Genomic DNA, 56,605 nt, shown 5'->3' with positions numbered 1-56,605 from the left:
GCCTTATGAAGCATATGCTTAAGACCGCATATTGGGGTTAATATACACGCCCCTCCATCGAAACACTCTACCACTTTAAAATCATCTTCCGTTTTGCGGACAATAGAGCCAATATTAATTTCGTTTGGCGGATGTGCTAATTTAATCCCGCCATTTCTTCCTCTAATCGTTTCAATTACTCCCATTTTCCCGAGATCATGGGTCACTTTCATCAAATGATTTTTGGAAATCCCATATACTTCTGCAATCTCTTTAATATTAGAAAGCTTGGAAGGCTCTTGGGAAGCTAAATATATTAAAACACGTAACGAATAGTCTGTGTAATTGGTTAATCTCATATACATCACCTGTTCATTGAAGGCTGTTTTCATATAAATTGTTGCTATCATGATGGTTTTAAATCCTAAAATACTCTTCGTTCTTAAAAGGATATCAAATTTTAAGCCGAATGAAGAGGTTCATAAGATTTTATTTTACAAAAGTGACAATAAAGAAAAGAGCCTTATTTAATGGTAATATTATAACTTTTTGTTCAATAACTGTCCAAAATTGTGACAACTTATTAAAAGATGTATTTGAAATATTGCTTTTAGGCTTGGAACGATGTAATTTAAAAACGTAGATTAAAAATGTATTTTAAATATATCTTTTTAATAAGGAGAGATAACCATGTTATCACAAAAAACAATCGATTTAGTAAAGTCTACGGTTCCAGCTTTAGAAGCAAACGGAACTACAGTAACTTCCACTTTCTATAAAATGATGTTTGCCGCACATCCTGAACTATTAAATATTTTTAATCATGTTAATCAGGCGCAAGGCCGTCAACAAACTGCATTGGCAAATACAGTACTAGCGGCCGCAAAGTATATCGATAAACTAGAAACAATCGTACCGGTTGTAAACCAAATTGCTCACAAACATCGTGGATTGGGAATTAAACCAGAGCATTATCCAATTGTAGGAGAGTTTTTACTTAAGGCAATTAAAGAGGTAATGGGTGATGCTGCAACAGATGAAATTATCAATGCATGGGCGGAAAGCTATGGTGCGATTGCACAAGTATTTATTGATATCGAACATAATATGTATGAAAGCGCAGAAAAACAAGAAAACGGCTGGTTGGATTTTAAAGAATTTGAAGTTGTGAAGAAAGTAAAAGAAAGCAATGTCATTACATCTTTCTATTTAAAAGCAAAGGATGGAAAGGGAGTACCGACATTCATTCCTGGACAGTATATTACGGTAAAGGTGAAGATACCTACTGAAACATATATATTAAACCGTCAATACAGCTTATCCTGTGCCCCTGGACATGACTATTTCCGTATATCTGTTAAGAGAGAAGCAGATCATGATCCAAATGGTAAAGTCTCTAATTATCTTCATGACTTTATTAATGAAGGGGATACACTTGAAATCAGTGCTCCAGCTGGAGAATTTACTTTAAATGAAAGAGAAGATGCACCAATAGCACTTATTAGTGGCGGTGTTGGTTTGACACCGATGATGAGTATGCTAGAAGCACTTGCAAATAGTGGATCCAAACGTGAAGTTTCTTATATTCATTCAGCGCGTAGTGAGGAATTCCATGCATTTAAAGATGCCGTATTAGAAAATATCAGTAAATTGGAAAACGGCCGTGTATTCTTTGGTTATGACAAACCTTTAAATAAAGAAGGAAATCATCATTTTGAAGGATATATCACAAAATCATTCTTACAAAATATTGTAGATGAAAACACGGTTTGCTATATTTGCGGTCCTGTTCCGTTCTTAAAAAATATTGTAACAATTCTTCAAGAAATCGGATTAAAAGATGAAAATATCCGCTATGAATTCTTCGGACCTGCTATGAATTTAACTGCAGAAACTGCTGCAGCGAAGTAATGTAAAAAAGCTTGAACACCCTTATTGATGGGATGTTCAAGCTTTTCTCATTCTAAGCCTTCTTTTATTGGCGGATTGCTAGTCACATATGTAATAACTTTAAAAATAACTTAAGCATGTCTAAAACAAAAAACACCCATTCAAAATGGGGAAAAGTATCATGGTTTACTCTTCTTCCACACGATTTTTAAACGCTTCTTGGGTCACGATAAATTCCTCATCTTCAATTCTTTCCTTCTGATGCTTTTCAGCGATAGAATTTTGCGGGAAATTACCGGGATAACTTTTTTTCTTATGATGAAAAGCATTACCGCGAGCCATATTCCTCCTCCTTCACTCATCTTTCAACATTAGGTTCTCCTCCAAAGGTTGATTTATCCGAGTAACGAAATGTAAATGTTGGAATATTGTCAATTTTTATCTTGTTTAAGATGATTCAATGTATTCCTTTCCGATATAATAAAGATATACCATGTCGGAAAGGAGAAAAAACGTATGGATTTTTTTAGAATAACCGAGCATCGAATTAAAGAAGCCTATAAGAACGGTGAATTAGATAATCTCCCTGGAATGGGGAAGCCTCTGCCCGAGGATGAATTTGCACATCTTCCTGAGGATTTAAGAATGGCTTATCGGATAATGAAAAATGCCGGCTTCACACAGGAAGAAACTGCGTTAAAAAAAGAAATGACATCGATCCAAGATTTAATCCGACAATGTGGAAATGATAAAGAGCAAGAAGAATTAAAAAATGAGCTTAATGAAAAATTGCTTAAATATAACGGGATGTTATCAAAACGAGGAGTGAAAACGAATTCCTCCTTATTTAAAAATTATGAACGGAAAATTGAAAATAAACTTTTGAAATAAGCACAAATGCGCGGTGCGCTTCAGATTTCGTAGTCACTTGGGAGACCAATTGAAACAATTTAAAACTGTGCATCCGCTAGCCGTTGGATGTTTGTCTAGATACAGACAGTTCACAGGGTTGAATTTTATAATTTCCATATTAATAATGCAGAGAGACAGGACTCCACCAAAAGTCCTGTTTTTTTATGTTTTTAAAGAAATCCTGGATATAACGAAGGATTTGTCGAACTTTCACAGAAAATCTCTTAAAAAAATACTTAGTCAGCCGATATAAAGGGAGAAGTGAATAAATTATAGGGTGAATAATATGGACAAAACATCGGTTATTGGAGTTATATTAGGTTTTATTGCTGTCGGAGTAGGAATGGTGTTAAAAGGAGTAAATCCTTCTGTCATCATCAATCCTGCAGCACTATTAATTATTATTGCAGGTACTATTGCATCTGTAATCATTGCGTTTCCGTTAAGTGAAATTAAGAAGGTTCCTAAACTATTTAAAATCATTTTTAAAGAACAAAAATTGCTCGATGCTAAATCGATTATTACGTTATTTTCTGATTTAGCACAGCTGGCACGTAAAGAGGGATTACTGGCATTAGAAGGGAAGCTGTTGGAAGTAGAAGATCCATTTTTGAAAAATGGATTAAGTCTTGCTGTCGATGGTCAGAGCGCTGAATATATTCGTGATGTATTAAGCGAAGAGATTGATGCTATGGAAGAAAGGCATCAGGCTGGAGCAGCGATATTTTCACAAGCTGGCACATATGCTCCTACATTAGGGGTTTTAGGGGCCGTATTAGGATTAATTGCTGCCTTAGGTAATATGGATAATACCGATGAATTAGGGCATGCAATTTCTGCTGCTTTTGTGGCAACTATGTTAGGGATATTTACTGGATATGTCTTATGGAATCCATTTGCAAATAAGTTAAAGCAAAAATCGAAACAAGAAGTGAAAGTGAAAGAAATGATGTTGGAAGGAATCCTGTCCATTTTAGAGGGTGAAGCACCACGAGTCATCGAACAAAAGCTTGCATCCTATTTACCTGCAGAAGAACGTAAAAAGATTATGGCAGAAGGCAGTGAGTTCGCTAATGAGTAGGAGAAAAAAGAAGAATCACGACGATTCTCATATCGATGAGGCATGGCTGCTCCCTTACGCAGATATTTTAACCTTGCTGTTAGCATTATTTATTGTTCTTTTTGCCATAAGTTCGGTAGATGCACAAAAGATGCAAAAGCTTTCAAAAGTGTTTAACGGCATTTTTGTAAGCGGCGTTGGCGTGCTGGATTACACAAAGCCTGCTCCGCAGGATAGTATCAAATCAAATGACGGGATGAAAAACCAGGTTACTGCTCCTAAAACTAAACAAAATATTGATCAATTAAAAAAATTGCAGGATCAGGACAAAGAGGAACTGAAGGAACTACAAGCAAAAGTTAATGCATATATTAAGGAAAAGAAAATGGAGGGAAAATTCGCCACTTCCTTAACAGATGAGGGTTTATTATTAACGATTAGGGATAATGTTCTCTTTAAATCAGGACGAGCCGATATACGACCTAAGGATGTTCATACAGCGAAAGAGCTATCGAATCTACTTGTGATGAACCCACCGCGCAATATTATGATCAGCGGGCATACGGATAACGTTCCTATACATAATGCTAATTTTCAGTCTAATTGGGAATTAAGTGTTATGAGAGCCTTGAATTTTATGAAAATTATTTTAGAAAATAAACAACTGGACCCTAAAAATTTCAGCATAAAAGGCTATGGAGAATTTAAACCGATTGCTAGTAACAGTACTGATGAAGGCAGAGCGAAGAACCGGCGTGTTGAAGTTCTAATTATGCCACGGGTAAAAATGACTAAACAATAAAGGCTTTTTGTACAAGTAGGTACAGAAAGCTTTTTTCTTTGGATGTGAAAGATTAAAGCTTAATGGAGAGTGATAATAACAGAAGCGGCAGCACATAAGTGAAGTAATTCCACTAATCGACAAGATGTTATTATTTGCGGAATTATCAAATAATTTAACTTGATTTCTCGGGAAATAAATAGATTTTTGTCATTTGAAGTGAATTGTTTTGTCACGGAGTTATTTTAGCGATATGATGGTTGTGGTAAGTTCACATTAAATTGGGAATGACATACATATAGATAGGTAGGGCTGGTTCGGAATAATTGTCGTTACTCGTTTTGGTTAAAAAATCTTAGGCAGGGTTGGTTTCTGGATAATTTTTTACCATAATTAGAATTACGTATAAAAAGCAATAAAGTTAAGAAAAGAGCCATAGGTAAAGAAGTGAAAGGAAGATTAACATGATAACATTAAAATCACAGCGGGAAATAGATATGATGAAAAAAGCAGGAGAATTATTAGCAAGGACGCATAAAGAAATAGCAAAAATGATTAAACCAGGAGTAACTACTTGGGAAATTGATGAATTTGTAGATCATTTTCTAGCCGAAAATGGAGCGACTCCAGAACAAAAAGGATACAAAGGATATGAGTATGCGACATGCGCCAGTATTAATGACGAAATATGCCATGGTTTTCCAAGGAAACAGCCTCTCCAAGAGGGAGATATCGTAACGATTGACATGGTTGTCAATTTGAATGGTGCTTTAGCTGATTCAGCATGGAGCTACGCAGTTGGGAATGTAAATCCGCTTACCCAAAAACTCTTAGATGTGACGAAGGAATCCTTATATAAGGGTATTGAACAGGTGAAGGTTGGTAATAGGATTGGAGATATCGGTCATGCTATTCAAACGTATGTAGAAGCGCAAGGATTCTCTGTTGTCCGAAACTTTATCGGTCATGGAATTGGACCAACGATCCATGAAAAGCCAGAAGTTCCTCACTATGGTCTACCTGGAAAAGGACCACGTATTAAAGAAGGAATGGTATTTACTATCGAACCAATGGTCAATATTGGCGGCTTCGATACGAAAATGGATAACAATGGCTGGACAGCCCGTACAAGAGACGGTTCCCTTTCTGCACAATATGAGCACACCATTGCGGTAACGAATAATGGAATTATGATTCTTACAGATCAAGAAGATTAAATAAATAATATAAAAAACGGCATCTGAATTTAAAGATGCCGTTTTCATATTGCTTACTTGCGTATATTACCTAATTCCTCTACAATTGCTTGCATTTCATTCGGACTGAATGTGTTTTTCTTCATAACCATTTCATAAATATCGCGTAAATCATCGTACATTTCTTCTGTGTAATTAGCAGCTTTGATTGCTTCTGCATTAACCATTTTCAATTTTGTCGTTATTTGTGTAATCATGTATTCAATGTTTTCAGTCGTTTTATCAGTAAGATTCATGGCAAGCATCCTTTCGTGTCGTTTAGGAAATTTTCCTCCGTTTAGCTACAAGCGCTACGTCTCCTCCCTGTCGGTCAGGGCATCAGTTGAAAATGGAAGTACAATTTTCACTTGGTCAAAATTACATTTTAAATTATACTCGTTGAAAATTGAACTGCCTCGCCGTGTTTCCTTTATCTTAGTCGAAGATTCCGAAATTTAAGCAAGGCGCTTTCTCACTTGTTTTTAAAGGCTAATACTATATTTTCACGAAAAGAAACAGGTGTCAATTGGAATTTATCAGGATTATTTAATGGAATCATGTTTTTTCTATCTTGAACAAGGGAAAATAATGAACAAGCATGGTTACATAGTTGAGGTGAAAAAATGGGGAAAGGTTTTAATATTATTAAAAATGGATTATGGTTTGTTAAAGGCCTTGTGAAAAGAATTGATGGGAACGATATTAATGGTGTGGCGGCACAGTTAGCATATTTTTTTCTTTTATCCCTGTTCCCGCTTTTATTATTTATGGTTTCTTTACTTTCATTCCTTCCGATAACAACGGAAGATTTACTAAATGTAATCCGTGACTTCGCCCCTAAACAAACCACCGCCATGATTGAAGCAAATCTTCAAGAAATATTAAGTAACCGAAACGGGGGATGGTTGTCATTTGGAATCATTGCAGCACTATGGTCTGCTTCCCTAGGAATGAATGCCATTATTAGTGCAATGAATCGAGCATATGATGTAAAGGAAACGAGGCCCTTTTATATCACGAGAGGTTTATCTATTCTGCTAACGATTGCGATGATTCTTGTTTTATTAATTGCCTTAATTATCCCTGTATTTGGAGAAATCTTTGGGATCTATATTTTTTCTTATTTCGGTATATCTGAACAATTTATAAGTATATGGAATGGATTAAGATGGTTAATCAGTATTGTTATTTTATTTGTTGTATTTATGTGTCTATACTTCATTACACCAAATAAAAAGATAAAATGTTTAACTGTGATCCCAGGTGCTTTTATCGCCACAATAGGATGGGCGTTTGTTTCCTTTGCTTTCTCTTATTATGTTGGGCATTTCGGTCATTACTCCACAACATATGGAAGTTTAGGGGGAATAATTGTATTAATCCTTTGGTTTTATCTGACTGGCTTTATTTTAATGATTGGCGGAGAAGTGAATGCGATGCTTTCGGATAAACAAAAGCCTTGTTAAAAAGTCTCTTTCTAAAATCTAACAAGAAAAGATGCCCCGAAACCAAGCTTAATAAAAAAGAATAACTTAACAAAAGATACCACGAAAGCTTTTTATGTTAAGGAAGAAACTAATGATGCAAGTTCATTTCCGATGAAAAGAGGGATACGAATGGGCAAAACGAAGCAAAACAAAAAACAAAAGCCTAAGGGAAAAACATCCGGTTCAGCAAATGGGCAAAACGGGTACCACTAAAAATTAGGACAGAAAAAAGGGTGGCGAATCGGCCACCCTTTTATTAAAAGAGGAGAGAAGCGGGCATCGACTCGTCTCTTACTAAAAACTGAAATAGGAACTCCACGTCTCGCTTATCCTTACACCGACGGGCAAGGCATTTTGGCTTTCTTACTTCTGTTTAACGGTGACAAGTGATTTATGCCCAAAGGTGAGAATAGTAAGAAAGACTACAAAAAGTATAGTACTAATAATATGGAAATAACTGATATTCCGGAAAAATTGAATAAATAAACCGCCGATAAATGGTCCGCCTAGGCTTCCCAGACTATAAAATATCCCACACATTAAATTTCCGGTGGGCAGTAAATTCTTTGGCATTAAGTCTGCCATATAAGAAATTCCAAGTGAAAAAGTGGAACCTACCAACATTCCGGCAATAAACAGGCAGAGAAAAAGGGCTGTTATCGAACCTTCTACAAAGCTTGCCGTTGTAAAGCAAATACTTCCAAAAAGCAGAATGAAGATTAAGATGTTCCGCCTTCCATACTTATCACTCATCATGCCAAGCGGAAGCTGGAAAACAATAGATCCAATTGCAAAGGCTGCCAAAAGGATGGATACATTTTTTACATCAATACTATTTCGGAGTGCATAGACCGGAAAACTGCCGTTTAAGGATGACTCTAAAAATCCATATCCTAAAGGCGGCAAAAAGGCAACCCAACCATATTTAAGGGCAGATGAAAACCGTTTGATAGTTTTTAAAAATGAATTTACTTCGATATCTTGATCCGGAAATTCATTTTTTAAGGTAAAAACAAATAACCAGCCGATTAAGCATAGTAACGATGAAATGATAAACGGCAATGCTTGATTGACTTTTACTAAAGGTGTCATCAAAGGACCTACCGCAAATCCAATTCCAAAGAACAACCCATATAATGAAATATTTCTTCCTAATTTTTTGGGGGAAGAAAAGGATGTAATCCATGTCTGAGTGGCAAAATGCAATGCATGATCGCCAATCCCAATAAGCAGACGTAAGAAAAACCAAAACCAAAATGTTTTCCATAAAGGAAAAGAGATTAAGGAGACAACGACTGCTAAACCACCAAATATAATAATGGGTTTATAACCGAACCTTCTCAGCGGCTGTTCCATGAAAGGAGAGGCAACTAGTGTTCCAATATATAAGGCAGTTGCATTAATCCCATTCAAGGAGGAAGGCAAACCGCTATTTTCAAATATGACAGAGATTAAAGGAAGCAGCATTCCTTGTGAAAATCCAGAAATCGAAACAATACTAACTAATATCCAAAATCTAAAATTATTTTTCCCCATATGTATTCCCTCGGTGATTATTTTTTTCTAACTATCATAATACCTAATTGTGGCAACTATTGAAATGCAATTTAACAAAATTCTTATTATTACAATTTATTGGCATAATTTTTTGTGGTGTTTTACATATCATTAAAGAAAGAATGTTTTCGTACAACTAGTTGTTTAGCTCTCTTTGAGATTTTCGGGGCATCTTTCGTAAAACATAACTGCTTTTCCAAGCCCAATTGAGAAATGATTAAAGAACGATAAAAAGAGCAGAATATCTTTCCTGCGTTTTCGTTTTTAGAAGGGGTTAACATAATAGAAGGCGGTGTTCGTACAGATTATAGCTTTTCGCTCTTTGTGCAAAATAATAAAAACAGTATAGTTTCGCGGGATCTTTTCTAAAAAAGCTTCGATTTTAAAATAAGCAGAGAAATGATTGCAAAAAGCAACAAAAGTTAAGAAAAGAGCCTTAGAAAGCAGCAAATTTTTTAGGAGGCTATTATGAATAAAGTCTTTGCAATAATGGTTTTCATTGGGGTACCAATATCAGTTATTGGAGCAATTTTTCATTGGCCAAGTGTCATCATGTTTATTATATATTGTTTAACGATCATTGCTTTAGCAAGCTTTATGGGAAGAGCTACTGAAAGTTTAGCTATTGTAGCGGGGCCGAGAATTGGTGGTTTATTGAATGCAACGTTTGGCAATGCAGTGGAGTTAATTATATCCATCTTTGCTATCCGAGCGGGGTTAAACGAAGTAGTTCTCGCTTCCTTAACAGGTTCTGTATTAGGAAATCTGCTTTTAGTAGCAGGTATGTCTTTTCTTGTAGGCGGACTTAAATTTAAACGTCAAAAGTTTAATGTTTATGATGCTCGGCACAATTCCGGATTATTGATTTTTGCAGTACTCGTCGCTTTCGTTATTCCGGAAGTTTTCTCCATGAACCTAAATTTATCGAACACCATCCATCTGAGTGTTGGGGTAGCGATTATCTTAATTTTGCTTTACCTTGCCGCATTATTCTTTAAACTAGTAACGCATCGAGGAATATATCAAGATCCTTCAGTTAGTGAGGATGATGAGCAGGAGGAACCGGAATGGAAAAAAGGAAAAGCCATTACAATTCTTTTTTTGGCAACCATTGCAGTAGCTTATATCTCGGAAAATCTTGTTCATACTTTTGAGTCTGTAGCAAGAAGCTTCGGGTGGAGCGAACTATTTATCGGTATTATCATTGTTGCAATCGTTGGAAATGCAGCAGAACACGCATCTGCGATCTTAATGGCTTATAAAAATAAAATGGATGTTGCGGTGGAGATCGCTTTTGGCTCAACTTTGCAAATATCCATGTTTGTAGCACCATTACTTGTCATTTTATCGCTATTTTTCAATCATCCAATGCCGCTTGTGTTTACAATGCCGGAATTAGTTGCAATGGCAACCGCGGTTATGTTATCCATCATTTTAGCAAATGACGGGGAGACGAATTGGTTCGAGGGCGCTACCTTATTGGCAGCATATATTATTATGGGAATCGGGTTTTACTTACTTTAATGCTCAAGCTTCCGTTCTATTTTATATGAAAATGCGACCACTTAGTCCACATTACTAAGTGGTTTTTTCATCCGCGTAATATGAAATTTTGTGGATAAGAAATAATCCGACTGGAAAAATTAAAAACAAATGATTACTTATTTTTTGAAGGGAGTCTCTCACTATGAAATGGCAAAGGCTTTTACTTGTGTTTTTATTAATTTTTCTATCTGCAACGCCTAGCGCATTCGCAAATAAAGTAAGCCCACCACCTGCAGGGATGAAGAAAATGACGATTCCTTCTTCTGTGTTAGATATTACGAAGGAAAATACGTATCCAAACCCAACGCAGGATCTTCCATATTTGCAACCAAGTGAGTTTACCAAAAAGGTTTTAAAAACATCTAAAGTAAAGATTGATAATCCAAATTTAATAAGAATGTTAAATGAATCGTCTATTAATAATTCACCTTTATCCATTGGCCTAAGAGCCACTATTTATTTGGGAGAATGGCCGCTGAATTATGAATCAATGGAAACATCCCCAAATTGGCAATATCAAAAGATCAATACCAATTATTTTGACAATCGCGGTGGGAATTCCAATTACCAAATCCATTATGTGCAAGAAACTCAAAAAGTGGTGAGAGGCGGATTGACTGCAAAAGTAGACAAAGCAGAGGATGTTAAGAAAATGATGCTTTTAAAAGCAATGAACACCACAAATCTACCTCTTTCCTTTGAAACCATCATTGGCGGAGGTACAAAGAAAGACCGTGTTTATAATATTCCTCCGAAAAGACTTGGTTACCTTTATGCATATGCGCCTGCCATCAACGAAAAAGGCAAGGTTACTTATGGAGAAGTATATTTAGTATTAAAAGGAAAACAGAAAAAAATCATGGTTAAAAACGTAACATCCCAAGGAATAGGCGCTTGGATTCCGGTACAAGATCATATTTCTTTTGGGTTTTTGGCGAGCGATCATCCACGGTAAAAATGTAGTAAACTGCACCCCGCGAAGGTGCAGTTTTTCGCTTGAATAAGGTGGTAGTCTAGGCGGCTAAAACTTTAACCGGACAGAGGTTCCGTTATCTGTGACAAAAAGGGGGTTTTTTGGGAATTAGCGGACACACGATCCGTTATGGAGGCAAAAGGTAGCCATTTTCCAATGATTTTCATCCAATAACGGAATGAGAGTCCTCTAACATGATAAAAAAGCTGTTTTTGAAAGGAATAACGGAACGTGTGTCCGGAAAAATGCAGATAGCGGTAAAGGATAAGATAGCTAAACCACCGTCCGGACAGAGTTTCCGTTATCTGTGACAAAATTTGTACGTTTCACTGAATGTAAAATGCCTTATTCCAAAAATTCCACGAAAAATCTTGCATTTCTCCAAATAGATAATATAAATCCTTATTAAAAAGTCAAAAATAGAAATAAGTTGTCCTTTAACAATTGCACATCTAACAATTTTTGTTATTATATAAGTGGGTCTACAGAAACGTACTAGTTAAAAATCTATTAAGGGATGGTTTCGAGGCATTTTTTCTTAAAGGAATATCTATTTCTAAAGCCAACCTAAGGAATAAAGATTTTCGATTAAAAACATCAATGCATAAAAAACAGCCTTAGAAAGGAGAGACATCATGGGAAATGCCGTTCATGATAAAGAATCACAAGTAGAATATTTGAAACACCGTTTAAATATGTTCTTAGAGGTTATTGACTCCATGGATCCGGAAAAAACGGATCTTGAAGATATCGATCGTTTAATCCAGATGATAGATGACTTAGAACTTAAATGCGAACAATTTAATAAGTAATGAAAAAGGTCAGCCTGAAAATGGTTTGGCCTTTTTTTCATGATAAAAGTTTAGCTACAGCGCCTATCGGCAAGCTTTCGTCTCTTCCCAGCGGATAAAAAATCAACGCGTGAACTACTTCACTGTGTTTTCGTTGATCCCGCCTGCAACTACGAAATCCGTACGATAGAACTGCGGCGCTTTGGAAAAATCTCTTCTTTAATAAATCCATTGATAGGAGTATAATTGGAGGCGGAAATATACATATAAAAGAACTAAGCTGCAAGGGAGAGAAGAAAATGAACGTAGAAAAGTTCCAAGAGAGCATGTACCAATTAATTGTGGAAACGTCTACAAACTTGCCTAAGGACGTCCGCAGAGCTGTAAAAAAAGCAAAGGAAAGTGAAAGTGCCGGCACTCGTGCAGCATTAAGCTTAGGAACCATTACAAATAACATTCAAATGGCAGACGAAAATATCTCACCAATTTGTCAAGATACTGGTCTTCCGACATTTAAAATCAAAACTCCAGTTGGGGTAAATCAAATAAAAATAAAAGAAGCAATCTACAATGCCATTGAACAAGCAACAAATGATGCCAAGCTCCGTCCAAATTCTGTTGATTCTTTAACAGGAAAAAACAGCGGGAATAATCTCGGCGGCGGAACACCGGTTATCAAATTTGATCAATGGGAAAAGGATTATATCGATGTGCGTCTTATTTTAAAAGGCGGCGGCTGCGAGAATAAAAATATTCAATACAGCTTGCCTTGTGAATTAGAAGGTTTAGGACGTGCTGGACGCGACTTAGATGGAATTCGTAAATGTATCCTTCATTCTGTGTACCAAGCTCAAGGTCAAGGCTGCAGTGCCGGCTTTATTGGGGTTGGAATCGGCGGGGACAGATCTTCCGGATACGATCTTGCAAAAGAACAATTATTCCGTTCCGTGGAAGATGTCAATCCAAACGAAGATCTTCGCAAACTCGAAGACTACATCATGGAAAACGCTAATAAGCTTGGTATCGGTACAATGGGATTCGGCGGCGAAACTACCCTTTTAGGCTGTAAAATTGGCGTTATGAACCGTATTCCGGCTAGTTTCTTTGTATCTGTAGCATACAATTGCTGGGCATTCCGTCGTCTCGGCGTAACTGTTGATCCTGAAACAGGCGATATTCAAGAATGGTTATATCAAGATGGTGAAAAAATTGAATTCCAAAATGATGCAGAAAAAGAAACTGCTGCAGCTTCAGAAGAACAAACAAAAGTAGTATCGCTAAAAGCTCCTATTACAGAAGAGCAAATCCGTGAATTAAAAGTAGGAGATGTTGTTCGTATCGATGGCCGTATGTATACAGGCCGTGACGCGATTCATAAATACTTAATGGACAATGATGCACCGGTGGATCTTAACGGACAAGTCATCTATCATTGCGGACCAGTTATGGCAAAAGATGAAGAAGGAAACTGGACAGTGAAAGCTGCTGGACCAACTACATCTATTCGTGAGGAGCCTTATCAAGGCGATATCATGAAGAAATTTGGTATCCGCGCTGTAATCGGTAAAGGCGGTATGGGTCCAAAAACACTTGCTGCGCTTAAAGAGCATGGCGGTGTATACTTAAACGCAATTGGCGGGGCAGCACAATATTATGCAGACTGTATCAAAAAAGTCGATGGTGTGGATTTAACACAATTCGGTATTCCAGAAGCAATGTGGCACTTAAATGTAGAAGGCTTCACTGCCGTAGTTACAATGGATTCTCATGGTAACAGCTTGCATGCTGATGTAGATAAATCATCATTAGAAAAATTAGCACAATTTAAAGAGCCAGTTTTTAAATAATAATTAAAACGAAACGCTTGGAGCCAATTACCTCCAAGCGTTTTCTTAATACCCACGCGGTTTATAATTCAACTTTCTCAAAAGAGTATTGGTTTCCCCTTCAAATAGAAAAAGATGGGTTCTATTTTTTTCATCCATTACTAAATAAAACGGGTGTTCTTTTGGTGGAAAAACAAGAATTACCTGATTCAATCTACCGTGCAGCCATTGATTTCGTATCTCCACAGCAGGCTCCAGCGGAACTTTTATCATAAAACCTCTGCTCGGAATAGGTTTTACTTTCGGATAAACACTTGTTGTTCGCTCTAAAAATCGTTTCACATCTTCTTGAATATCAGCAGACATAGGGACTTTCTTTACTACCCTTTCCTTGCCTATATCATAAATTTCAATTTGTTTATTGGTTTGTGCTGAGGCGTTTGTAGTCGTCAAAAAAAGGAGCAGAAAACTAAAAAACAGTTTTTTTATCATGGATTTCACCTCATTTTTAGTGATTCCCCAAACAATAGAATGTATTTTGCAACAAATCCCCCAATAACGGCAAATTATATAATTTTTATCCACAATCTTTCAACTATCCACAACAAATTTTTTGACAAATGGAAAGTTTTCCACTTTTCATTCGAAATAATCCACAAACTCTGAATAACTTTATTTTCTATCCACAATTTTGGCAATTATTAACCGGAATAGTTTTATTTCGGAAGTAAAAAAATATAGAAAAAGAGAGGTGCCAAAATGAAAAAGTGGTTTATGATTCCCATAGCAATTTCATTATTATTAGCTATCACCTATCCTACCTATGCCATTTCAAATCGAGCTGTCCATTGGGGCTTTACAAAAGGGAAGAACGAACAACAAGCAGATGCCGGGAAGGAATATGATGAACTGTTAAAAAAGCATCATGCTGTCTATAAAGGAAATCCACAAGACAAAATCTTGTATTTAACTTTTGATAATGGCTATGAAAATGGGTATACAGAAGCCATTTTAGATGTGTTAAAAAAGGAAAAGGTACCCGCTACTTTTTTTGTGACAGGTCATTATTTAAAATCACAGCCTAATCTAGTGAAAAGAATGGTAAAAGAAGGCCATATCATTGGTAACCATTCCTGGAGTCACCCTGATATGACGCAAATATCGGATGAAAAAATAAGAGAAGAATTACGAAAGGTAAAGGAAGAAACGGCACGCATTACGAAGCAAAAAGAAATGCACTATTTACGTCCTCCAAGGGGAATATTAAGCGAGCGCACAATGGAGATTGCTAATCAGGAAGGGTATACACATGTGTTATGGTCACTCGCCTTTTTAGATTGGAGAATCAATCAACAAAAGGGCTGGAAATATTCCTATGATAATATCATGGCTCAAGTCCATCCTGGAGCTATTATGCTTTTGCATACCGTATCAAGAGATAACGCTGAAGCACTTGAAAAGTCCATTAAGGATTTAAAAGAGCGCGGCTATCGTTTTGAAAGCTTAGACTACTTTATGATGAAGGAAAAAGTAAAAAGTCCGCTGCCCGGATCCTAAGGCAAAAAAATAAAGGCCTGTTGTTGGGACAGGTCTTTTCTTAGTTGTTTTTATTTTGTTCCATATCTTCCTTCGTTGCAATACGGAAAATCATGTCTAATCTTATTTCGCTCTCAGTAACTCCATATTCATGGCAAATACTGTCCCTGAATTTTTTGTTAAACTTAATCATCATTTGAAGGTCGTTTTCACACGCAACTCCAAATACATCTTTAATAACGTCTCCATACCGCAATTGTGTTTCCGTTGCAATAGTGGTGATATTTCTCTCTGGGTTATTTAAAAAGTATAAAGTCTCTATAGCTGTTGCCAATCATATCACCCTTTCATTTTAGATAAATTGTGGATTTGAATAATGAATAACCATATTAAATTCACATGGTTCCTCTTTTAGATTCCGATACATTTGATCAACGTCAGTGGAAAAGGAAATCGCATCCCCTTTTTCTAGTGTGTACTCTTCCTCCCCAATTTCAATCGATAAGCTCCCGGTATAAACGGTAACAATTTTAATAACGCCTATTCCTTTCGCTTCTGAATGATGAGTGCATCCTGGCATCATCCGAATATGATAGTTTTCTAAAGGAATTCCCGGAGAAGCGAATGTATTATATGTCTCAAACAGATCATTGTCTTCCTTTAAAAATGGCTGATCCTTCATCGGAAGATATTTAATGGACGGATTTTGCATTAAAAAGGAAGCAATTGGCACCTGCAAACCAGCTGCAATTTTCCAAAGCACCGCAACGGTTGGATTTGATGTACCGCGTTCAATTTGACCGAGCATTGGTTTGCTGACTCCCGTAATCTCTGCAACCTCATCCAAAGAAAGCTTTCGTTGCTGCCTGTAAAAGCGTAAACGCTGACCAATTTGTACAGATAAGAAGTTTTTGTCCATAACGCTCCTTTGATGTGTATGCTATATTATTTCTTTATTTATATTATAACATATTTTTGCTCGCAATTGGGTGAATGGTGCATATTGGTAAAGATTATTGCTGTTTAACATTGTGGTATAATACAGAAAACTAAAATGCGAATTACATATGAAACATGGACAGGCGGAGTGATTATTGTTGAAAAACGAGAAAACATTATTGATAAAAGAAAAACAACAATTCCCTTTAACAATCAAACGATTAGGAATTAACGGAGAAGGGGTTGGCTACTTTAAAAAACAAGTCGTCTTCGTACCGGGTGCTCTTCCAGGTGAAGAGGTCGTAGTAGAGGTAACAAAAGCTCATCCCAAATATGCAGAGGCAATTGTGAAAAAGGTGCGAAAACGTTCTGAGCACAGAGTAAAAGCACCGTGCATCGTCTATGAACAATGCGGAGGATGTCAGCTTCAACATTTAGAATATGGCCAACAACTGAAAGAAAAGCGAGACATTTTGATTCAGGCGCTAGAAAGACATACCCGTTTTCATTTAGAGGAGATGGATATCCGAGAAACAATCGGAATGGACAACCCCTGGCATTATCGCAACAAGAGCCAGTTCCAGCTTGGAGAGGACCACGGAAAAGTCATCGCTGGAATGTACAGTATTGATTCCCATAGATTAATCAACATTCCAGAATGCATCGTCCAGCAACCAGTTACCAATAAAGTAACTAATGTCGTAAAACAAATCTTAGCTGATTTCAAAATCCCTATTTATAATGAAAAAACAAGAAAAGGTATTGTCCGGACGATCGTAACACGTGTAGGTATCGAAACAGGCCAAGTTCAAGTTATGCTTGTCACAGCTAAAAAAGAATTGCCACGTAAAGAAATGATCATTTCTGAAATTAAAAAGCGATTACCTGAAGTTGTGTCCATCATGCAAAACGTAAATCCGAAAAAGACGTCGATTATTTTGGGCGATGAAACTATTCATTTAGCCGGTGATAAAATTGTGGAGGAACGTCTTGAAGAATTTACATACGAGTTATCGGCCCGTGCATTCTTCCAGCTCAATCCTGTTCAAACGGTCAAACTATATAACGAAGTAAAAAAAGCGGCCGGACTTACAGGAAAGGAAAAAATCGTGGATGCTTATTGCGGTGTGGGAACTATTGGACTCTGGTTGGCAGACGGTGCCGCTGAAATTCGCGGTATGGATGTCATCCCTGAAGGTATCGAGGATGCTAAGAAAAACGCAAGGAAGCATGGTGTAGAAAATGCCAGCTATTTTACGGGCAAAGCGGAAGAGCTCATGCTGAAATGGGTGAAAGAGGGATGGCGACCAGATGTGGTAGTGGTGGATCCGCCAAGGACAGGCTGTGATGCGAAATTTTTAGATACGATTTTGAAAGTGAAACCGAAGAAGTTTGTATATGTATCGTGTAATCCATCTACGTTGGCTAAGGATCTTCAGGTGTTGAGTTCAAAGTATAAGGTGGAGTATTTGCAGCCTGTGGATATGTTTCCGCAGACGGCGCACGTTGAGACGGTAGTATTGATGTCAAGGGTTGAAAAATAGGACTATTCAAAGTACTGATAAATAAAGGGTTTCCGAGGTTGGAAGATTTTCTGTCTGATGACTGGCAGTGCCTTTCAATCTTGAAAATCCTTGTTTTTGTTTATTGAGGAAACAGGTCGACTGTAATAAAGTGCGTGGGGTTGAGTTGACAGAATAGATAACTTCATAGGGTTGTGGAGATAGAATAGATGTGGTCTGAGTATAGGAGAAGAGCTGTGCATTAAATTGAAAATTACTACATTGCTGCTTTTGGGCAGCGTTTAAGTAAGATGTTCTTGACAAAAGGCAGCGAAGATGATAAGATGATGCAGAGGTGAGAGGATGCCTGAGATAGGACAAATGATTAAAAGTCGTCGAGAAGCCATGGGGCTTTCTCTTAAAAAGTTAGCAATTGCTTGTGGCTCAAGCGACAGTGAAATAATGAAAATTGAGAACGGAACTAGAAAAAACCCTAATTGGGCAACATTATGTGAAATCGCACGTGCTTTAAATTTTCACCCGTTTGAAATATTGTTAGCCGCAGGTTATATATCAGAAAATGATATGCATCCCAATTGCCAGATTCATGGTTTAGAAAACTTAGATGATGAGGGGGTAGCAATGGTGCAATTGTTCATAGATTTTTTGACTATGCGGAACGGTAATAAAATTGGTATTTCAAAGGAGGGAGAGTGATATTATGATATTTAGATTAGGTGAATTATTTTGCGGCCCAGGTGGGATCGCTTGGGGTGCAATGAATGCTAGTATTGAAGATCCAAACTTTGCGATTGTACATCAGTGGGCAAATGACTATGACGCAGATACCTGTGAAACATATAGATTAAATATCTGTCCTGATACTCCTAATACTGTTTACCATGCGGATATTCGCAAATTCGATATGTCTAAACTAGCCCCGATTGATGCATTGGCATTTGGTTTCCCATGCAATGACTATAGTGTTGTTGGTGAGCAAAAAGGTATGGACGGGGTATTCGGTCCCTTGTATTCGTATGGTGTCAAAGCTCTAAAACTGTTTAAACCCAAGTGGTTTTTAGCAGAAAATGTTGGAGGACTTAGAAATGCAAATGATGGGAAAGCCTTCACTAAGATTCTCAAGGAACTGAGGGAAGCTGGCTATACAATTACACCTCATCTCTACAAATTTGAGGAATACGGAGTCCCTCAAGCGAGGCACCGTTTGATTATCGTTGGCATACGGGATGACATCGATGTTGAATTTAAAGTCCCATCGACAGCACCCTATGTCGGAATCGATAATACTTGCAAAAATGCAATAGAAAATCCCCCTATTCCAGAGGATGCATATAATAATGAATTGACAAGACAATCCGAAACTGTTGTTAGAAGGTTGCAGCATATTCTACCTGGACAAAATGCATTTACGGCAGACCTTCCAGAAGATTTGCGACTTAATATTAGAGGAGCAAAAATAAGTCAAATATATAAGAGGCTCGATCCAACTAAGCCTTCCTATACGGTTACGGGAAGCGGTGGTGGAGGAACACATATTTACCATTGGGAAGAACCACGAGCATTGACTAACAGAGAGCGGGCAAGATTACAGACTTTCCCTGATACTTATAGATTCGTAGGAAGTAAAGAGAGTGTACGCAAACAAATTGGAATGGCAGTACCTTGTCAGGGTGCAAAAATCATTTTTGAGGCAATATTGAAGTGTTTTGCTGGAATTGAATATGAGAGCGTAGAGCCAAGTATTAAAGAATGAAAAAGCAGTTACTTTGTAGAGAAGGCAAAGTAACTGCTTTGTTTATACATGGAAATCCATAAAGTACTGCTCATCGTCGATTTTGTAAAAGGTAACATCTGTTCTTCCATAGTTTAGTAAATCTTGTTTTGTTACGAACGCACCATTTCCAAGACCTAAACGGTTTCGGAAGTATTCTCCGAGTTGAGCGTTGCTAAGAGGTGTTGTAATTGCTTTGTCGTTTTGTTGCTCAACTCTTAGGAGAAGAGTATGACCATCGTCTGTAATAACAGTAAAGTGTTGTTTATTTAACGGGAAGAAACCGCTTCTTGCAATTTTTGCAGGAAGATGTATATAAGCTTCGTTTTTGTTTCTGCCCTTTCGTTGACCCCAATTTAATCCGGATTTTTCTCCAACTTCACCCTTATTTGTGAGAAGCGATAGAGTCGTAGAAGTAATACCCTCGCCAGCCAAAGTGGTTAGAGGCTTGTTTTCAGCATCAAGAATTTGATGTGTTGGACGGAGAACGATATGGTCTTCGACCTCTGCATGGTTACAATAAATTGAGTTTGCTTCAACTTCTTCATAAAACTTATAAGCTTCTTTAGGATCACAGCATACAACTATTTCTTTTCTGGATTGGATAAATGCATTCTGCACAAAATCAGCTGAACCTGTATATGCCTGTACTGGTGATTCTTCCTTTAGCCAAATGTATAAATTTGCGTGAACTGGAGGGTTTTCGCAAACATAACTACATGAAAAGCTATCCACTGCTTTTGGATATGTTTTGCCATGGAGTTCCATAAAGCCCTCATGTATAGGAACGCTTAATCCATCGTAAGGAACCATTCCAATAAGCAATGAAATATTTAGAGGGTGCATATTTTGTTCTTGAAAACTCTTAATAAGCCATGATGCCATATTAGGGGTAGCATATCCGCTTAATATTAATAAAGTGTCCGCTCCTTGGAGTGGAGGGGCAAATAAAATCCTTTTTGCTATGTTGTTGGTGAACATCCATTCTTGCCCTCCTATGCTTCTTCTTCTATATCATCCTCAGACACATCATAATACATTGTATCGTGAGGAAGTTTAATATTTGGCACCCAGATTGCTTTTCCACCCCATCCCTTAGTACCAGTCACTTGATACATGGTCAGAACTACTTTGTCATGGAAAGTGCCACCTAGTTTCCAGTCGTTCGGAGACAACAAGGCTCCTGTCCCTTGTGCAACATCTCTTCCTCTTCTGACAATCAAAATACCCTGTCCAGCTGGTTGTTCTGAAAGAAGTGTATCAATGACAGAAAGGAATGCATCTAACTTGAAATCTGGGCTAGCAATAATGTGAGATAATATTTTCTTAATTAACCTCAAATTTACCTGGTAATAAGGATCATCATTGGAGAAAGGCTCCAATAGTTTTGATATATCATCTATGGTGTTATTATCTGGGTAGAACGGATAATAGTTCGTTCCCCCTGAAAGGATATTGACTCGTTTGTTATCAATTACATTCCTTCGAGTTGGATTCAATCCAATTGGATAATAAATTTTTATGTTTTCAATTCCTTGCTCTACTTGTGCGATAATGGCATTATTAGTAGCGTTAATGTCCGCAAATAATTTATAGAGTTGTTCATCTATAAATATCTTCATCATGCCAGAGTCTCTGTCATAACCAAACATCCTACTATGTTGCCACATAGTATCCGCCTGAGGCTTTTTGCTGGTTCTTGTATAATAAATTGTCTGTAGCCCTGGAAAAGTTACGCCTCGGCCTAGAGTGTTTCCGCCTACGATAAAATTACAGCCTGTTGCATAATCTGGACTCTCAACATCTGTTTTTCCATTCATAACAAGAATTTTTATCCCTTTGTTTTCCAACAAATCCTTAGTAGTTTTATAGATAACTTCAAAAGAAAGTTTCTCACTTTTGTTGGGTTCTAAAGAATCATAGTGGGTTTGTAATTCTGTGATGAATTCGGTATTGATATGCTCCATACACCAATCTAGTTCCTTTGCGACATCGTCAGCAAAACGCTGGTGGACATTTTGTCGTACGCTCGGATGTAGAAGGCAATTTGATACTTTTCCTTTTGATGCTAAAATCTGAGCAGATACAGCAAGGTGGCGTATAACAACACTTCGTGTCGGTCGTTTGATAGTTTCAAGAAAATCAATGCATTCAGGTTTACCGCTTGTTGGAAAGAAAAAGTCTCCACCTAAATAGCCATCCCCTGGATGGAAGTAGTATGTAAAATATGGATGCCAACCAGACGCAAGGGTCTGTAATAAGATTGCTTGAGGCGTACCTGTAACCTGTAAGTATAAGCTACTTGATGCTCCATTTTTTATAGAATCCAGATATCTATTAATTGATGACTGACTATTACGGTTTATTAGAGTATTTAAGGAAGCCGCATCCGCCTCATCATCAACGATGAATAGAGGGTTGCCCTTCATAAAGCCTGTAGAATTAAATACATTTGCCCACAATCTTAGTACTCTTGCATTTTTCTTTAGAACGACAATGGCTGGCTTAACAAGGCTATTTTCAATAAATAAGCCTGAGTCGTTTTCGCCACAAATACAGAAGCCGTCTAAGTCGTCTCTAACTCGATCTAAGGTTTGTTGTTGCAAGACAACATTGTCTGTTGTGAGTAAGATGAATGCGGGAAATCCTAAATCTGCAGCTTTGCACATAACGCCAAACATTTGACCAGTTTTTCCAGATTGCACATTACCAAACAACAAGCCAATCTCATGACTTATAAATGAAAAATTGCGAATATGTTGATTGCCAATATCTTCAGCTGTTTTGGAAATGGACTCAGCTAATTTTTCGTTACCTCGCTCTTTTATTTTTTGCAAGTATTTTTTTAAATATTGCATTGATACACCTCTCATTCGTTAGTAATTGTTTCAAACGATAAAACCCACACATCAAGCTCGGTGCCATCTTCGTCCAATGCTTTCTGATCTGTTTTTGAAAGTACAAGGCTATCGCAACCGTATGCTTGTAACATTTCTTTCGTAATCATTCCCTTACGATCAGTATCAGCTTGGGTGTCATTAACTGGTGTTACTAAACCTGCTGCTGCAAGTCTACCTTTAATCCAACGACCAAGAATGAGTTCATCGCCAACAGCACTGAATTGTTTATTGCCATCGCTTGTGGTATGAGCTTTAAACCAATAGCCATCATCGGTTACAACAAAAAAAGGCTTGTTTTTTTCAGGGTAACCTTCTGAACGAGTTATCGCTTTGCTAACAGTCAATTGAGTTTCGTACCAATCACGGGATTTCCTTTTACTTCGTGGTGCGGCATAGCTAACATTTATATTTGACTTTGTGAAATGCTTACCATCATCCATATGCCGCTCATCGTAAGCAGGAACTTTTAATGGCAGTACAAAAGAAACGTCTGTTTTATGCTGTTCATAAAGCTGTACACCAGTTTGGGGAATCTGTGTTACCGTATCAATGCCACTAAGTGATGTGTTAACTTCCCTGACTATTGGCATTCCTATAATGTTAGCAATATTATCAGAGCAGTTCTGAGCCTTTAGCTTCTCTAAAAATTCAGCAATTTCTTTACATTCAGTAGCATCATCAGTAACCGATGAGATTTCATATTGCCTACGGTTATTAGCATCTAATTTGATTACACCTAAGTTTGCGGAACCAATAATAGCAGAAAAAGGTTGCCCATCTTTATAAAAGCAGTATACTTTTCCATGATATTTGAATGCTTTTACGATCTTAATTTCACCTATACCAGTCTCTGTCCATTTTTTGTTGATTTCTAAAGCAGTATTATATGATCCTTCTGGCATTCCTTCGATGAAGTACATTCCAATGGTAAGGCATATACTAGATATATTATGCTCTTCGACCAGATTGTCGAGTTCTTCCAAGGCAACACGAGAAATATATCCAACCGCAATTTCAACACGGTCTGATTTTGCAATTTGCTCGTTAAAACAATTTATAATTGTTTGTTGACCCTCTGATGTTCCAAGAGGTAGGATGTTTGAATATAACAGTTTCATTAGCTCACTCCTTTGTTTTTGGTGGGGTTTCTGTAGTTTTTTCAATCTCCATAATATCTGAAATATCGCAGTTAAGCGCCTTACATACTTTTATTAAAATGTCAGTATTAACATTTTCATTTTTTCCAAGCTTAGCCATTGAAGCTGTACTAATACCAGCTGCTTCTCTTAAGTCCTTTTTTTTCATATCTCTATCAATAAGAAGTTTCCATAGTTTTTTATAACTTATGGACATAATATCACCTCGCCTTAGTACCTAGCCTAAGTTAATAAATAAAGTTTATCACAAAGTTAGCGAAGCAACAATTAAAATTCGCAAACGTAAAATAAATGTTGAGGCAATCAAAATACATGTTATAATTTACCTATGAACTAATGTTTGAATAGTAAAAATCCTTAAAGATATTAATTTCATATGGGGTGAGGAGGGAGTGCCTTGGCGGGTAATCGTTCTTTTAAAGATTACGTGGATGGTAGATTCTATAATGAGATATTTTCTGCCATACAAACCTATGCAACGGATAATTGTGAAGATTTAGACTTACGGTTATACAGAGTTCAAAACATTGGCGGCATTGAGTTATCAGATATAGAAGTAAAGTTCGTATCTGTTAATGACTTACCGGACATGAAAATAGAATTTGATGTTGCTGTTGAAGCGGAATTCGAAGTCCGTGAATCAAATCATCGTTATGATGAATCAGAAAATTGCCGGCAATGGTTTATGCTAGAATGCTCAGGTGATTTGGATTGCAATTTGGATGATTTTTCAATCTCTAGTATAACGGAGTATACTAGCAAAAATAAGCAGCCGAAACCTATGTCAGACTCCCTTGTCCCTATCATTCATAAGGAACAACTAGAATCTGTTGCCACAGACTTCCTTAGAAGACATTACCCTGAAGCATTAAAAACCCCAATGGCAGTTGAGCCACAGGTGTTGGCAGAAAAAATGGGCCTTACAGTAGAAATGAGGGAGATTACAAAGGATTTCTCTGTTTTTGGGCAGATATACTTTCACGACTGTGATGCAGAATTTTATAATGTAGACATCGATGAAATGGTACAGACCCGTGTGAGTGGCCGTACAATAATCGTGGACCCTAAAGCTTACTTCCTTCGTAATCTGGGATCAGTCAATAATACTATTGTGCATGAGTGTGTTCATTGGGATCAACATAGAAAAGCATTTGAATTGGAGCGGTTGTATAACAGCAGTGCCACACGAATCAAGTGTCAGGTGGTCGGAGGTATAAAAGACAATACCAGAGATGCAACTGACTGGATGGAGTGGCAGGCGAATGCCCTCGCTCCAAAGATACAAATGCCACTTGCTATGTTTAAAACCCAAGCGTTCAAATTTATTAAGCAATTCCGTTCAGAACTGGGAACATCTGAACTTATAGATGTAATGGAGCCAGTTATTGATGCATTAGCAACGTTCTTCAGTGTATCTCGGACAGCAGCTAAAATCCGAATGATTGATGCTGGATATGAGGAAGCAATCGGAACCTTTACTTACATAGATGGTCGCTACGTCAAGCCTCATAGATTTAAGAAGGGTGCTCTTGAAAGAAATCAGACCTTTTCTATAGGTGCAGAGGATGCTGCCATCCAAAGCATAACCAATCCAGAAATGGCCGCTTTAGTTAGGGACGGAAGTTATATATATGTAGATTCCCACTTTGTCTTAAACCATCCAAAATATATAACGCAGGATATATTTGGACAGACTGTACTTTCGAACTATGCACGAACCCATATGGATGAGTGCTGCTTGGTTTTCGAGTTATCAGTCAAATCTGGGTGCAAGGAAAGATATTATACTGAATGTTTTCTCAATCGTGATAAGACATCGAATATTGATTTTGATATAAAATATTGTAATGGTTTTGAGTATGCGGCTCCAGAAAAGAAGGCCCAACTACTAGCCGAAACAATAGCTGAAGAAATGCGAATCTATAATGAATTGCCAAATAGCTATACCAGCTCTCTTAAAATAGTTCGTAAGTGGAGAAAAGTAACTTATAACGAATTAGCAGAGGAAATAATGGTCAATGAGCGTACCATAAGAAGAATAGTTAATGGTGAAGAACCAGGCTCTATTAATTCCATAGTTTTAATTTGCCTTGGACTTCATCTGCCACCTAAAATTAGTAACCATATAATTAGCAATTCTCCATTTTCGTTGAACTTCAATAACAATAGTCATATTTGGTATGATTTTGCATTGACTCACCTATATCCAAAATCGATGGATGAGATTAGAACATTTTTACAGGAACATGGCGCAGAGCCATTATAAAAAATCAAAATATTTTTGAAAAAGCGGACACGGGATGTCCGTTTTTTAGTTGCAAAATATGTGAGCCATACATGAATCCTTTTAGGGGTTTGTGTATGGCTTTTTTTATTGTCGTTTTTAGGTGTTTTTGTGAGGGAAAGCCTAATTTTAAGCCTGAAATTAACGGGCATGAGGTGTCCGCCAAGGCTGTCCAATTCTCTCTTACAATAATACTAGACGAAGGAAAGGTCCTTCGTAGTTAGCAAGAATTAGACCATTCCTCGTCTACAAAAAAATATCAAATGCCTGATTTGCAATAAGGGCAAAGGATACATATTGCTACGTTTCAGTCCGTTTAGGATTGTTATGCGTTGCAATAAAAGTACCTTACCTTGTTGCGCTCATTTTCAGGACAAAGGGTCTGTGTACTTCGAGGCACAGACCTATTTTTGTATCCTTTGCCGCCAATGCAGTCCGGCGGAAAGGATGCAAAATGAAAATTAGAATTCAGCACGAAAACAAATCTATCTATCTAGAGGTACCAGACGAGGACTTCACTTTAATGATTGATGCAGATTACGAGGACAGGCTATCTTCTGTCGAGGAGAAGGAAACTGTAGCACGCCGTTCACCACAAGAGATTATGGACGAGCGTTTCAACAAACCCGAGTACAATAACTGGCATAAATTTGATAGACACAGAGGGATGCCAAAGAAACCATTCCGCAAAGATGACGAATCTGAGGATGCAACGGATCATATGGACTATTTCCCTGATAACACCGATGAAGTGACTCGAGAGAAACAAGAAGAGTATGAATACCTCTGTGAAATTATCCGCAAGACCCTCAAGGAAAAACAAGCAGAGTTACTGATTGCTATATTCCTAGATGGTGTTTCTGTAACAGAGTATGCAGAGCGTGAGGGTGTTAGTAAAAGTGCCATTTCACACCGTTTAGATACAGCTAAGAAGAATTTCAAAAAAGTTTTTCCAGAATCCTCAACTTTCCCCTCTTGCCACGGCTAATAGATAGAGGGCAGCAAATAAACGCTCTCGGAAAGAGGTGAAGAACATGAAACACAACTTAAAAATCAGTGTTTCAAAAACTCCACAATCTGGCGGGATTGTTTCCTGTCGTAATGTCACCATAAGGGAGCGTTTCCTCCGTTTCTTACTTGGTGATAAGCAGAAACTGACTATCCTTGTTCCGGGTGACACCGTACAGGAACTCGCCATTAGTGAGATTAAGGAGGGAGGATTAAACCATGAGCAAAATCAAACTACTTCTTGATGTGGTTTCAGATATGCGCTCTTTGGCAGACAGCATACAAGCGGTTGCCGATGCAATGGCGGGCAATGAACCTGTCGAAGCAAAAGAGCCGACTTCACCTGTAAAAGAACCTGCGCCAAAGAAAAAGAAGATCACTCTAGAGGAAGTCAGAGCAAAACTCGCTGAAAAGAGCCAAGCCGGTCTTACTGCCCAAGTGAGAGAAATCATCCAAAAATACGGTGGCTCTAAATTAAGCGAAGTTGACCCGAAACATTATGCAGATATGTTGAAAGATGCGGAGGTACTAGGGAATGAGTGATCACGCAGTACTTTCCGCATCGGGGTCCCATAGGTGGCTGAATTGCCTTCCATCTGCAAGATTGGAACTAGAATTTGAAAATAACGAATCCAATGCAGCTGCTGAAGGCACCGCCGCCCATGCTCTTTGTGAACATAAACTTAAAAAAGCACTTCACATGAGAAGTAAGCGTCCTGTTTCAACTTATAACAACGATGAGATGGAAGAACACAGCGATGCTTATGTGGAATTTGTAATGGAGCAGTTTGAACTGGCAAAACAAAGCTGTACGGACCCGTTAATACTTATTGAACAACGTCTTGATTTTTCCTGCTATGTACCACAGGGGTTCGGAACTGGTGACTGCATCATCATTGGCGATAAAAAGCTTCATATTATCGATTTTAAGTATGGCATGGGTGTGTTAGTAGATGCGGTGGATAATCCGCAGATGAAATTGTATGCCCTTGGTGCTTTGGAAATCTACGATAGCCTGTATGATATCGAGGAGGTTTCCATGACCATCTTCCAACCCCGCAGGGAAAATGTCAGTACATGGACAATCCCGGTAAAGGAATTAAAAGACTGGGCAGAAAACGAGCTGAAGCCAAAGGCGAAAAAGGCCTATGAAGGCGAAGGTGACTACCTTCCAGGTGAATGGTGTACATTCTGCCGAGCGGCTGTTAAATGCCGTGCAAGAGCAGAAGAAAAGCTGAAATTAGCACAGATGGAATTTAAACTGCCACCCCTGCTTACAGATTCTGAAATTGAGGAAGTTCTCTCTAAATTGTCCGACCTTACAAAGTGGGCAAATGAAATCATTTCTTATGCTACGGATGCCGCCGTTAATCACGGGAAAGAGTGGCACGGTTTTAAGGTAGTTGAGGGTAGGTCTATCCGTAAATATAAGGACGAAGAGGCTGTGGCTGAAGCAGCCAAGGCAAACGGCTATAAAGATATTTACCGTCAGAGTCTCATTACCCTTACGGAAATGCAGAAGCTGATGGGTAAGTCGAAATTTCAAGAAATCCTCGGTGGTCTCATACATAAACCACCAGGTAAGCCAACGCTGGTTCCACTTTCGGATAAGCGGCCAGCTATGAATATATCAAACGTAAAAAACGAATTTAACGAGATAACGGAGGAATAGGAATATGAATAATCAAAACAGAACGAAGGTTGTTACAAGCGTCAACACACGTCTTAGCTATTTTCACGGCTGGGAACCCGTATCCATCAATGGCGGAGCGGAAAAGTACAGCGTTTCCGTATTGATTCCAAAAACAGATAAGGAAACCATCAATGCTATCAATGCAGCAGTAGATGCAGCCATTGAAGAGGGCCTTGCGAAGTTTGGTGGAAAAAAGCCGAATAAGGCGGCTATCAAACTGCCACTTCGTGATGGGGATGTAGAACGTGATGATGAGGCTTATAAAGGGCATTACTTTGTAAATGCCAACAGCAAGACTCCACCTCAAATAGTAGATAAAGCAGTTAGACCTATCTTGGATCGCAACGAGGTGTACAGCGGTTGTTATGCAAGAGTATCTCTTAATTTCTATGCCTTTAACTCCAATGGTAATAAGGGGGTAGCTTGTGGTCTTGGCAACATCCAAAAGATAAGAGATGGAGAGGCTTTAGGTGGAAGAACCAATGCAGCCGATGATTTCACAACTATTGAAGATGATGATTTTCTAGCATAAAGAATAGGTACAGACGAGGTGGTGGAGGTTGTTCTTCTGCCACCTCGTTTGCATTGGAAAGGGCGGTAATTAAATGGATATAGAAGTATGGAGAGATATCTCTGGATACGAGGGAGAATATCAAGTTAGTTCTGAAGGGAGAATTAAAAGCCTTAAAAGAAAAGTTATGAGCAGAAATCGGTATACTAGACAGCCTTTCCTTAGAACTGTGCCAGAAAGGATATTAAAACCAGGAAGATATTGTAAAGCTGGTCATCAATCTGTTGTTTTAAGACGTGGTAGCAATGGTATACCTGTTCACCAATTAGTTATGAAAGCATTCGTAGGAGAACCACCAGAAGGAACAGAGGTTTTGCATATAAACGGCAATCCACAAGATAATAGGTTATCAAATTTGAGGTATGGAACTCGGACTGATAATATCCTTGATGTTTATCGCCAAGGAAAGAGTTGGAGGAAACTGAGTATAGAAGATGTATACGATATTCGTTTTAGGTTGATCTGTGGATTTACTGGAAAAGAGATAGCGGATAAATATAAGGTATCCCCAACAACTATTAGTCGCATAAAAGTTGGGAGGTTATATTCGTGGCTAAAATAAACAGTTTATCTTTAGATTTAGAGACCTATAGCAGTGTCAATCTTCAAAAGTCTGGAGTTTACCGTTATGCCGAGAGTGATGATTTTGAAGTTCTACTATTTGGCTATTCGGTGGACGGTGGTGGGGTACAAGTGGTTGACCTTGCATGTGGGGAGGAAATCTCAGATGAAATTATAAACGCGCTTATGGATGATTCTGTTACCAAGTGGGCTTTCAATGCAATGTTTGAGCGTGTGTGTCTGTCAAAATGGCTTAATCTCACAGGATATCTTGACCCTGCATCCTGGAAATGCTCCATGATCTGGTCAGCATATATGGGTCTTCCGCTTTCGCTAGAGGGGGTCGGTGCAGTTTTAGGTTTAGAAAAGCAAAAATTGACAGAGGGAAAAGACCTTATTAAATATTTCTGTACACCTTGCTCCCCTACTAAATCAAACGGGGGACGAGTTCGTAATCTGCCAAAACACGATATTGATAAATGGGAGCGATTTAAAGCATATAACCTCCGTGATGTGGAAGCTGAGATGTCAATACAGCAGAGACTATCTAAATTCCCGCTTCCAGAGAATATATGGTCAGAATATCATCTTGACCAGAAAATCAATGATCGTGGTATCGCTATTGACATGGCTTTTGTAAAACAAGCCGTCAAGATGGATGAACAGTCGCGGGAAAAGCTAATGGCTTTAATGCAGGATATAACTAATTTGGAGAATCCAAACTCTGTACAACAAATGAAAGAATGGCTTGCTGATAACGGATTGGAAACAGATAGCCTTGGTAAAAAAGCGGTTGCTGAGATGTTAAAGACAGCACCTGAACCACTAGGTACCGTTTTGGAACTTCGTCAGCAGCTTGCAAAATCATCGATAAAAAAATACACGGCAATGGAGAATGCAGTATGTAATGATGGTCGTGCAAGAGGAATGTTTCAATTTTATGGAGCAAACAGAACTGGTAGGTTTTCGGGCAGGCTTATTCAACTACAAAATCTCCCTCAAAACCATATGCCCGATTTGGAACAGGCTCGTGCTTTAGTTCGTAGCGGAAACTTTGATGCTCTTATTTTACTCTATGATTCTATCCCAGAGGTACTTTCGGAACTTATCCGTACCGCTTTTATACCACGAGAAGGTATGAAGTTCATAGTGGCAGATTTTTCAGCGATTGAGGCTCGCGTCATTGCTTGGCTTGCGGGAGAGAAATGGAGATTAGATGTATTCCAAAACGGCGGTGACATATACTGTGCCAGTGCATCTCAGATGTTTAATGTACCTGTTGAAAAGCATGGTGTAAATGGACATCTTCGCCAAAAAGGAAAAATTGCGGAACTTGCCCTCGGTTACGGAGGATCTGTTGGAGCATTAAAATCTATGGGCGCTTTGGAGATGGGAATCGAAGAAGATGAACTTCAGCCTCTTGTAACGGCTTGGAGACAATCCAATCCCAATATCACAAAACTTTGGTGGGATGTTGACCGTGCAGTAAAAACTTGTGTTAAGCAAAAAACTCCCACAGCGACACACGGCATTAAATTTATCTATCAAAGTGGAATGCTCTTTATTGTCCTCCCTTCTGGCAGACGGCTTGCCTATGTGAAACCTCGTATGGGAGAGAATATGTTTGGCGGTGAGTCGGTTACTTACGAAGGGGTCGGTGGGACAAAGAAATGGGAAAGAATCGAAAGCTACGGGCCTAAGTTTGTAGAGAATATTGTTCAGGCAATCAGTCGTGACATTTTGTGTCATGCCATGCAGACATTAAAGAATTGTTCCATTGTGGCTCATGTACACGATGAAATTATAATCGAAGCGGATATGAGGAGGTCACTTTCTACTATTTGTGAACAAATGGCTAGGACACCAACATGGGCAAATGGCCTGTTACTTAGCGCTGATGGCTATGAGTGTCAGTTTTATCAAAAAGATTAAGTTAATTGGGTATTCGGATTATCTTGTGGAAAGAGGTTAAAAGACCGTCGACTTTTAAACAACGAAAACAGGATAGCACTTATTTTATGATTAGTACGTGCTATCTTGTTTGTTCTTCAAATGGCCAGATTGCCAAAGAATATTAATTTATTTTGTTGAAGACAAGCAAATGTTATGTTCCTTATGACATTTTTCTAATATAAGTTGTAACATTGCCTAAACAGCAACTACCTTGTGGATTGTTTACTTCACAACCACATCGGTTTTCTTTTATATTTTCTCGAATATGCTCTACAGGATTAGGAGTAAGTCTATTTTCCACATATTGTTTAATTTTTCCCTTTGTCCAATCAAAACAATAACAAATTGGGGTAGTTGCTGAAGCATCTTTTTGATGTACAGCTACCTTTATGTCAGATATAATGTACTTTTTATTCTTCGTATCAAAATAGACTACCTCACAATCTTCGTTTGAACAAAAGTAGTGATTTTCTTTAGAGTTTAATGTTTCTAATGCAGATGGTTTAAGTAATGATTTTAGTGTAATCAACTTTACACTTTTAGCTTTATTTTTACACGATGGACAATTACCATTACTTTCAATTTTTATTTCTTTAACGTTACTACAACAATCTTCCATCATTCTTCCACCTTTACAATTTATTATTTCTATAAGTATCTTCTGCTGTCTTTTCTTAATCCATTAAAGTTTCGATAATAGGACATTCATAAATATTTTTATTTTCAGGACATCTATCTTTAAGGTCTATCAACATTCGTTCAATTTTTTTAAGATCTTCAATTTTACGCTTAATGTCCTCTAATTTAAGAACAGTAAAATCATATATGTCACGGCATTTTACTTCGTTGTGATCGACAATCCCTAGCAATTTATCAATTTCATTTAAGGTAAATCCCAATTCCTGCATCCGTTTTATGAAATTCAATCGATCAATCGTTTGTAGGGAATACATTCGATATCCTTTTTCGGTACGATTAGGCTCTGGGATTAATCCTAAACGCTCATAATATCGAATGGTCTCTTTGTTTACGCTACACTTTTCAGCCAGTTCTCCAATACGATATTGCATCTATGTCACCTCATATAAATTATAAACCCTGTACCTTAGTACAGGGTCAAGGAAAGTATTTTATATTTTATTATCGTTCTACTTTCTTAAAATACACTGTCATTTTTCAATAAGCCTTACTCGATAATCTTGTCCGTTTGTTGAAGTAAAAAACTACTGAATCAATCTTTAAATCCATTTTAACATACACAAATTCCGCACGATAATCAGAATTCCAAATTAATTTTTGAAAATCCTCAACAATCATTACCTCCTGTGGCTATTAGGTAGAGGGGTTTCCTCTCTGACTAAATTGCAGGAGGTAATTCGTATGGACGAATTAGTAAAAATCAATTATGAAAATCAACGACCAACCGTACTCGGTCGTGATTTACATGAAGCCTTGGAAGTAAAGACCGCTTATAAAGACTGGTTTCCAAGAATGTGTGAGTACGGATTTGAGGAAGGATCAGACTTTAGCTCATTTTTGAGCGAAAGTACTGGAGGCAGACCACGCATAGACCATCAGTTAACAATTGATATGGCAAAAGAGCTATGTATGATACAGCGTACTCCAAAAGGAAAACAATGCCGTCAATACTTTCTTGAAATAGAAAGACGATGGAATTCCCCTGAGGCGATTATGGCAAGGGCATTACAGTTTGCCAATCAACAACTAACTCAAGTAAGGAATCAAAATAAAGTGCTTGAAGGTACGGTTGCTGTTCAGAATCAGCAAATTGCAGAAATGAAACCGAAAGTCTCTTATTACGATGTAGTTTTAAATTGTAAAGACCTCATTTCCACCTCAGCAATTGCCAAAGATTACGGCAAGTCAGCTATTTGGATGAACCGCTATCTTAATAAAAAGGGCATCCAGTTTAAACAAGGCGGCATTTGGCTCTTATATCAGAAGTATGCGGAAAAAGGCTACACCAGTACTAAGACACATAGCTACCTTGGCAGTAACGGTGAACAGCATACAAAGGTCCATACATATTGGACTCAAAAAGGCAGACTCTTCATTTACGAACTGATGAAGGCGGACGGTATTTTGCCTCAGATAGAAATGGAGGGTGTGTAATGGGGATCAACAAATTTAACCATGAAGGATACCATGACCCAACTCCCCATGAAGCACTGACCAACATAATGAGAAAGGAAAAGGCAGAGAAAAAATCTGCCTTTAAGCCACTTGTATATATCTGTTCTCCCTATTCCGGTGATGTAGAAGGAAACATTAAAAAGGCTCGCAGTTTTTGCAGGTTTGCCTTAGACCAAAACTGTATCCCAATTGCTCCCCACCTTATGTTTCCGCAGTTTATGGATGATGAAAACCCAGAGGAACGAGAGCTTGCCATATTTATGGACATCGTTCTTATGGGCAAATGCTCTGAGGTGTGGGTGCTAGGCAATACCATCTCAAGCGGTATGGCAAGGGAGATTGAAGTAGCCAAGAAACGCAGACAAACGGTCAGATATTTTAGTCCAGAGCATGAGGAGGTCGAAAGCTTATGAAAATCGCTGTGGGCAACAGCCGGATGGATAGAAAATGGAAAAACAAAGATATCTCCTGGGAGGATTTTTGCTCCCGTGTAAAGACAACCCAACGTACTACAGAAACGGTAGAAGAATATCGGAAACTTAAAAAAGGTCAGCAAGATGATATCAAAGACGTGGGCGGCTATGTCGGAGGATATTTAAAAGAAGGAAGGCGAAAGAAGGGCAATGTTTTATGCCGTTCTTTGCTCACCCTTGATATGGATTATGGGAGACCCGATATCTGGGAACAAATCAGCATGCTTTTCGATTTCAAATGTTGCGTTTACTCCACCCATAAGCACACACCGGAAAATCCAAGACTCAGGCTTATTGTTCCCCTTGCTCGTGAGATCAGCGAAGAAGAATATGCAGCTGTTGGACGTATGGTGGCAAAAGAAATCGGTATTGACCTTTTCGATGATACGACATATGAAGCCCATCGCCTTATGTATTGGCCATCCACTTCCTCTAATGGTCAATTTGTCTACAAAGAGCAGGATGGAGCATTACTTGACCCTGATGATTATCTTTCAAAATATCAAAACTGGCGGGATACATCAACTTGGCCAGTATCAAGCAGGCAGTCTGAAGTTATAAATCGCAGTCTTAAAGAACAAGCAGATCCGCTTTTAAAGGAAGGTGTGGTAGGAACTTTCTGTCGTGCCTATTCCGTTTGTGAAGCAATTGATAAATTTTTAGGTGCAGTTTATGCTCCATCCGCTATGGAAGGGCGCTATGACTATATCCCAGCTGACAGTAGTGCAGGTGTGATTATCTATGATGATAAATTCGCATACAGCCACCATGCTACTGATCCAGCAAGCGGCCTGCTTCTTAATGCTTTTGATCTCGTTCGTATTCATAAATTCGGCTCTTTAGATGATAGAGCTTCCACTACTACGGCTCCTGGCAGGATGCCGTCTTTTGTGGCAATGTGCGAGTTTGCTATAAAAGATGAAGCGGTAAAAGCCGAGTTCGCAAAGGAAAGACAGGCTCAGGCTGAAGAGGAGTTTAGTGATGAGGATTGGCAGACAGGTTTGGAACTGGATAAGCAAGGTCGGATAAAAGACACATTGGATAACATTGTCTTGATTATTCGGCATGATGAGGAATTACAGCATATAGCTTTCAATTGCCACCGTGATGGGATAGATGCCAAAGGTGGTCTGCCTTGGGAACAGATCAAGGTGGGTTGGAATGATTCGGACAATGCACTGCTGAAGGTGTACTTAAGCAGCAAATACGGAGTCTATTCTCCTACCAAGACCAAGGATGCTGTGTTGGCGGTAGCGTCAGAACGAGCCTACCATCCTGTTAAGGAGTATCTGGACTCCCTGCCAAAATGGGATGGAATTAGTCGAGTAGATAATCTATTAATTGATTATTTCGGTGCAACAGATAATTCCTATACAAAAGCAGTCATCCGCAAAACGATGGTTGCAGCGGTAGCCCGCATTTATAGACCAGGCACAAAGTTTGATAGTGTTCTTATCTTAAATGGTCCTCAAGGTATCGGTAAGTCAACCTTCTTTGCAAAACTTGCTGGAGATTGGTTTTCAGACAGCTTGACCATTACGGACATGAAAGATAAATCTGGGGCTGAGAAACTTCAAGGATATTGGTTGTTGGAACTCGGTGAGCTTGCAGGAATGCGTAAGACGGATGTGGAGATTGTGAAGTCCTTTATTTCGAGGGCGGATGATAAGTACCGTGCCAGTTATGGGGTCAACGTCGAAAGCCATCCCCGTCAATGCGTAATTGTGGGTTCTACCAATGCAGAAAGCGGATTTCTTCGGGATATTACGGGTAACCGCAGATTTTGGCCAGTCCGCATTAGCGGTAACAGTAGAAAGAAAGCTTGGCAGATGACCAAAGAGGAAGTACAGCAGATTTGGGCAGAGGCTCTAGTTCTTTATGAGAAGGGCGAAAAACTCTACCTTGAAGGTGATGATGTAACCATGGCAACCAGTGAACAGGCAGATGCTATGGAAACAGATGAACGAGAAGGACTGGTTCGTACCTACTTGGATACGCTCTTACCGGATGATTGGGACACAATGTCTTTGTACGAGCGTAGAAATTTCCTCGGCGGTAGCGAATTTGGCGGCGGCACCCGTGTTGGAACAGTAAAAAGAACCCTTGTTTGCAATATGGAAATTTGGTGTGAGTGTTTCGGTAAAGAGGCATCAATGCTAAAACCATCCGATTCCTATGCCATCGGTGCCATTATGAGAAAGATCAGTGAGTGGAACAAGTACACTGGGAACAAGAATGGTGTTGTGACGTTTCCTGTCTACGGAAAGCAACGAGCTTATTCCCGAGTCGAGGAACAACGCTAAGTTGTCCCTTACCTTGTTCCCATACTGGTTCATTCCCTAAAGTTAGTAATGATAAGGAAAATCAACGGTTCGGAACAAGTGGAACAAGAAGTAACCTATTTAGTTATAAATAGTAAAAAGAAGTAATAGTAGCCTGTGCATACACGCATACGCGCGCGTATAGGAAAATTGGGTCAAAGTTGTTTTCTTGTTCCGAGCCTTTTATATGGGAGGTTTTTATGCTTGAAAAATATATCGAAAAGAAAATGGTAGCGGAGGTAAAAAAGATGGGAGGCATTGCGGCGAAGTTTGTTAGTCCAGGTTTAGATGGAATGCCAGATCGCCTAGTGCTTTTACCATATGGGAAGATGGCTTTTGTGGAATTAAAGGCTCCCGGAAAGAAACCTCGTCCGTTACAGATTAGAAGAATAAAGCAATTACAGAAGTTAGGCTTTACCTGCTATGTAATTGATGATGTTAAGCAGATTGGAGGGATACTGGGTGAAATACAATCCTCATAAATATCAGACCTATGCAACGAACTTCATTCTAGAGCATCCCATCGCTGCAGTGTTTTTAGAAATGGGTCTTGGCAAAAGTGTCATTACTCTAACGGCTATATTCGATTTATGTCTTGATCGTTTTGAAATTGGAAAGGTTCTGGTCATTGCCCCACTTCGGGTAGCGAGGGATACTTGGCCGGCTGAGATAAATAAATGGGAGCATTTAAAAGGGCTGGAGTTTTCGGTAGCGATTGGAACAGAGCAGGAGCGATTGGCGGCTCTAAGGAAACCTGCAAGTGTCTATCTTATAAACAGAGAAAATGTTGATTGGTTGGTAAACAAAAGCGGTATTCCTTTTAATTTCGATATGGTGGTCATTGATGAACTATCATCCTTTAAGTCCTATGGAGCAAAAAGGTTTAAAAGTTTACTAAAAGTCAGACCGAGGGCAAAACGGATTGTGGGTCTTACGGGTACACCTTCCAGTAATGGGTTAATGGATTTGTGGGCAGAGTTTCGTATTCTCGACATGGGTAAAAGACTCGGCAGGTACATCACTCACTACCGCAATTCCTTTTTTACACCGGATAAACGTAATCAGCAAATCATATTTTCATATAAACCATTGCCAGGTGCTGAAGATGCCATATATCGGCTCATTTCGGATATTACCATTTCCATGAAGTCGGTCGATTTTCTTAAAATGCCAGAATGTGTGATAAATGAAGTGCCTGTGTATCTAAATGACAAAGAACAATCCGTATATGATCACTTTCGTGAAGAGATGGTTCTTGAATTTGCTGATGAGGAGATTGATGCCATGAATGCAGCCGTCCTTTCAGGTAAACTTCTGCAAATGGCAAACGGTGCTATCTATGATGATGATAAAAAAACCCATATTATTCACAACCGCAAGCTAGATGCTCTTGAGGATTTAATTGAAGGTGCTAACGGCAAACCTGTGCTTATTGCCTATTGGTATAATCACGATTTAGAGCGTATTAAGGCAAAATTCAATGTCAGGGAAATTAAAACTTCCAAGGATATCAAGGATTGGAGCAACGGCGATATTTCTGTAGCGGTTATCCATCCTGCATCTGCGGGACACGGCCTTAACTTACAAAGTGGTGGTTCAACGCTTATCTGGTTTGGACTTACTTGGAGTCTAGAACTCTATCAGCAAACAAATGCGAGACTTTGGAGACAAGGTCAAAATGAGACAGTGGTTATTCATCACATTATTACTAAAGGTACGATTGATGAAGATGTGATGAGGGCTTTGAAACGAAAGGAAAAGACACAATCCGATCTTATCAATGCGGTCAAAGCAAACCTTGGGAAAGCGAGGGATGCTGTATGATGGATGCTTTTGAAAAACTGGCAAATGCCATTATTCTACAGGCGGTCAAGGATTATCGTTTTGCACTGAAAAGACTAGCAAAACACCCTCGCAATGATTCTGCTTTATATACGAAACGTGAGGTAGAGTGCTTCTTTCATTCTGGATTGTTCAATGTCCTCACTTCTCTAAACCCTGACATGTTAATTCAACAGCTACAAGAGGAGGTGGTGCGATGATGACAGCAAAGGAATTCTTAAAGCAGGCTTATCGCCTGAATGAATTGATTAACTCCGACCTTGAAGAGTTGAAAAACTTAAGGGATCTATCAAGAAGTGTTTCATCCCCCGTTCTTGAGGAAAAAGTCAGTAGAACTAAGAGTACTGACCCACCCTTTGAAAAATATGTGATTAGAATAATAGATTTGGAGCAACAGATACAACAAGAGGTTGAGCGATTAATAAAGCTGAAATCGGATATCCGTGAAGCAATTAACCAGATGGAAAATGTGGATGAGAAGCTGCTTCTTCGCTACCGATACATTAACTTTCTTAACTGGGAAGAAATCTGTGTCAATCTTAATGTTTCTATGAGAACCGTACACAGACTCCACTCATCCGCTTTGCAACATTTAAAGGTTCCAAAATAAAAGTTGGCACACTGTGGCACAGTTTGGCATACGATGACACTGTTTGTCCGTAGTGAAAGTTATATAATGGTAGTATGGAATATTAATAAACAGAAGCCTTCACGGGAGAACCACTCCTGCGAGGGCTTTTTCTATGGGCAAAAGGAGGTGCAGTATGCCAAAGAAACCTAATCGACCGTGCTCTTACCCTGGTTGCCCAGAGCTAACCGACAAGCGCTTTTGTGAAGAGCATGGGAAGAAAGAAGCTGCACGGTATGAGAAGTATGACCGTGACCCAGCAACCCGTAAGCGTTATGGTCGTGCTTGGAAAAGGATACGTGACCGCTACATTGCAGCTCATCCTCTTTGTGAGGAATGTAAACGACAAGGAAAGCTGACCCCAGCAAATGAAGTCCATCACATTCTTCCTCTTGCAAGAGGAGGGACTCACGATAGAAGTAATCTGATGGCTATTTGTACTCCTTGCCACTCTGCCATCACGGCAAGAGATGGAGACCGTTGGGGAACCCGGTAGGGGGGAGTCAAATCTCCACAGCTTTTCTTTTGTGTAACGGGCGTGGGGTAACGCGTGAAAATTCGCGGTTTCAAACAGGGTAATAGGCCCATCGACGAAAAGAGGTGAGTGAATGGCCAAAGATGGAACAAATCGTGGCGGCGCCCGTATAGGCTCCGGTCAAAAGAAAAAACCACTTGCTGACAAAATTGCAGAGGGAAATCCCGGTAAAAGAAAGCTTGAAGTCGTTGAGTTCCAAAATACCGCTGACCTGAAGGGGCAGGAAATGCCAAAGCCAATGGCCATGCTCTCCGCAGTGCAAAAAGATGGGAAAACCCTAGTAGCGAGTGAAATCTATGAAATTACATGGAAATGGCTTGAAGAACGTGGCTGTGCCCATTTGGTACTTCCACAGCTTCTAGAGCGATATGCCATGAGTGCGGCCAGATGGATACAGTGTGAGGAAGCAGTAACCGAGTTTGGCTTTCTAGCCAAGCACCCAACTACCGGCAATGCAATTCAAAGTCCTTATGTAGCGATGAGTCAGAACTTTATGAGTCAGACAAACAGGCTATGGATGGAGATATATCAAATCGTTCGAGAGAATTGTGCTACAGAGTATTCTGGTTTAAATCCACAGGACGACGTGATGGAGCGACTGCTATCTGCCCGCAGAGGAAAATAAAGATGAGGAGATATGATGTAATGAGTGAGAAATATTTAACAGCAGAAAGTGTATGTGCTGGACATCCTGACAAACTATGCGACATCATAGCAGATAGCATTTTGGAAGCTTGTCTACGTAAAGATAGGGCATCAAGAGTGGCCTGTGAGGTTATGGCGACTAAAGGAAAAATTATCGTGGCGGGCGAGATCTCCTGCAGCGGGAAAGTGAATATTAGAGACATTGTAAAAACTGTACTGAAAGATGTGGGATACAATCCTCTAAAATTTTTGATTTATGTGTATGTACATAATCAAAGTGTAGATATTGCGGCTGGTGTGAATACCGCACTGGAAGCACGAAATGGAATAAACGAACAGTTCGGTTCCATAGGTGCTGGAGACCAGGGAACAATGTATGGCTTTGCTACAAAGGAAACAAGAGAAATGCTTCCTCTCCCTCTTGTATTGTCTCACAGAATCGTAAAGAGACTGGATGATTGTCGCAAAGGAAAATTAATAAAAGGCATTCTTCCCGATGGTAAAGCACAGGTGACGGTGGAATATGATGATGACACTCCAGTGAGAATAAAGACAATCGTAATTTCGGTACAGCATGATAAGAATAAAACACAGGAAGAACTTGAGGCAGACATCCTTAACAATGTCTTATGGCAGTGTTTTGAGGACTTCCCTTTTGATGATGAAACAGAACTTCTCGTCAATCCATCTGGTCAGTTCGTTCTTGGTGGCCCCGCTGCCGATACGGGTTTGACCGGAAGAAAAATCATGGTCGACACCTATGGAGGGCTTGCATCTCATGGAGGTGGTGCTCTTTGTGGTAAAGACCCAACCAAAGTTGACCGAAGCGGTGCTTACATGGCTCGGTATATTGCCAAGCATATTGTTTGGTGTGGTTATGCAAAGAAGTGTGAAGTGAGTATTTCCTATGCCATTGGTAAGGCAAATCCGGTAGCCTTTACTGTAAATACCCTTGGAACTGGAACTGTTTCTGATGAAATATTAACTATTGCAGCTCAGGAGACTTTCAACTTAAGACCTGCAGCCATCATTGAAAAGCTGCGTCTTAGAAATGTGATTTACTCTGACACCGCGGCTTATGGTCACTTTAATAGTTGTCTGTTCCCGTGGGAGGATGTAAATAAATACAGTGAATTTAGAAAGGCGGTGGAAAAGTATGTTGATAGAGAAGATTAAAACGAAACAACTCATCCCCGCTGAATATAACCCAAGGAAGGATTTAAAACCAGGTGATCCAGAATATGAGAAGCTTAAACGCTCTCTTGAGGAGTTTGGATATGTAGAACCCGTTATATGGAATAAGATCACAGGCAAAGTTATCGGAGGTCATCAGCGTTTGAAAGTCCTGCTTAGTATGGGCATGGATGAAATAGAATGTGTAGTAGTTGAAATGGACGAGCAAAAGGAAAAGGCTCTGAATATTGCACTAAATAAAATAAGTGGCGATTGGGATAAAGATAAACTGGCACTTCTCATCACAGACCTAGATGCTTCTGATTTTGATGTTTCTCTTACAGGGTTTGACCCAGGGGAGTTGGAGGATCTTTTCAAAGATTCCCTTAAGGATAATATAAAAGAAGATGATTTCGATGTGGACAGCGAGCTGAAAAAGCCCGCTGTTTCGCATTTAGGGGATGTTTGGATACTTGGACAACATCGATTAGTCTGCGGAGACAGTACAAAGAAAGACACCTTTAATGTCTTAATGGATGGGAAAGCTGCCAATCTGGTAGTTACGGACCCTCCATATAACGTCAACTATGAAGGCACTGCTGGAAAAATCAAAAATGACAATATGGCGAATGAAGCGTTCTATGATTTCCTGCTTGCGGCATTTCAAAACACCGAGGCAGCGATGGCAAAGGACGCTTCTATTTATGTATTCCATGCTGATACGGAAGGACTCAATTTTAGAAGAGCATTCTCCGATGCAGGATTTTATCTTTCTGGTACTTGTATATGGAAAAAGCAGTCCCTTGTTCTCGGTCGCTCTCCTTATCAGTGGCAACATGAACCTGTACTCTTTGGATGGAAAAGGAAAGGCAAGCATCTCTGGTATTCAGACCGTAAGCAGACCACCATCTGGGAGTTTGAGAAACCGAAGAAAAACGGCGACCACCCAACCATGAAACCAGTGGCACTTGTGGCATACCCCATTATGAATTCGAGCCTTAGTAACTGTATCGTGCTTGATCCCTTCGGCGGTTCAGGAAGTACACTGATTGCCTGTGAGCAGACAAATAGAATCTGCTACACCATTGAACTGGATGAAAAGTACTGTGATGTCATTGTAAAAAGGTATATTGAGCAAGTGGGAAATTCTGATGGTGTATTTCTATTAAGAGATGGTTCGAAATTCAGATATTGTGACCTGCCAGAGGTGAATGAGGATGAGTAAATTAACACTTGGTTCCCTCTTTGATGGTAGTGGTGGCTTTCCTCTGGGTGGTTTGCTTTGTGGCATCGAACCTTTATGGGCATCTGAAATTGAGCCGTTTCCTATAAGGGTTACGACTAAACGTATCCCTCAGATGAAGCATTATGGAGATATAAACAAATTAAATGGTGCGGAGCTTCCGCCTGTAGATATCATAACCTTTGGCTCTCCATGCACGGATATGAGTGTGGCGGGTAAAAGAGCCGGTCTGGACGGAGAGCAATCAGTCCTTTTTTATGAAGCAATACGAATTATTAAAGAAATGAGGTGTAAGACCAATGGACAATATCCAAGGTACGCAGTCTGGGAAAATGTCCCCGGCGCATTCTCGTCAAATAAAGGAGAGGACTTCAGGGCAGTCCTCGAAACGGTCATCGGTGTCAAAGAACCGAACACCTCGGTGCCTTTTCCTGAAAAAAGACGATGGCCTTACGCAGACATCTATATGGGAGACAGATGGAGTGTGGCTTACCGAACTATCGATGCGCAATATTTCGGAGTCCCCCAACGTCGTCGTAGAATCTACCTTGTCGCAGATTTTGCAGACAGATGTGCCGGAGAAATACTATTTGAGTCCGAAGGCATGCCAAGGAATTTTACGCCGAGCGGCAGCCCGTGGCAAAGAACTGCCGAGAATGCTAAAAACTGCACTGGAAAAACAGGCGATAGCATAACTTGCCTAAATGACCAAGGTGGAAGAGTGATGTCTGTTTCGAAGGATATTACTGCAACACTTCGTGCAGAGGAACATGGACATCAGCCTTGTGTAATGCAGTCAAGCGGTTTTTGCACCGAACACAGTGCCAAGAGCAGAAGTGTAGGATATGAGGAAGAACGCTCCCCTACACTTAGAGCAGGTGTTGTCCCAGGTGCAGTCATGTCCTTTGAACCGGGGGCTGCTTCTCGAGTTGGTGGCCATACTGACGAAAACTTAAGTGGATCACTTCGTGCAAACATGGGAGATAATCAAACAGCTGTTGTAATAGAAAACCATCCAACCGATAGCCGTGTGAAACTCTCGGAGGATAATAAAGTACAGACGCTAACCTCTCGGATGGGAACTGGTGGTGGAAATGTACCCCTTGTTATGAACACTCCTAAAACGTTAAAAATCCGCTCCGGCTGTGAAGGCGGTGGCAAGGGTGCATTGATACAGGATGACAAGTCTGCAACTCTTGGATGCAATAATGATCAGACCGTTTTTGTGCCCACCGCATATGGCATCTGTTCTGATAAAAGCAATTCCATGCAGTCTAGCAATCCGCATAGCGGTATATATGAAGCTGATACTTCTCGGACCATTGATGCCAATGGGGGAAATCCGGGATGTAATCAAGGTGGTATTGCAGTAGTTGCTCTGCAAGGCTCGATGATTGGAAGAGAGGATAAAAACGGTCCCCAAGGAAGCGGTATAGATGAAGATGTTTCTTTTACGCTTAATACCGCTGATCGTCATGCTGTTGCCTATGCCATGACTACCGGAGCCTATGCACAGGTTGAAGAAGATAAAGCACCTACTCTATTGTCGAGAGATTATAAGGATGCTCCTGTTGTGACTCAGCCTTCTTACGGTATTGATCGGGCGGCTTTTAATCAAGGACAGAACGCTCTTTATAAACCGACTATAGATGAAGAACAGCAACCTACGCTTACAGCAAAAGGTCCTGGAGCAGTGGCACAACCAGCATCATTTTATCCTCAGATGAAAGCTGAAAGTCAATGCTACAGACAGGACGGTACATCAAATACGATTATCAATGGCACCAATCCAGGCTATCAAAATGGATTGGTTGAACCGGACTATATTGTTCGAAGGCTTACACCAACGGAATGTGCAAGATTGCAAGGCTTCCCCGATGATTGGTGTGATGACCTTGGTACGGAAAATCCTACAGAAGATGAAATTTCATTCTGGACGGAGGTTTGGGAAACCCACCGCAAAATTATAGGTAAAAGTAAAAAGCCAAAAACAAGAAATCAGATTATAAAATGGCTTAACAATCCTCATTCTGATTCAGCTGAATACAAAATGTGGGGTAATGGTGTAGCACTTCCATGCGTTTGTTTTGTGCTGACTGGCATTGTGTTATCTACACAAAATACCGCCGATTAATGGAACCGTATTTTCTACAGAAAGATGCTCTAAATGACTTGATAATAACAGCTTTTAGAGTGATATATGTACGTACCGAAAGTAGAAAGGCGGTATGAAAATGCAGATTAACTATAATGTTACAGGACCAAAAAGAAAAGCACTGGTTAACGCAATCAGCCAAGAACTAAATGCTCCTGTAAAATATCTCGGAGCACCTACATTTGCATATGAGGTGGCAGACTACAATGTTAACAAAAACGGAGTTCTAAGTGGACCAGACAATAAGGAACTGGTCGATGATCTATTGAGATTTCACGATTTCAAAGCAATTTCAGAAGAATTTGACACACCACTTCCGAAAGCAGAAGTAAATGAAAGGGAAGAATCTATCAATCTGATAATTCAAATGCCACGGGCGGATTTTACCGACACGGCAATCGAGAACCTAAAAGGATTAGTAGAAAGTAAAGCTACTCTTATAAAGAAAGCACTTGATACGGACTCCATTCCCATCATTGAAGATGAGGAATATGTTACCTTCCCTTGGTTTCAAGGTAAGTGCGCCTCAGAGGAGGTTAAGGCATACACCCATTTTGTCACGGCACTTTGCGAAATGGCGAAAAAACAGACCCGTGTCAATTCCACCGAGAAATCAGTAGAGAATGAAAAGTACGCTTTCCGTTGCTTCCTACTAAGGCTCGGCTTTATCGGACCAGAATATAAGATGGGACGAAAGATTCTCCTCTCGAAGCTTTCAGGTAGCTCCGCTTTCAAAAGCGGAACGTTCAATCAGGAGGTGAGTGAACAATGAATATCATTCACCCTGAAATGTTAAAGCAACTAAGAAGCTATTACACTCCAGGAACTCGTGTCATGCTACTTAAAATGAACGACCCTTATACCAAACTTCAAACTGGATCTAAAGGTACGGTTACTAGTGTTGACGACATAGGAACGATTCATGTCAGTTGGGATTCCGGTGGCTCTCTTGGAGTGGCCTTTGGTGAGGATTTATGCAAGAAAATCGAAGAGTAAAACATACACAATTTAAGCCAAATGTGGCAGTAAATATGTAGATTTATATTGTAGTATTGTTTTCGAAGGAGTCAACTAATGAATGAAATAATCAAGGAACAAATCCTTTCCATCCGAGAAAGTGGAGTCACAAATATGTTTGATGTGAACCGAGTCCAGTATGAAGCAAATGAACGAGGGTTTTATGAATTGGTAGTTTATATAATAGACCATAAAACGGAATATGCTCATTTCATACTGACGGGGGAAGTGGATGAAAATAAGTAAATAAAATTAAACTAGGATAAGAAGTAGGACTTCATCTATAGGATTGAGGCTCTTTTCTTTTGTCCTTTTTCATAAAGGGGCGGTGTTTATGCGGAAACTGAAGAAATATAAGCCGACCGCCTTTATAGCTGATGGTTCATATTACGATGAGGATGCTGCTGATTACGCTGTAGCTTTTATCGAAGCACTCTCCCATACGAAAGGTTTATGGGCAGGTAAGCCTTTTGAACTTATCGATTGGCAGGAGCAAATAATCCGTGATTTATTCGGAATTTTAAAGCCAGATGGATATCGGCAGTTTAACACTGCTTATGTAGAGATACCTAAAAAGATGGGAAAAAGCGAGCTTGCCGCAGCAATTGCGCTTCTCCTCACTTGCGGTGATGGTGAAGAACGGGCAGAGGTGTACGGTTGTGCCGCTGACCGCCAGCAGGCATCAATTGTATTTGAAGTAGCAGCCGATATGGTGCGGATGTGTCCAGCGCTGAATAAACGAGTAAAGTTGCTTGCTTCAACTAAGCGATTGGTGTACCTGCCGACCAACAGCTTCTATCAGGTATTGTCGGCTGAAGCCTACTCCAAACACGGCTTCAATATACATGGTGTTGTTTTTGATGAACTTCATACTCAGCCAAATCGGAAACTATTTGATGTTATGACGAAAGGATCTGGGGATGCAAGGACCCAACCGCTGTATTTTCTTATCACCACTGCGGGGACGGATACTCAGAGTATCTGCTACGAAACACACCAAAAAGCGGTTGATATTATTGAGGGCAGAAAATACGACCCTACCTTTTATCCCGTAATCTATGGTGCCAAAGAAGAGGATGATTGGACAGATCCAAAAGTGTGGAAGAAAGCAAATCCAAGCTTGGGAATTACGGTGGGGATTGACAAGGTAAGGGCTGCTTGTGAAAGTGCAAAGCAGAACCCAGCTGAGGAAAATAGCTTCCGGCAATTGCGCTTGAATCAATGGGTTAAACAGTCTGTCCGTTGGATGCCAATGGCAAAATGGGATGCCTGTGCATTTCCGGTTATACCAGAAAGTCTTGAAGGGCGGGTATGTTACGGTGGGCTGGACTTATCTTCCACAACAGACATTACAGCCTTTGTATTGGTATTCCCCCCAGAGGATGAAACAGATAAATACACCGTTATCCCGTATTTTTGGATGCCAGAGGACAACATTGACCTCCGAGTTCGACGGGACCATGTGCAATACGACCTCTGGGAGAAGCAGGGGCATATTTTAACCACAGAAGGAAATGTAGTGCATTACGGCTTCATTGAGCGGTTTATTGAAGAATTGGGAGAAAAGTATAACATTCGAGAAATTGCTTTTGACCGCTGGGGGGCTGTTCAAATGGTTCAGAACCTTGAAGGGTTAGGCTTTACTGTAGTTCCATTCGGTCAAGGCTTTAAGGATATGTCACCACCAACCAAAGAACTGATGAAATTGACATTAGAAGAAAGAATAGCACACGGTGGACATCCAGTACTTCGGTGGATGATGGACAACATCTTTATAAAAACTGATCCTGCAGGCAACGTGAAGCCAGACAAGGAAAAAAGTACAGAAAAAATAGATGGTGCGGTAGCGACTATCATGGCACTTGACCGTGCCATCCGTTGCGGCTCAGGTAATAGTGGAGATTCGGTATATGACGAGAGAGGTCTATTTATCTTGTGATGGGAACAATGTGTTTTTCAATCCTCTCTATTGGTCTCCCTGTTGAGGCATACGATGTCGCATTTTTAAAGATGTCTTGATCAGTTGATTGTGGGAGGCGCTTCTTTTTTGCGGGTTCGAGTCCCAATGGGGAAAGTGCCACTGATATCATTCTCCCAATTACCTGCTTAACGGTATCGTTTGTGATATCAATATCGCATTCGGGTTGCGATGTGCAGAAATCTACAATCTGTGAAGCGATAGCTACAAGAGCTGGAATATCTGAAGCAGATAAATCGGCCATTTTTATCCGATTTTGCTCATCCCAGATGATTGTATCGTAGATTTCGCGAGCTGCTTGACTGTCTTTTACCACCGAGCAAGTAGGGTGTGTCTTAACAAAGTCATCAAAGTTCATAAAAGTATTCTCCTTTATAAGTATTAGGACGTAATAATGCGTCCTTATATTTATAAGGATAACATTTTACGTCCTTGAGGTCAATGCCTAATTTTTTATTCGGAGGTGACGCCTATGAATCTAATAAAAGGACTGTTTCGGTCAAGAGACAAACCACAAAACCGTGTGGGCGGTGCATTTTCATTCCTGTTTGGTGGAACGACATCTGGCAAAATGGTAAATGAGCGTACTGCTATGCAGGCAACGGCAGTGTATGCCTGCGTAAGAATACTAGCTGAAGCAATAGCGGGACTGCCACTACATGTATATAGATATCGTCCTGATGGAGGTAAAGAAAAGATTCCTTTCCACCCGTTGTATTATCTTCTTCATGACGAACCAAACCCAGAGATGACTTCATTCGTGTTTCGAGAAACACTGATGAGTCATCTTTTACTTTGGGGTAATGCCTATGCACAGGTGGTTCGAAACGGACGAGGTCAGGCAGTTGCACTTTATCCCCTACTCCCCAACAAGATGGAAGTCAGTCGAGCATCAAACGGCGAGCTGGTTTATACCTACTATCGTGATACTGATGAAAGTGGTCTAAACCCAAAAGGTGGCTATGTCACACTCCGTAAAGATGAAGTTCTTCACATACCAGGCTTAGGTTTTGATGGACTCATTGGCTATAGCCCTATCGCTATGGCAAAAAATGCAATCGGTATGTCACTTGCTACTGAAGAGTACGGTGCGGCATTCTTTGCCAATGGTGCTAATCCTGGAGGTGTGCTGGAACATCCAGGTGTAATCAAGGACATTCAGAGGGTTAAGGATAGCTGGAACAGCGCCTACCAAGGCACAGGCAATGCTCATAAAATCGCCGTACTGGAAGAGGGCATGAAGTTTCAAGCCATCGGTATCCCGCCGGAACAGGCGCAATTTTTAGAAACACGTAAATTCCAAATCAATGAGATTGCGAGGATTTTCCGTGTGCCACCCCATATGGTGGGAGATTTAGAGAAATCCAGTTTCTCCAATATCGAGCAACAGTCTTTGGAGTTTGTAAAATACACCCTTGATCCGTGGGTGGTGCGATGGGAACAAAGTCTTCAGCAATCCCTTATTTTACCTTCTGAGAAAACAGCACTGTTTATCAAGTTCAATTTGGATGGGCTGCTCCGCGGTGACTACCAAAGCCGTATGAATGGCTATGCTGTCGGTCGGCAAAACGGCTGGATGTCAGCCAACGATATCCGTGAACTGGAGGACATGAATCGTATTCCAGCCGAGGAAGGCGGCGATTTATATCTAGTTAACGGAAATATGACAAAACTGGCTGACGCAGGAGCGTTTGCCAAAACCAAAGGAGGTCAGTAAATGAGGAAGTTTTGGAACTGGGTGCGAGATTCTGATGAAGAGCGCACTCTCTATCTAAACGGAGTAATATCCGAGGAAACTTGGTGGGGTGATGAGGTCACACCTAAGATGTTCAAAGATGAATTGTTGGCAGGTGCTGGAGATATCACAGTTTGGATTAACTCCCCCGGTGGTGATGTATTTGTAGCAGCACAGATTTACAACATGCTAATGGAGTATACCGGAAAAATCACTGTAAAAATTGATGGGCTTGCCGCAAGTGCTGCATCCGTTATTGCAATGGCTGGTGGAGATGTATATATGTCCCCGGTTTCCATGCTTATGATCCATAATCCGTCGACCGTTGCTATCGGTGACAGTGAGGAAATGCTGCGAGCAAAGGCTCTATTGGATGAGGTCAAGGAAAGTATTATTAATGCCTATGAGTTAAAGACGGGTCTTTCCCGCACAAAACTCTCCCATCTGATGGACGCAGAATCATGGATGAATGCAAATAAAGCCATTGAACTAGGTTTTGCAGACAAGATCATGTTCATGGAAAGTGAAACACCGGATTTGACGGATAGTCTTATCTTTAGCAGGATGGCGGTTACTAACTCACTTATTAGCAAATTGCCAAAGCAAGCAAAATCGAAAACGGGTACCCCAATCGAGTCGCTGGATAAGCGGCTTTCTTTAATTTTGCACTAATTTAAAGGAGGAAAAAACAATGAGTAAAATTCTTGAATTGCGCGAGAAACGCGCGAAAGCATGGGACGCAGCAAAGGCATTTCTTGATTCAAAACGTGGCGGAGACGGGCTTTTATCCGCTGAGGACACCGCTACCTACGACAAGATGGAAGCCGATGTGGTGGCACTTGGTAAAGAAATCGAGCGCTTGGAACGTCAGACAACCATTGATATGGAATTGTCGAAAGCAACCAGTAATCCTATTACTAACGAACCTACAAGAACCGGAGAGGAAAAAACAGGTCGTGCGAGCGCTGAATATAGAAAGGCTTTCTGGAACGCTATGCGTGACAAGGGTGGCTATGAAGTCAGAAATGCTCTGCAAATTGGTACCGACTCCGAGGGCGGATACCTTGTACCGGATGAATTTGAGAGAACCCTTGTGGAAGCGTTGGAAGAAGAGAATATCTTCCGAAGACTCGCCAATGTTATCACAACCTCTTCCGGCGATCGCAAAATCCCCGTTGTTGCAAGCAAAGGAACGGCAAGCTGGGTAGATGAAGAAGGGGTTATTCCTGAGAGTGATGACAGTTTCGGACAGGTATCCATTGGTGCCTATAAACTGGCAACGATGATTAAAGTTTCCGAGGAACTGCTAAACGATTCAGTGTTCAATCTTGAAAATTACATCACTAAGGAATTTGCACGTCGTATCGGCAACAAGGAAGAGGAAGCCTTCTTCGTAGGTGACGGCACAGGAAAACCGACAGGAATCCTAAATGCTACAGGTGGCGGACAAGTCGGTATTACTACAGCAAGCGCTACCGCTATCACACTGGATGAAGTATTAGATTTGTTCTACAGCTTGAAAGCACCATACCGCAATAAGGCAGTATTTGTAATGAATGACTCCACTATTAAGGCTATCCGTAAATTGAAAGACGGTAATGGGCAGTACCTCTGGCAGCCATCTATCCAGGCGGGAACACCTGATACTATACTTAACCGTCCGCTGTACACCTCGGCATATGTCCCAGCCATTGCGGCAGGGGCAAAGACCGTGGTATTCGGTGACTTTAGCTATTACTGGGTAGCTGACCGTCAGGGAAGAGTATTCAAGCGTTTAAATGAACTCTTTGCTGCTACAGGTCAGGTAGGTTTCATTGCTACCCAGCGTGTTGACGGAAAATTGATTCTGCCAGAGGCCGTAAAGGTACTCCAGCAGAAAGCTTAACGGAGGTGCTTTTATGAGTTATAACACGAAGAACTACATGGAACAGGGCGGTGAAAAGTGGGTCATCGGCGGCACACTGGAAATCTTACCGGAAGCTTCAGTAATGGGGCTTCCGGCTGCCGAAAACCAGAGAAACAGTACTGCTGCCGATGTAGCCGGTCTGGTCACAGACTTTAATGCCCTGCTCGCTAAACTGAAAGCGGCGGGGCTTATGGTGGCCGACTAAGGTGGAATGTAAAGGAGGTTGGTGGTATGGCAGTAGCAGATAATCTTTTACCGAAAGTCAAGGCGAACTTAATCCTAACCCATGACCAGGATGATACTCTTCTTATTGGATTCATCACCGCTACAGTCTCATATGCACAGAGCTATCAGCACGTTCCTGAAAACTATTATGAAACCCATGTCATGCCGCCTACGACAGAACAAGCTGTGATTATGTTGTCGAGCCATTTCTATGAAAGCAGGGATGGCTCGACGGCGGGCTTTTTCGCAGATAGCGTACAGGCAGGGCAACAAGTATGGAACACGGTGAACTTACTTCTGAGGCTTGACCGAGAGTGGGGTGTTTGATATGAGCTTTGGGAAAATGAACACTTTCATCGATATCATCAGCACAGTGCCCATCAAGGACGAGGAAGGCTTCGCCATTACAGGTGACAACATACTCGCTAGTATACGTGCCTACAAGGAAGACCGGCACGGCAGTGAGCGATGGACGAATATGGCATCATTTTCCTCTGCATCTTCACTGTTTAGGTTTAGAAAAATCTCTGGACTTAAGGTTACAACCGAAATGGCCATCGTCTGTGATGATGGCAGATACCAGATTTTAAGTGTAGAGGATGTAAGAAGTCGTGGAATGTATGTTGAGGTTTTAGCGGAAAAACTGGAACCTACTGTGAGGTGATGGATATGGCAAAAATCGATGTAAAGATGCCAGAGGACTTTCTATTAAAGGTATCTCGGCTGGCTGATCAGACCGACGTGATCATCCCCAAGGTGTTAGAAGTCGGAGGTGCAGTGGTGCTTAATAAAGTCAAAGGAAATCTACGCATGGTGATTGGTAAAAACACAAAGTACCCTTCCAAATCTACGGGAGAACTGCTTTCTTCCCTTGGCGTCACGTCTGCTAAGCAAGATAGAAATGGCAACTATAATGTAAAAGTGGGCTTTGCAGAGCTGCGCTCGGATGGCGGGAGCAATGCCAAAATCGCCAACATCATCGAATACGGCAAGCACGGTCAGCCTGCTAAACCATTCCTAAAACCCGCAAAATCCACCAGCAGAAAACCGTGTATCGAAGCGATGACAGCAAAGCTGGAACAGGAGGTAAGTCAGATATGAACTTACTTTCAGACTTAAATCAAATCTTGGGAACACTGGGACTCCCAATTGAAACCGGGGTGTTCAGCGGGGTGCCACCCAACGAATATCTGGTTATTACCCCGCTAACGGATACTTTCGAAGTTTTTGCAGACAACCGTCCTCATCATGAGATTCAGGAGGCGCGGTTGTCTTTGTTTATTAAAGGGAATTACATTGCTCGCAAAAATCAGGTGGTTAAGGTGTTATTGGCAGCAGACTTCACCATCACCGAGCGCCGGTATATTGGCCACGAGGACGATACCGGCTATCACCATTACGTAATAGATGTGGCCAAAGAATACACAGTTAAGGAGGAATGAAATATGGCAACGATAGGTCTTGACAGGCTGTACTATGCCAAAATCACCGAAGCTGAAGATGGTGAGGAAACCTATGGTATTCCAATCCCACTTGCCAAAGCAATTTCGGCAGAGCTTTCCATCGAATTAGCTGAGGCGGTTCTCTATGCTGACGATGGTGCGGCGGAGGTAATCAAGGACTTTAAATCCGGCAAGCTCTCTTTGGGCGTGGACGATATCGGCGTAACCGCCGCACGGGATCTTACGGGAGCGGTTACGGATGACAACGGGGTGCTAATTTCGGCAAGTGAAAATGCTGGTGCGGCAGTGGCGGTTGGCTTTCGGGCCTTAAAGCCTGATGGCAAGTACCGCTATTTTTGGTTGTATAAAGTTAAATTCGGCATCCCTGCAACGAATCTGCAGACCAAGGGAGATAGCATCACATTCCAAACCCCGACCATCGAAGGTACGGTTATGCGAAGAAACAAACTAGATGGCCTTGGTAAACACCCTTGGAAAGCAGAAGTAACTGATGGCAGTGCAGGTGTGTCTACTGAGACGATTACCGGCTGGTTTGGAAAGGTGTACGAACCAGTTTATGCTGTGATACCGCCCAGCGGCGAATAAAGACTGAAAGGAGAAGTGTTTAAATGAATATCGATAGAAGCGCCGTTATTAATATAGCCGGCAAAGAGTATGAACTGATTCTAACCACTCGTGCAACAAAAATGATTGCCAGCCGTTATGGAGGCCTTGAAAACCTAGGGGAAAAACTGATGAAAACCGAGAACTTTGAAATGGCTCTGGATGAAATCGTGTGGCTTTTAACGCTTTTAGCCAACCAGTCCATCCTTATTCGTAACCTCAAAAATAAGGATAAACCTGAGGATTTGCTTACAGAGGACGAGGTGGAACTTCTCACTTCGCCGCTAGACTTGGCGGCATATAAAAATGCAATCACCGAAGCAATGTTCAAAGGTACAAAGCGCAATGTGGAAAGTGAGGATGAAACTCCAAAAAACGTGGAAGTCGGGTAACGGATGAGGAAGTCTTTACCCGGCTTCTTTATTATGGAACAGTTCAGATGGGTATGAGTGCGGAAGGATTCTGGCTTATGCCCATCGGTCTGTTTCTTGACCTCTGGGCCTGCCATAAGCAATTTATTGGCATTGAAAAGCCCAGGGAAAATCGAACGATTGACGATATTATACCGCCCGGCATTTAGGAGGAGGTGATGGCATGGCGGACAATTTTGGGTTAAAAATCGGTATTGAGGGAGAGAAGGAGTTTAAAAAGGCTCTCTCGGACATCAATCAGGCTTTCAAGGTTCTAGGTAGCGAAATGACCCTTGTGACCAGTCAGTTTGATAAAAATGATAAATCCGTACAGGCGGTTACTGCCCGTAACGCGGTTTTGAATAAGGAAATCGACGCACAGAAAGAAAAGATTTCTACCCTTAAGGCTGCGCTGGATAACGCCTCCTCCTCTTTTGGTGAGAACGACCGGCGCACACAGAACTGGCAAATACAACTTAATAAAGCGCAAGCGGAATTAAACGGCATGGAAAAGGAACTTGAGGAAAACAACAAAACCCTGCGCGACCATGCAGACAGCACAGATGATAGTGCGCAGAATATGGAAGATGCCTCCGAAGCCGCTGATAACCTTGCCGACAACGTGGACAATCTCGGCGGTGAGATGGACGATGCGGGTAAAAAGACATCCGTATTTGGCGATATGCTGAAAGCCAACCTCATATCCGAAGCGATTATCGGCGGCATTAAAGCACTGGGCAGTGCCATCGCCGGAATCGGTAAAGCCTTTGTCGGAGCGATGAAGGAAGGTGTTGAGTATAACTCCCAAATGGAAAGCTACACCGCTTCCTTTACTACTATGCTGGGCGATCAGGCGAAAGCGCAGAGGCTTGTCAACGATCTGAAAAAGGAAGCTGCCTCCACACCGTTCGGCATGCAAGATTTGGCGCAGTCGATGCAAGTTTTGATGAGTTTCGGTATGTCTGTGGAGGATGCCCAAAAACACTTGAAAGAACTAGGCGACATTTCTCAAGGTGATGCAGAAAAATTTAAAAGTCTGACGCTCGCCTTTGCACAGATGTCCTCCACAGGCAAGCTGACGGGGCAAGACCTTATGCAGATGATTAACGCAGGATTTAATCCGCTGGAGGAAATTTCTCGAAAGACGGGAAAATCCATCGGTGAACTCAAAGATGAGATGTCCAAGGGGGCTATTTCCGCGGATATGGTTGCCGATGCCTTTGCTTCCGCTACTGCAGAGGGCGGGCGGTTCTATGGGGCGATGGAAACGCAGTCAAAGACCTTCGCTGGGCAGATGTCAACTTTGAAGGATAACGTGGCATCCCTGAAAGGCCAGCTTGCCGAAGGACTGACTAGTATGCTCTCTGGTACGGTGCTCCCGATGGTGAATGGCTGGGTTGGCGAACTTTCCGAAGCCTTTGAGAAGGACGGTGTGCGTGGACTGATTGATGCTTTCGGCGGCATATTGCAGGAGGCCGTAAAGTTTATCTCGGATCAGCTTCCAATAGTGGTTGATATGGCTTCTCAGATTATCATTTCCCTGGTGCAGGGTTTGACTGCCGCACTTCCGCAGATCACCGAAGCTGCCGTACTCCTTTTGATGACGCTGGTGAATGGTCTTATTACTGCTTTGCCTGCGCTTACCACAGCCGCAATGCAGATGATTGGCACAATCGTCAGTGGTATAGCAGAAGCCCTACCGCAATTGATACCTGCTGCCGTGTCCGCTGTGATGCAAATTGTCCAGGGATTAATTGAAAATCTACCCCTGATTCTGGATGCGGCCTTGCAGTTGATTATTGGATTGGCACAAGGACTAGTGGAGGCGATACCTCAGCTTATTTCGGCTCTTCCTGCCATCATATTTGCGCTGGTGGATTTTCTGATTAATTCCATCCCTCAGATTATCGATGCAGGCATCAAATTACTGACTTCACTGGTGACGGCACTGCCCACCATCATCATTGCGATAGTGGAAGCGATCCCGAAAATCATCGATAGCATTATAGGTGCGGTTATTGGGTCGATTCCCATGATTATTGATGCGGGCATCCGGCTTCTGGTTTCGCTGATTCAGGCACTCCCACAGATTATAACCACTGTAGTTACTGCGATTCCCAAAATCGTAACCTCGCTGGTAAATGCAATTGTCGGCAACATCGATAAA

Annotated in this window: 63 protein-coding genes and 1 pseudogene (2 of these 64 cut by a window edge); 50 read left to right on the top strand and 14 right to left on the bottom strand. The window is 40.6% G+C overall.

Going from position 1 to position 56,605, the window contains the following annotated elements; all coding sequences use genetic code 11:
* Positions 1-338: the 5' portion of an RrF2 family transcriptional regulator gene (locus NSQ59_RS22325; RefSeq protein ID WP_340833190.1), read on the bottom strand. Its footprint begins 100 nt before the window's first position; 338 of the gene's 438 nt are visible here — the first part of the coding sequence; its start codon is at positions 336-338; its stop codon lies off the left edge, out of view.
* Between the two features lie 331 nt (positions 339-669).
* Between NSQ59_RS22325 and hmpA the strand changes: the two genes are divergently transcribed.
* On the top strand, positions 670-1,890 hold the full coding sequence (hmpA, locus tag NSQ59_RS22320; protein WP_340832797.1) for an NO-inducible flavohemoprotein: 1,221 nt from the start codon (positions 670-672) through the stop codon (positions 1,888-1,890).
* Between the two features lie 165 nt (positions 1,891-2,055).
* Here hmpA and NSQ59_RS22315 read toward each other — a convergent pair whose 3' ends face one another.
* Positions 2,056-2,211 (bottom strand): hypothetical protein, encoded by a 156-nt coding sequence (locus tag NSQ59_RS22315; protein WP_163258570.1) that lies wholly within the window; start codon positions 2,209-2,211, stop codon positions 2,056-2,058.
* Positions 2,212-2,385: 174 nt separating this feature from the next.
* On the opposite strand from NSQ59_RS22315, the gene NSQ59_RS22310 reads away from it, so the two are divergent.
* The 4 genes from NSQ59_RS22310 (at position 2,386) to map (ending at position 5,839) form a co-directional block, all read left to right on the top strand.
* Positions 2,386-2,760, top strand: coding sequence for a DnaJ family domain-containing protein (locus NSQ59_RS22310; RefSeq protein WP_055742234.1), 375 nt, complete (start codon positions 2,386-2,388; stop codon positions 2,758-2,760).
* Between the two features lie 307 nt (positions 2,761-3,067).
* Positions 3,068-3,862 carry a flagellar motor stator protein MotA gene (gene motA, locus NSQ59_RS22305; protein ID WP_055742233.1) on the top strand — a complete coding sequence of 265 codons (795 nt, stop codon included), beginning with the start codon at positions 3,068-3,070 and terminating at the stop codon, positions 3,860-3,862.
* On the top strand, positions 3,855-4,643 hold the full coding sequence (gene motB, locus NSQ59_RS22300; protein ID WP_340832796.1) for a flagellar motor protein MotB: 789 nt from the start codon (positions 3,855-3,857) through the stop codon (positions 4,641-4,643). Before motA ends, motB begins: the two co-directional genes overlap by 8 nt.
* 443 nt (positions 4,644-5,086) lie before the next feature.
* Positions 5,087-5,839 carry a type I methionyl aminopeptidase gene (map, locus tag NSQ59_RS22295; protein ID WP_340832795.1) on the top strand — a complete coding sequence of 251 codons (753 nt, stop codon included), beginning with the start codon at positions 5,087-5,089 and terminating at the stop codon, positions 5,837-5,839.
* 53 nt (positions 5,840-5,892) lie between these two features.
* On the opposite strand, the gene NSQ59_RS22290 is transcribed toward map, so the two are convergent.
* Entirely contained in the window at positions 5,893-6,114 is a 222-nt protein-coding gene (locus NSQ59_RS22290; protein ID WP_055742506.1) for a DUF1128 domain-containing protein, read from the bottom strand.
* 366 nt (positions 6,115-6,480) lie between these two features.
* On the opposite strand from NSQ59_RS22290, the gene NSQ59_RS22285 reads away from it, so the two are divergent.
* Complete coding sequence (locus tag NSQ59_RS22285) at positions 6,481-7,323, top strand: YihY/virulence factor BrkB family protein (protein WP_055742230.1); 843 nt, start codon at positions 6,481-6,483, stop codon at positions 7,321-7,323.
* Positions 7,324-7,707: 384 nt separating this feature from the next.
* Here the strand turns inward: NSQ59_RS22285 and NSQ59_RS22280 are convergent, their stop codons facing one another.
* The gene (locus NSQ59_RS22280) at positions 7,708-8,880 is read right to left on the bottom strand and encodes an MFS transporter (protein ID WP_340832794.1); all 1,173 of its coding nucleotides are present in this window, start codon (positions 8,878-8,880) and stop codon (positions 7,708-7,710) included.
* 489 nt (positions 8,881-9,369) lie between these two features.
* On the opposite strand from NSQ59_RS22280, the gene cax reads away from it, so the two are divergent.
* The 4 genes from cax (at position 9,370) to NSQ59_RS22260 (ending at position 14,057) form a co-directional block, all read left to right on the top strand.
* Positions 9,370-10,425 carry a calcium/proton exchanger gene (gene cax / locus NSQ59_RS22275; RefSeq protein ID WP_055742228.1) on the top strand — a complete coding sequence of 352 codons (1,056 nt, stop codon included), beginning with the start codon at positions 9,370-9,372 and terminating at the stop codon, positions 10,423-10,425.
* Positions 10,426-10,588: 163 nt separating this feature from the next.
* The gene (locus NSQ59_RS22270) at positions 10,589-11,401 is read left to right on the top strand and encodes a YfkD famly protein (protein WP_055742227.1); all 813 of its coding nucleotides are present in this window, start codon (positions 10,589-10,591) and stop codon (positions 11,399-11,401) included.
* A 653-nt stretch (positions 11,402-12,054) separates the two neighbouring features.
* The gene (locus NSQ59_RS22265; RefSeq protein ID WP_163258571.1) at positions 12,055-12,231 is read left to right on the top strand and encodes an SE1561 family protein; all 177 of its coding nucleotides are present in this window, start codon (positions 12,055-12,057) and stop codon (positions 12,229-12,231) included.
* 278 nt (positions 12,232-12,509) lie between these two features.
* Complete coding sequence (locus NSQ59_RS22260; protein WP_055742226.1) at positions 12,510-14,057, top strand: fumarate hydratase; 1,548 nt, start codon at positions 12,510-12,512, stop codon at positions 14,055-14,057.
* 45 nt (positions 14,058-14,102) lie between these two features.
* On the opposite strand, the gene NSQ59_RS22255 is transcribed toward NSQ59_RS22260, so the two are convergent.
* On the bottom strand, positions 14,103-14,528 hold the full coding sequence (locus NSQ59_RS22255) for a hypothetical protein (protein ID WP_055742225.1): 426 nt from the start codon (positions 14,526-14,528) through the stop codon (positions 14,103-14,105).
* Positions 14,529-14,795: 267 nt separating this feature from the next.
* Here NSQ59_RS22255 and pdaA point away from each other — a divergent pair, with 267 nt between their 5' ends.
* Positions 14,796-15,593 carry a delta-lactam-biosynthetic de-N-acetylase gene (gene pdaA / locus NSQ59_RS22250; RefSeq protein WP_445669221.1) on the top strand — a complete coding sequence of 266 codons (798 nt, stop codon included), beginning with the start codon at positions 14,796-14,798 and terminating at the stop codon, positions 15,591-15,593.
* A 40-nt stretch (positions 15,594-15,633) separates the two neighbouring features.
* Here pdaA and NSQ59_RS22245 read toward each other — a convergent pair whose 3' ends face one another.
* Together NSQ59_RS22245 and NSQ59_RS22240 are read right to left on the bottom strand one after the other, a co-directional pair.
* Positions 15,634-15,906: a hypothetical protein gene (locus tag NSQ59_RS22245; protein WP_055742223.1), complete on the bottom strand. Its 273-nt coding sequence runs from the start codon at positions 15,904-15,906 to the stop codon at positions 15,634-15,636.
* Positions 15,907-15,924: 18 nt separating this feature from the next.
* Entirely contained in the window at positions 15,925-16,491 is a 567-nt protein-coding gene (locus NSQ59_RS22240; protein ID WP_340832791.1) for a helix-turn-helix domain-containing protein, read from the bottom strand.
* Positions 16,492-16,669: 178 nt separating this feature from the next.
* Between NSQ59_RS22240 and rlmD the strand changes: the two genes are divergently transcribed.
* From rlmD to NSQ59_RS22225, 3 genes are all read left to right on the top strand, one after another.
* Positions 16,670-18,055 carry a 23S rRNA (uracil(1939)-C(5))-methyltransferase RlmD gene (gene rlmD, locus NSQ59_RS22235; protein ID WP_340832790.1) on the top strand — a complete coding sequence of 462 codons (1,386 nt, stop codon included), beginning with the start codon at positions 16,670-16,672 and terminating at the stop codon, positions 18,053-18,055.
* 321 nt (positions 18,056-18,376) lie between these two features.
* Positions 18,377-18,730: a helix-turn-helix domain-containing protein gene (locus NSQ59_RS22230; RefSeq protein ID WP_001114081.1), complete on the top strand. Its 354-nt coding sequence runs from the start codon at positions 18,377-18,379 to the stop codon at positions 18,728-18,730.
* A 4-nt stretch (positions 18,731-18,734) separates the two neighbouring features.
* Entirely contained in the window at positions 18,735-19,787 is a 1,053-nt protein-coding gene (locus tag NSQ59_RS22225; RefSeq protein WP_000577432.1) for a DNA cytosine methyltransferase, read from the top strand.
* A 42-nt stretch (positions 19,788-19,829) separates the two neighbouring features.
* Here the strand turns inward: NSQ59_RS22225 and NSQ59_RS22220 are convergent, their stop codons facing one another.
* Genes NSQ59_RS22220 through NSQ59_RS22205 form a run of 4 tightly spaced genes read right to left on the bottom strand, consistent with a single transcriptional unit; the run spans position 19,830 to position 24,058 of the window.
* Entirely contained in the window at positions 19,830-20,786 is a 957-nt protein-coding gene (locus tag NSQ59_RS22220; RefSeq protein ID WP_000494898.1) for a restriction endonuclease PLD domain-containing protein, read from the bottom strand.
* 14 nt (positions 20,787-20,800) lie between these two features.
* Positions 20,801-22,663, bottom strand: a complete 1,863-nt coding sequence (locus NSQ59_RS22215) for a Z1 domain-containing protein (RefSeq protein WP_001199693.1) — start codon at positions 22,661-22,663, stop codon at positions 20,801-20,803.
* A gap of 11 nt (positions 22,664-22,674) precedes the next feature.
* A complete protein-coding gene (locus NSQ59_RS22210) occupies positions 22,675-23,823 on the bottom strand; it encodes a restriction endonuclease PLD domain-containing protein (RefSeq protein WP_000772283.1) in 1,149 nt (382 codons plus the stop codon).
* A 4-nt stretch (positions 23,824-23,827) separates the two neighbouring features.
* A complete protein-coding gene (locus tag NSQ59_RS22205; RefSeq protein ID WP_000028496.1) occupies positions 23,828-24,058 on the bottom strand; it encodes a helix-turn-helix domain-containing protein in 231 nt (76 codons plus the stop codon).
* Between the two features lie 201 nt (positions 24,059-24,259).
* Between NSQ59_RS22205 and NSQ59_RS22200 the strand changes: the two genes are divergently transcribed.
* The 8 genes from NSQ59_RS22200 (at position 24,260) to NSQ59_RS22165 (ending at position 31,911) form a co-directional block, all read left to right on the top strand.
* A complete protein-coding gene (locus tag NSQ59_RS22200; RefSeq protein WP_000918425.1) occupies positions 24,260-26,128 on the top strand; it encodes a helix-turn-helix domain-containing protein in 1,869 nt (622 codons plus the stop codon).
* Between the two features lie 472 nt (positions 26,129-26,600).
* A complete protein-coding gene (locus tag NSQ59_RS22195; RefSeq protein WP_000702208.1) occupies positions 26,601-27,134 on the top strand; it encodes an ECF-type sigma factor in 534 nt (177 codons plus the stop codon).
* Between the two features lie 46 nt (positions 27,135-27,180).
* Positions 27,181-27,399 carry a hypothetical protein gene (locus NSQ59_RS22190; RefSeq protein ID WP_000682242.1) on the top strand — a complete coding sequence of 73 codons (219 nt, stop codon included), beginning with the start codon at positions 27,181-27,183 and terminating at the stop codon, positions 27,397-27,399.
* On the top strand, positions 27,374-27,697 hold the full coding sequence (locus NSQ59_RS22185; protein ID WP_340832789.1) for an rRNA biogenesis protein rrp5: 324 nt from the start codon (positions 27,374-27,376) through the stop codon (positions 27,695-27,697). The genes NSQ59_RS22190 and NSQ59_RS22185 overlap by 26 nt, the downstream gene beginning before the upstream one ends.
* Positions 27,690-28,826 (top strand): DUF2800 domain-containing protein, encoded by a 1,137-nt coding sequence (locus NSQ59_RS22180; RefSeq protein ID WP_055742214.1) that lies wholly within the window; start codon positions 27,690-27,692, stop codon positions 28,824-28,826. Before NSQ59_RS22185 ends, NSQ59_RS22180 begins: the two co-directional genes overlap by 8 nt.
* Before the next feature lie 4 nt (positions 28,827-28,830).
* The gene (locus NSQ59_RS22175) at positions 28,831-29,379 is read left to right on the top strand and encodes a DUF2815 family protein (protein WP_340832788.1); all 549 of its coding nucleotides are present in this window, start codon (positions 28,831-28,833) and stop codon (positions 29,377-29,379) included.
* A gap of 73 nt (positions 29,380-29,452) precedes the next feature.
* Entirely contained in the window at positions 29,453-29,980 is a 528-nt protein-coding gene (locus tag NSQ59_RS22170; protein ID WP_212112531.1) for an NUMOD4 motif-containing HNH endonuclease, read from the top strand.
* Positions 29,977-31,911, top strand: coding sequence for a DNA polymerase (locus tag NSQ59_RS22165; RefSeq protein ID WP_327806732.1), 1,935 nt, complete (start codon positions 29,977-29,979; stop codon positions 31,909-31,911). The genes NSQ59_RS22170 and NSQ59_RS22165 overlap by 4 nt, the downstream gene beginning before the upstream one ends.
* Before the next feature lie 181 nt (positions 31,912-32,092).
* Here NSQ59_RS22165 and NSQ59_RS22160 read toward each other — a convergent pair whose 3' ends face one another.
* Both NSQ59_RS22160 and merR1 read right to left on the bottom strand, forming a co-directional pair.
* Entirely contained in the window at positions 32,093-32,551 is a 459-nt protein-coding gene (locus tag NSQ59_RS22160; RefSeq protein WP_327806688.1) for a putative iron-sulfur cluster-binding metallochaperone, read from the bottom strand.
* 55 nt (positions 32,552-32,606) lie between these two features.
* Complete coding sequence (merR1, locus tag NSQ59_RS22155; protein ID WP_327806689.1) at positions 32,607-33,002, bottom strand: mercury resistance transcriptional regulator MerR1; 396 nt, start codon at positions 33,000-33,002, stop codon at positions 32,607-32,609.
* Between the two features lie 310 nt (positions 33,003-33,312).
* Here merR1 and NSQ59_RS22150 point away from each other — a divergent pair, with 310 nt between their 5' ends.
* The 17 genes and pseudogenes from NSQ59_RS22150 to NSQ59_RS22070 all read left to right on the top strand — a co-directional run bounded on the left by NSQ59_RS22150 (position 33,313) and on the right by NSQ59_RS22070 (position 48,057).
* Positions 33,313-34,065 (top strand): phage antirepressor KilAC domain-containing protein, encoded by a 753-nt coding sequence (locus tag NSQ59_RS22150; RefSeq protein WP_055742212.1) that lies wholly within the window; start codon positions 33,313-33,315, stop codon positions 34,063-34,065.
* Positions 34,065-34,499 carry a DUF7768 domain-containing protein gene (locus NSQ59_RS22145; RefSeq protein ID WP_055742211.1) on the top strand — a complete coding sequence of 145 codons (435 nt, stop codon included), beginning with the start codon at positions 34,065-34,067 and terminating at the stop codon, positions 34,497-34,499. The genes NSQ59_RS22150 and NSQ59_RS22145 overlap by 1 nt, the downstream gene beginning before the upstream one ends.
* Entirely contained in the window at positions 34,496-36,862 is a 2,367-nt protein-coding gene (locus NSQ59_RS22140; RefSeq protein ID WP_340832787.1) for a virulence-associated E family protein, read from the top strand. The genes NSQ59_RS22145 and NSQ59_RS22140 overlap by 4 nt, the downstream gene beginning before the upstream one ends.
* Positions 36,863-37,080: 218 nt before the next feature.
* A complete protein-coding gene (locus tag NSQ59_RS22135; RefSeq protein ID WP_340832786.1) occupies positions 37,081-37,362 on the top strand; it encodes a VRR-NUC domain-containing protein in 282 nt (93 codons plus the stop codon).
* Complete coding sequence (locus NSQ59_RS22130; RefSeq protein WP_340832785.1) at positions 37,343-38,704, top strand: DEAD/DEAH box helicase; 1,362 nt, start codon at positions 37,343-37,345, stop codon at positions 38,702-38,704. Before NSQ59_RS22135 ends, NSQ59_RS22130 begins: the two co-directional genes overlap by 20 nt.
* Complete coding sequence (locus NSQ59_RS22125) at positions 38,701-38,922, top strand: hypothetical protein (RefSeq protein ID WP_015926212.1); 222 nt, start codon at positions 38,701-38,703, stop codon at positions 38,920-38,922. The genes NSQ59_RS22130 and NSQ59_RS22125 overlap by 4 nt, the downstream gene beginning before the upstream one ends.
* On the top strand, positions 38,919-39,332 hold the full coding sequence (locus tag NSQ59_RS22120) for a DUF1492 domain-containing protein (protein ID WP_061129978.1): 414 nt from the start codon (positions 38,919-38,921) through the stop codon (positions 39,330-39,332). Before NSQ59_RS22125 ends, NSQ59_RS22120 begins: the two co-directional genes overlap by 4 nt.
* 154 nt (positions 39,333-39,486) lie before the next feature.
* Positions 39,487-39,846 (top strand): HNH endonuclease, encoded by a 360-nt coding sequence (locus tag NSQ59_RS22115; RefSeq protein ID WP_340832784.1) that lies wholly within the window; start codon positions 39,487-39,489, stop codon positions 39,844-39,846.
* Positions 39,847-39,958: 112 nt separating this feature from the next.
* Positions 39,959-40,510, top strand: coding sequence for a P27 family phage terminase small subunit (locus NSQ59_RS22110; RefSeq protein ID WP_001029957.1), 552 nt, complete (start codon positions 39,959-39,961; stop codon positions 40,508-40,510).
* 20 nt (positions 40,511-40,530) lie between these two features.
* Positions 40,531-41,706, top strand: coding sequence for a methionine adenosyltransferase (gene metK / locus NSQ59_RS22105; RefSeq protein ID WP_340832783.1), 1,176 nt, complete (start codon positions 40,531-40,533; stop codon positions 41,704-41,706).
* Positions 41,687-42,928 carry a site-specific DNA-methyltransferase gene (locus NSQ59_RS22100; protein WP_340832782.1) on the top strand — a complete coding sequence of 414 codons (1,242 nt, stop codon included), beginning with the start codon at positions 41,687-41,689 and terminating at the stop codon, positions 42,926-42,928. The genes metK and NSQ59_RS22100 overlap by 20 nt, the downstream gene beginning before the upstream one ends.
* Positions 42,915-43,325: pseudogene (locus NSQ59_RS22095) on the top strand (DNA cytosine methyltransferase); the annotation flags it as partial. The gene NSQ59_RS22100 and the pseudogene NSQ59_RS22095, both read left to right, overlap by 14 nt.
* Positions 43,326-43,670: 345 nt before the next feature.
* Positions 43,671-45,080, top strand: a complete 1,410-nt coding sequence (locus tag NSQ59_RS22090; RefSeq protein WP_340833188.1) for a DNA cytosine methyltransferase — start codon at positions 43,671-43,673, stop codon at positions 45,078-45,080.
* Between the two features lie 100 nt (positions 45,081-45,180).
* A complete protein-coding gene (locus NSQ59_RS22085; protein WP_340832781.1) occupies positions 45,181-45,873 on the top strand; it encodes a virulence protein in 693 nt (230 codons plus the stop codon).
* On the top strand, positions 45,870-46,097 hold the full coding sequence (locus tag NSQ59_RS22080; RefSeq protein ID WP_028988120.1) for a DUF4314 domain-containing protein: 228 nt from the start codon (positions 45,870-45,872) through the stop codon (positions 46,095-46,097). Before NSQ59_RS22085 ends, NSQ59_RS22080 begins: the two co-directional genes overlap by 4 nt.
* Before the next feature lie 78 nt (positions 46,098-46,175).
* Entirely contained in the window at positions 46,176-46,364 is a 189-nt protein-coding gene (locus NSQ59_RS22075; protein WP_028988119.1) for a DUF5049 domain-containing protein, read from the top strand.
* Between the two features lie 88 nt (positions 46,365-46,452).
* Positions 46,453-48,057 carry a terminase large subunit gene (locus tag NSQ59_RS22070; RefSeq protein WP_340832780.1) on the top strand — a complete coding sequence of 535 codons (1,605 nt, stop codon included), beginning with the start codon at positions 46,453-46,455 and terminating at the stop codon, positions 48,055-48,057.
* On the opposite strand, the gene NSQ59_RS22065 is transcribed toward NSQ59_RS22070, so the two are convergent.
* Positions 48,047-48,454 carry a hypothetical protein gene (locus tag NSQ59_RS22065; RefSeq protein ID WP_340832779.1) on the bottom strand — a complete coding sequence of 136 codons (408 nt, stop codon included), beginning with the start codon at positions 48,452-48,454 and terminating at the stop codon, positions 48,047-48,049. The genes NSQ59_RS22070 and NSQ59_RS22065 overlap by 11 nt on opposite strands.
* Positions 48,455-48,568: 114 nt before the next feature.
* Here NSQ59_RS22065 and NSQ59_RS22060 point away from each other — a divergent pair, with 114 nt between their 5' ends.
* From NSQ59_RS22060 to NSQ59_RS22010, 11 genes are all read left to right on the top strand, one after another.
* On the top strand, positions 48,569-49,813 hold the full coding sequence (locus NSQ59_RS22060; protein WP_340832778.1) for a phage portal protein: 1,245 nt from the start codon (positions 48,569-48,571) through the stop codon (positions 49,811-49,813).
* Positions 49,814-50,503 (top strand): head maturation protease, ClpP-related, encoded by a 690-nt coding sequence (locus NSQ59_RS22055; RefSeq protein ID WP_340832777.1) that lies wholly within the window; start codon positions 49,814-49,816, stop codon positions 50,501-50,503. It abuts the gene before it with no gap.
* A gap of 19 nt (positions 50,504-50,522) precedes the next feature.
* Complete coding sequence (locus NSQ59_RS22050) at positions 50,523-51,716, top strand: phage major capsid protein (RefSeq protein ID WP_340832776.1); 1,194 nt, start codon at positions 50,523-50,525, stop codon at positions 51,714-51,716.
* 13 nt (positions 51,717-51,729) lie between these two features.
* A complete protein-coding gene (locus NSQ59_RS22045; protein ID WP_340832775.1) occupies positions 51,730-51,942 on the top strand; it encodes a head fiber protein in 213 nt (70 codons plus the stop codon).
* Between the two features lie 26 nt (positions 51,943-51,968).
* Positions 51,969-52,289 (top strand): head-tail connector protein, encoded by a 321-nt coding sequence (locus NSQ59_RS22040; RefSeq protein WP_340832774.1) that lies wholly within the window; start codon positions 51,969-51,971, stop codon positions 52,287-52,289.
* 1 nt (position 52,290) lies between these two features.
* Entirely contained in the window at positions 52,291-52,626 is a 336-nt protein-coding gene (locus NSQ59_RS22035; RefSeq protein WP_340832773.1) for a head-tail adaptor protein, read from the top strand.
* A gap of 5 nt (positions 52,627-52,631) precedes the next feature.
* Positions 52,632-53,063, top strand: coding sequence for an HK97 gp10 family phage protein (locus NSQ59_RS22030; protein ID WP_340832772.1), 432 nt, complete (start codon positions 52,632-52,634; stop codon positions 53,061-53,063).
* The gene (locus tag NSQ59_RS22025; RefSeq protein WP_340832771.1) at positions 53,060-53,404 is read left to right on the top strand and encodes a hypothetical protein; all 345 of its coding nucleotides are present in this window, start codon (positions 53,060-53,062) and stop codon (positions 53,402-53,404) included. The genes NSQ59_RS22030 and NSQ59_RS22025 overlap by 4 nt, the downstream gene beginning before the upstream one ends.
* 3 nt (positions 53,405-53,407) lie before the next feature.
* Positions 53,408-54,010 carry a major tail protein gene (locus NSQ59_RS22020; RefSeq protein WP_340832770.1) on the top strand — a complete coding sequence of 201 codons (603 nt, stop codon included), beginning with the start codon at positions 53,408-53,410 and terminating at the stop codon, positions 54,008-54,010.
* Positions 54,011-54,033: 23 nt separating this feature from the next.
* Positions 54,034-54,420, top strand: coding sequence for a hypothetical protein (locus NSQ59_RS22015; protein WP_340832769.1), 387 nt, complete (start codon positions 54,034-54,036; stop codon positions 54,418-54,420).
* A gap of 202 nt (positions 54,421-54,622) precedes the next feature.
* Positions 54,623-56,605 carry the 5' portion of a phage tail protein gene (locus NSQ59_RS22010; RefSeq protein WP_340832768.1) on the top strand. The gene runs 546 nt beyond the window's last position, so only the first 1,983 of its 2,529 coding nucleotides appear in the window; it begins with the start codon at positions 54,623-54,625; the stop codon falls past the right edge of the window.

The sequence above is a fragment of the Margalitia sp. FSL K6-0131 genome (assembly GCF_038008735.1).
Classification (GTDB): domain Bacteria; phylum Bacillota; class Bacilli; order Bacillales; family Bacillaceae_C; genus Margalitia; species Margalitia shackletonii.
The sequence above is the reverse complement of the archived record's forward strand: the minus strand, read 5'-3'. Positions and strand labels throughout refer to the sequence as shown.

Bases quoted from the DNA above. Each gene is read 5' to 3' on its own strand.
- hmpA (WP_340832797.1), top strand. From the start codon at position 670: ATGTTATCACAAAAAACAATCGATTTAGTAAAGTCTACGGTTCCAGCT.
- NSQ59_RS22315 (WP_163258570.1), bottom strand. From the start codon at position 2,211: ATGGCTCGCGGTAATGCTTTTCATCATAAGAAAAAAAGTTATCCCGGT.
- NSQ59_RS22310 (WP_055742234.1), top strand. From the start codon at position 2,386: ATGGATTTTTTTAGAATAACCGAGCATCGAATTAAAGAAGCCTATAAG.
- motA (WP_055742233.1), top strand. From the start codon at position 3,068: ATGGACAAAACATCGGTTATTGGAGTTATATTAGGTTTTATTGCTGTC.
- motB (WP_340832796.1), top strand. From the start codon at position 3,855: ATGAGTAGGAGAAAAAAGAAGAATCACGACGATTCTCATATCGATGAG.
- map (WP_340832795.1), top strand. From the start codon at position 5,087: ATGATAACATTAAAATCACAGCGGGAAATAGATATGATGAAAAAAGCA.
- NSQ59_RS22290 (WP_055742506.1), bottom strand. From the start codon at position 6,114: ATGAATCTTACTGATAAAACGACTGAAAACATTGAATACATGATTACA.
- NSQ59_RS22285 (WP_055742230.1), top strand. From the start codon at position 6,481: ATGGGGAAAGGTTTTAATATTATTAAAAATGGATTATGGTTTGTTAAA.
- NSQ59_RS22280 (WP_340832794.1), bottom strand. From the start codon at position 8,880: ATGGGGAAAAATAATTTTAGATTTTGGATATTAGTTAGTATTGTTTCG.
- cax (WP_055742228.1), top strand. From the start codon at position 9,370: ATGAATAAAGTCTTTGCAATAATGGTTTTCATTGGGGTACCAATATCA.
- NSQ59_RS22270 (WP_055742227.1), top strand. From the start codon at position 10,589: ATGAAATGGCAAAGGCTTTTACTTGTGTTTTTATTAATTTTTCTATCT.
- NSQ59_RS22265 (WP_163258571.1), top strand. From the start codon at position 12,055: ATGGGAAATGCCGTTCATGATAAAGAATCACAAGTAGAATATTTGAAA.
- NSQ59_RS22260 (WP_055742226.1), top strand. From the start codon at position 12,510: ATGAACGTAGAAAAGTTCCAAGAGAGCATGTACCAATTAATTGTGGAA.
- NSQ59_RS22255 (WP_055742225.1), bottom strand. From the start codon at position 14,528: ATGATAAAAAAACTGTTTTTTAGTTTTCTGCTCCTTTTTTTGACGACT.
- pdaA (WP_445669221.1), top strand. From the start codon at position 14,796: ATGAAAAAGTGGTTTATGATTCCCATAGCAATTTCATTATTATTAGCT.
- NSQ59_RS22240 (WP_340832791.1), bottom strand. From the start codon at position 16,491: ATGGACAAAAACTTCTTATCTGTACAAATTGGTCAGCGTTTACGCTTT.
- NSQ59_RS22230 (WP_001114081.1), top strand. From the start codon at position 18,377: ATGCCTGAGATAGGACAAATGATTAAAAGTCGTCGAGAAGCCATGGGG.
- NSQ59_RS22225 (WP_000577432.1), top strand. From the start codon at position 18,735: ATGATATTTAGATTAGGTGAATTATTTTGCGGCCCAGGTGGGATCGCT.
- NSQ59_RS22220 (WP_000494898.1), bottom strand. From the start codon at position 20,786: ATGTTCACCAACAACATAGCAAAAAGGATTTTATTTGCCCCTCCACTC.
- NSQ59_RS22215 (WP_001199693.1), bottom strand. From the start codon at position 22,663: ATGCAATATTTAAAAAAATACTTGCAAAAAATAAAAGAGCGAGGTAAC.
- NSQ59_RS22210 (WP_000772283.1), bottom strand. From the start codon at position 23,823: ATGAAACTGTTATATTCAAACATCCTACCTCTTGGAACATCAGAGGGT.
- NSQ59_RS22205 (WP_000028496.1), bottom strand. From the start codon at position 24,058: ATGTCCATAAGTTATAAAAAACTATGGAAACTTCTTATTGATAGAGAT.
- NSQ59_RS22195 (WP_000702208.1), top strand. From the start codon at position 26,601: ATGAAAATTAGAATTCAGCACGAAAACAAATCTATCTATCTAGAGGTA.
- NSQ59_RS22190 (WP_000682242.1), top strand. From the start codon at position 27,181: ATGAAACACAACTTAAAAATCAGTGTTTCAAAAACTCCACAATCTGGC.
- NSQ59_RS22185 (WP_340832789.1), top strand. From the start codon at position 27,374: ATGAGCAAAATCAAACTACTTCTTGATGTGGTTTCAGATATGCGCTCT.
- NSQ59_RS22180 (WP_055742214.1), top strand. From the start codon at position 27,690: ATGAGTGATCACGCAGTACTTTCCGCATCGGGGTCCCATAGGTGGCTG.
- NSQ59_RS22175 (WP_340832788.1), top strand. From the start codon at position 28,831: ATGAATAATCAAAACAGAACGAAGGTTGTTACAAGCGTCAACACACGT.
- NSQ59_RS22170 (WP_212112531.1), top strand. From the start codon at position 29,453: ATGGATATAGAAGTATGGAGAGATATCTCTGGATACGAGGGAGAATAT.
- NSQ59_RS22160 (WP_327806688.1), bottom strand. From the start codon at position 32,551: ATGGAAGATTGTTGTAGTAACGTTAAAGAAATAAAAATTGAAAGTAAT.
- merR1 (WP_327806689.1), bottom strand. From the start codon at position 33,002: ATGCAATATCGTATTGGAGAACTGGCTGAAAAGTGTAGCGTAAACAAA.
- NSQ59_RS22150 (WP_055742212.1), top strand. From the start codon at position 33,313: ATGGACGAATTAGTAAAAATCAATTATGAAAATCAACGACCAACCGTA.
- NSQ59_RS22145 (WP_055742211.1), top strand. From the start codon at position 34,065: ATGGGGATCAACAAATTTAACCATGAAGGATACCATGACCCAACTCCC.
- NSQ59_RS22140 (WP_340832787.1), top strand. From the start codon at position 34,496: ATGAAAATCGCTGTGGGCAACAGCCGGATGGATAGAAAATGGAAAAAC.
- NSQ59_RS22135 (WP_340832786.1), top strand. From the start codon at position 37,081: ATGCTTGAAAAATATATCGAAAAGAAAATGGTAGCGGAGGTAAAAAAG.
- NSQ59_RS22125 (WP_015926212.1), top strand. From the start codon at position 38,701: ATGATGGATGCTTTTGAAAAACTGGCAAATGCCATTATTCTACAGGCG.
- NSQ59_RS22120 (WP_061129978.1), top strand. From the start codon at position 38,919: ATGATGACAGCAAAGGAATTCTTAAAGCAGGCTTATCGCCTGAATGAA.
- NSQ59_RS22115 (WP_340832784.1), top strand. From the start codon at position 39,487: ATGCCAAAGAAACCTAATCGACCGTGCTCTTACCCTGGTTGCCCAGAG.
- NSQ59_RS22110 (WP_001029957.1), top strand. From the start codon at position 39,959: ATGGCCAAAGATGGAACAAATCGTGGCGGCGCCCGTATAGGCTCCGGT.
- metK (WP_340832783.1), top strand. From the start codon at position 40,531: ATGAGTGAGAAATATTTAACAGCAGAAAGTGTATGTGCTGGACATCCT.
- NSQ59_RS22100 (WP_340832782.1), top strand. From the start codon at position 41,687: ATGTTGATAGAGAAGATTAAAACGAAACAACTCATCCCCGCTGAATAT.
- NSQ59_RS22090 (WP_340833188.1), top strand. From the start codon at position 43,671: ATGTCTGTTTCGAAGGATATTACTGCAACACTTCGTGCAGAGGAACAT.
- NSQ59_RS22085 (WP_340832781.1), top strand. From the start codon at position 45,181: ATGCAGATTAACTATAATGTTACAGGACCAAAAAGAAAAGCACTGGTT.
- NSQ59_RS22080 (WP_028988120.1), top strand. From the start codon at position 45,870: ATGAATATCATTCACCCTGAAATGTTAAAGCAACTAAGAAGCTATTAC.
- NSQ59_RS22075 (WP_028988119.1), top strand. From the start codon at position 46,176: ATGAATGAAATAATCAAGGAACAAATCCTTTCCATCCGAGAAAGTGGA.
- NSQ59_RS22070 (WP_340832780.1), top strand. From the start codon at position 46,453: ATGCGGAAACTGAAGAAATATAAGCCGACCGCCTTTATAGCTGATGGT.
- NSQ59_RS22065 (WP_340832779.1), bottom strand. From the start codon at position 48,454: ATGAACTTTGATGACTTTGTTAAGACACACCCTACTTGCTCGGTGGTA.
- NSQ59_RS22060 (WP_340832778.1), top strand. From the start codon at position 48,569: ATGAATCTAATAAAAGGACTGTTTCGGTCAAGAGACAAACCACAAAAC.
- NSQ59_RS22055 (WP_340832777.1), top strand. From the start codon at position 49,814: ATGAGGAAGTTTTGGAACTGGGTGCGAGATTCTGATGAAGAGCGCACT.
- NSQ59_RS22050 (WP_340832776.1), top strand. From the start codon at position 50,523: ATGAGTAAAATTCTTGAATTGCGCGAGAAACGCGCGAAAGCATGGGAC.
- NSQ59_RS22045 (WP_340832775.1), top strand. From the start codon at position 51,730: ATGAGTTATAACACGAAGAACTACATGGAACAGGGCGGTGAAAAGTGG.
- NSQ59_RS22040 (WP_340832774.1), top strand. From the start codon at position 51,969: ATGGCAGTAGCAGATAATCTTTTACCGAAAGTCAAGGCGAACTTAATC.
- NSQ59_RS22035 (WP_340832773.1), top strand. From the start codon at position 52,291: ATGAGCTTTGGGAAAATGAACACTTTCATCGATATCATCAGCACAGTG.
- NSQ59_RS22030 (WP_340832772.1), top strand. From the start codon at position 52,632: ATGGCAAAAATCGATGTAAAGATGCCAGAGGACTTTCTATTAAAGGTA.
- NSQ59_RS22025 (WP_340832771.1), top strand. From the start codon at position 53,060: ATGAACTTACTTTCAGACTTAAATCAAATCTTGGGAACACTGGGACTC.
- NSQ59_RS22020 (WP_340832770.1), top strand. From the start codon at position 53,408: ATGGCAACGATAGGTCTTGACAGGCTGTACTATGCCAAAATCACCGAA.
- NSQ59_RS22015 (WP_340832769.1), top strand. From the start codon at position 54,034: ATGAATATCGATAGAAGCGCCGTTATTAATATAGCCGGCAAAGAGTAT.